The 52,374-nt window shown below is 62.1% G+C and carries 46 protein-coding genes and 2 pseudogenes (1 of these 48 running past the window's edge); 23 read left to right on the top strand and 25 right to left on the bottom strand.

Features of this window, described 5'->3' with window-relative positions; translation table 11 throughout:
* The 12 genes and pseudogenes from H7995_RS28455 to pilM form a co-directional block, all read right to left on the bottom strand.
* Positions 1-284, bottom strand: a 284-nt coding sequence (locus tag H7995_RS28455; RefSeq protein WP_244647676.1) for a lytic polysaccharide monooxygenase, incomplete at its 3' end; no start/stop codon positions are given.
* 502 nt (positions 285-786) lie between these two features.
* The gene (gene hemE, locus H7995_RS08850; protein WP_166592084.1) at positions 787-1,854 is read right to left on the bottom strand and encodes a uroporphyrinogen decarboxylase; all 1,068 of its coding nucleotides are present in this window, start codon (positions 1,852-1,854) and stop codon (positions 787-789) included.
* Positions 1,855-2,101: 247 nt separating this feature from the next.
* Complete coding sequence (locus H7995_RS08845) at positions 2,102-3,520, bottom strand: FAD-dependent oxidoreductase (RefSeq protein ID WP_166592083.1); 1,419 nt, start codon at positions 3,518-3,520, stop codon at positions 2,102-2,104.
* Positions 3,521-3,552: 32 nt separating this feature from the next.
* Positions 3,553-7,998: a glutamate synthase large subunit gene (gltB, locus tag H7995_RS08840; RefSeq protein ID WP_166592082.1), complete on the bottom strand. Its 4,446-nt coding sequence runs from the start codon at positions 7,996-7,998 to the stop codon at positions 3,553-3,555.
* A gap of 348 nt (positions 7,999-8,346) precedes the next feature.
* Positions 8,347-9,939 carry an SPOR domain-containing protein gene (locus tag H7995_RS08835; protein ID WP_185818245.1) on the bottom strand — a complete coding sequence of 531 codons (1,593 nt, stop codon included), beginning with the start codon at positions 9,937-9,939 and terminating at the stop codon, positions 8,347-8,349.
* A gap of 10 nt (positions 9,940-9,949) precedes the next feature.
* Entirely contained in the window at positions 9,950-11,050 is a 1,101-nt protein-coding gene (aroB, locus tag H7995_RS08830; protein ID WP_166592080.1) for a 3-dehydroquinate synthase, read from the bottom strand.
* A gap of 147 nt (positions 11,051-11,197) precedes the next feature.
* Positions 11,198-11,716 (bottom strand): shikimate kinase AroK, encoded by a 519-nt coding sequence (gene aroK / locus H7995_RS08825; protein WP_166592079.1) that lies wholly within the window; start codon positions 11,714-11,716, stop codon positions 11,198-11,200.
* Between the two features lie 4 nt (positions 11,717-11,720).
* Positions 11,721-12,965 (bottom strand): annotated as a pseudogene (locus H7995_RS08820) (type IV pilus secretin PilQ); the annotation flags it as partial.
* Between the two features lie 139 nt (positions 12,966-13,104).
* Positions 13,105-13,632 (bottom strand): pilus assembly protein PilP, encoded by a 528-nt coding sequence (locus H7995_RS08815; protein WP_232534576.1) that lies wholly within the window; start codon positions 13,630-13,632, stop codon positions 13,105-13,107.
* Positions 13,629-14,234, bottom strand: a complete 606-nt coding sequence (locus H7995_RS08810) for a type IV pilus inner membrane component PilO (protein WP_166592077.1) — start codon at positions 14,232-14,234, stop codon at positions 13,629-13,631. The genes H7995_RS08815 and H7995_RS08810 overlap by 4 nt, the downstream gene beginning before the upstream one ends.
* Positions 14,231-14,788, bottom strand: a complete 558-nt coding sequence (locus H7995_RS08805; RefSeq protein WP_166592076.1) for a PilN domain-containing protein — start codon at positions 14,786-14,788, stop codon at positions 14,231-14,233. The genes H7995_RS08810 and H7995_RS08805 overlap by 4 nt, the downstream gene beginning before the upstream one ends.
* The gene (pilM, locus tag H7995_RS08800) at positions 14,788-15,831 is read right to left on the bottom strand and encodes a type IV pilus assembly protein PilM (RefSeq protein WP_185818244.1); all 1,044 of its coding nucleotides are present in this window, start codon (positions 15,829-15,831) and stop codon (positions 14,788-14,790) included. Before pilM ends, H7995_RS08805 begins: the two co-directional genes overlap by 1 nt.
* Positions 15,832-16,048: 217 nt before the next feature.
* Here pilM and H7995_RS08795 point away from each other — a divergent pair, with 217 nt between their 5' ends.
* Positions 16,049-18,487, top strand: a complete 2,439-nt coding sequence (locus H7995_RS08795) for a penicillin-binding protein 1A (RefSeq protein WP_409258943.1) — start codon at positions 16,049-16,051, stop codon at positions 18,485-18,487.
* Positions 18,488-18,681: 194 nt separating this feature from the next.
* On the opposite strand, the gene H7995_RS08790 is transcribed toward H7995_RS08795, so the two are convergent.
* Entirely contained in the window at positions 18,682-19,950 is a 1,269-nt protein-coding gene (locus tag H7995_RS08790) for a malic enzyme-like NAD(P)-binding protein (protein ID WP_159993264.1), read from the bottom strand.
* A gap of 332 nt (positions 19,951-20,282) precedes the next feature.
* Entirely contained in the window at positions 20,283-20,501 is a 219-nt protein-coding gene (gene rpmE / locus H7995_RS08785; protein ID WP_095167258.1) for a 50S ribosomal protein L31, read from the bottom strand.
* 169 nt (positions 20,502-20,670) lie between these two features.
* On the opposite strand from rpmE, the gene H7995_RS08780 reads away from it, so the two are divergent.
* From H7995_RS08780 to H7995_RS08730, 11 genes are all read left to right on the top strand, one after another.
* Positions 20,671-22,890, top strand: coding sequence for a primosomal protein N' (locus H7995_RS08780; protein WP_182343164.1), 2,220 nt, complete (start codon positions 20,671-20,673; stop codon positions 22,888-22,890).
* Positions 22,865-23,074: a hypothetical protein gene (locus H7995_RS08775; protein ID WP_185818248.1), complete on the top strand. Its 210-nt coding sequence runs from the start codon at positions 22,865-22,867 to the stop codon at positions 23,072-23,074. The genes H7995_RS08780 and H7995_RS08775 overlap by 26 nt, the downstream gene beginning before the upstream one ends.
* An 11-nt stretch (positions 23,075-23,085) precedes the next feature.
* The gene (gene argS / locus H7995_RS08770; RefSeq protein WP_182343162.1) at positions 23,086-24,822 is read left to right on the top strand and encodes an arginine--tRNA ligase; all 1,737 of its coding nucleotides are present in this window, start codon (positions 23,086-23,088) and stop codon (positions 24,820-24,822) included.
* Position 24,823: 1 nt separating this feature from the next.
* Positions 24,824-25,522 carry an SPOR domain-containing protein gene (locus H7995_RS08765; protein ID WP_166592071.1) on the top strand — a complete coding sequence of 233 codons (699 nt, stop codon included), beginning with the start codon at positions 24,824-24,826 and terminating at the stop codon, positions 25,520-25,522.
* 247 nt (positions 25,523-25,769) lie between these two features.
* The gene (gene hslV / locus H7995_RS08760) at positions 25,770-26,300 is read left to right on the top strand and encodes an ATP-dependent protease subunit HslV (protein ID WP_093425160.1); all 531 of its coding nucleotides are present in this window, start codon (positions 25,770-25,772) and stop codon (positions 26,298-26,300) included.
* 53 nt (positions 26,301-26,353) lie between these two features.
* Positions 26,354-27,691 carry an ATP-dependent protease ATPase subunit HslU gene (gene hslU, locus H7995_RS08755; protein WP_166592182.1) on the top strand — a complete coding sequence of 446 codons (1,338 nt, stop codon included), beginning with the start codon at positions 26,354-26,356 and terminating at the stop codon, positions 27,689-27,691.
* Positions 27,692-27,774: 83 nt separating this feature from the next.
* Complete coding sequence (locus H7995_RS08750; RefSeq protein WP_166592181.1) at positions 27,775-28,155, top strand: gamma-butyrobetaine hydroxylase family protein; 381 nt, start codon at positions 27,775-27,777, stop codon at positions 28,153-28,155.
* Positions 28,156-28,414: 259 nt separating this feature from the next.
* Positions 28,415-30,094, top strand: coding sequence for a class II poly(R)-hydroxyalkanoic acid synthase (gene phaC, locus H7995_RS08745; RefSeq protein ID WP_166592180.1), 1,680 nt, complete (start codon positions 28,415-28,417; stop codon positions 30,092-30,094).
* Positions 30,095-30,249: 155 nt separating this feature from the next.
* Entirely contained in the window at positions 30,250-31,107 is an 858-nt protein-coding gene (phaZ, locus tag H7995_RS08740; protein WP_166592179.1) for a poly(3-hydroxyalkanoate) depolymerase, read from the top strand.
* A 56-nt stretch (positions 31,108-31,163) separates the two neighbouring features.
* The gene (phaC, locus tag H7995_RS08735; RefSeq protein ID WP_166592178.1) at positions 31,164-32,846 is read left to right on the top strand and encodes a class II poly(R)-hydroxyalkanoic acid synthase; all 1,683 of its coding nucleotides are present in this window, start codon (positions 31,164-31,166) and stop codon (positions 32,844-32,846) included.
* A gap of 66 nt (positions 32,847-32,912) precedes the next feature.
* A complete protein-coding gene (locus H7995_RS08730; RefSeq protein ID WP_166592177.1) occupies positions 32,913-33,533 on the top strand; it encodes a TetR/AcrR family transcriptional regulator in 621 nt (206 codons plus the stop codon).
* 75 nt (positions 33,534-33,608) lie between these two features.
* Here H7995_RS08730 and H7995_RS08725 read toward each other — a convergent pair whose 3' ends face one another.
* The 3 genes from H7995_RS08725 to H7995_RS08715 all read right to left on the bottom strand — a co-directional run bounded on the left by H7995_RS08725 (position 33,609) and on the right by H7995_RS08715 (position 35,321).
* Entirely contained in the window at positions 33,609-34,460 is an 852-nt protein-coding gene (locus tag H7995_RS08725; RefSeq protein WP_182343156.1) for a phasin family protein, read from the bottom strand.
* Between the two features lie 10 nt (positions 34,461-34,470).
* Positions 34,471-34,893, bottom strand: a complete 423-nt coding sequence (locus H7995_RS08720; protein ID WP_166592175.1) for a phasin family protein — start codon at positions 34,891-34,893, stop codon at positions 34,471-34,473.
* Between the two features lie 152 nt (positions 34,894-35,045).
* Complete coding sequence (locus H7995_RS08715) at positions 35,046-35,321, bottom strand: polyhydroxyalkanoic acid system family protein (protein WP_095167283.1); 276 nt, start codon at positions 35,319-35,321, stop codon at positions 35,046-35,048.
* Between the two features lie 155 nt (positions 35,322-35,476).
* On the opposite strand from H7995_RS08715, the gene ubiE reads away from it, so the two are divergent.
* The 11 genes and pseudogenes from ubiE (at position 35,477) to H7995_RS28815 (ending at position 43,511) form a co-directional block, all read left to right on the top strand.
* A complete protein-coding gene (gene ubiE, locus H7995_RS08710) occupies positions 35,477-36,247 on the top strand; it encodes a bifunctional demethylmenaquinone methyltransferase/2-methoxy-6-polyprenyl-1,4-benzoquinol methylase UbiE (RefSeq protein WP_166592174.1) in 771 nt (256 codons plus the stop codon).
* Positions 36,247-36,870 carry a ubiquinone biosynthesis accessory factor UbiJ gene (locus tag H7995_RS08705; protein ID WP_166592173.1) on the top strand — a complete coding sequence of 208 codons (624 nt, stop codon included), beginning with the start codon at positions 36,247-36,249 and terminating at the stop codon, positions 36,868-36,870. The genes ubiE and H7995_RS08705 overlap by 1 nt, the downstream gene beginning before the upstream one ends.
* Positions 36,867-38,471 carry a ubiquinone biosynthesis regulatory protein kinase UbiB gene (gene ubiB, locus H7995_RS08700; protein ID WP_166592172.1) on the top strand — a complete coding sequence of 535 codons (1,605 nt, stop codon included), beginning with the start codon at positions 36,867-36,869 and terminating at the stop codon, positions 38,469-38,471. Before H7995_RS08705 ends, ubiB begins: the two co-directional genes overlap by 4 nt.
* Before the next feature lie 81 nt (positions 38,472-38,552).
* Positions 38,553-38,954 carry a phosphoribosyl-AMP cyclohydrolase gene (gene hisI, locus H7995_RS08695; protein WP_166592171.1) on the top strand — a complete coding sequence of 134 codons (402 nt, stop codon included), beginning with the start codon at positions 38,553-38,555 and terminating at the stop codon, positions 38,952-38,954.
* Positions 38,947-39,279: a phosphoribosyl-ATP diphosphatase gene (locus H7995_RS08690; RefSeq protein ID WP_166592170.1), complete on the top strand. Its 333-nt coding sequence runs from the start codon at positions 38,947-38,949 to the stop codon at positions 39,277-39,279. The genes hisI and H7995_RS08690 overlap by 8 nt, the downstream gene beginning before the upstream one ends.
* 25 nt (positions 39,280-39,304) lie before the next feature.
* Positions 39,305-39,583 (top strand): twin-arginine translocase TatA/TatE family subunit, encoded by a 279-nt coding sequence (locus H7995_RS08685; RefSeq protein WP_166592169.1) that lies wholly within the window; start codon positions 39,305-39,307, stop codon positions 39,581-39,583.
* 10 nt (positions 39,584-39,593) lie between these two features.
* The gene (tatB, locus tag H7995_RS08680; protein ID WP_166592168.1) at positions 39,594-40,013 is read left to right on the top strand and encodes a Sec-independent protein translocase protein TatB; all 420 of its coding nucleotides are present in this window, start codon (positions 39,594-39,596) and stop codon (positions 40,011-40,013) included.
* The gene (tatC, locus tag H7995_RS08675) at positions 40,010-40,804 is read left to right on the top strand and encodes a twin-arginine translocase subunit TatC (RefSeq protein ID WP_095167298.1); all 795 of its coding nucleotides are present in this window, start codon (positions 40,010-40,012) and stop codon (positions 40,802-40,804) included. Before tatB ends, tatC begins: the two co-directional genes overlap by 4 nt.
* Complete coding sequence (locus H7995_RS08670) at positions 40,801-41,508, top strand: 16S rRNA (uracil(1498)-N(3))-methyltransferase (protein WP_166592167.1); 708 nt, start codon at positions 40,801-40,803, stop codon at positions 41,506-41,508. Before tatC ends, H7995_RS08670 begins: the two co-directional genes overlap by 4 nt.
* A gap of 86 nt (positions 41,509-41,594) precedes the next feature.
* Positions 41,595-42,656, top strand: a pseudogene (locus tag H7995_RS28820) (methyl-accepting chemotaxis protein); the annotation flags it as partial.
* The gene (locus H7995_RS28815; RefSeq protein ID WP_371927901.1) at positions 42,648-43,511 is read left to right on the top strand and encodes a methyl-accepting chemotaxis protein; all 864 of its coding nucleotides are present in this window, start codon (positions 42,648-42,650) and stop codon (positions 43,509-43,511) included. The pseudogene H7995_RS28820 and the gene H7995_RS28815, both read left to right, overlap by 9 nt.
* A 37-nt stretch (positions 43,512-43,548) precedes the next feature.
* Here the strand turns inward: H7995_RS28815 and H7995_RS08660 are convergent, their stop codons facing one another.
* The 8 genes from H7995_RS08660 to pip all read right to left on the bottom strand — a co-directional run.
* Entirely contained in the window at positions 43,549-44,019 is a 471-nt protein-coding gene (locus H7995_RS08660) for an HIT family protein (protein WP_166592165.1), read from the bottom strand.
* A 65-nt stretch (positions 44,020-44,084) separates the two neighbouring features.
* The gene (locus H7995_RS08655; protein WP_095167305.1) at positions 44,085-44,819 is read right to left on the bottom strand and encodes an amino acid ABC transporter ATP-binding protein; all 735 of its coding nucleotides are present in this window, start codon (positions 44,817-44,819) and stop codon (positions 44,085-44,087) included.
* A complete protein-coding gene (locus H7995_RS08650) occupies positions 44,812-45,771 on the bottom strand; it encodes an amino acid ABC transporter permease (protein ID WP_166592164.1) in 960 nt (319 codons plus the stop codon). The genes H7995_RS08655 and H7995_RS08650 overlap by 8 nt, the downstream gene beginning before the upstream one ends.
* Before the next feature lie 130 nt (positions 45,772-45,901).
* Positions 45,902-46,699 carry a transporter substrate-binding domain-containing protein gene (locus H7995_RS08645; RefSeq protein ID WP_166592163.1) on the bottom strand — a complete coding sequence of 266 codons (798 nt, stop codon included), beginning with the start codon at positions 46,697-46,699 and terminating at the stop codon, positions 45,902-45,904.
* Between the two features lie 192 nt (positions 46,700-46,891).
* Positions 46,892-49,462: a glucans biosynthesis glucosyltransferase MdoH gene (gene mdoH / locus H7995_RS08640; RefSeq protein ID WP_166592162.1), complete on the bottom strand. Its 2,571-nt coding sequence runs from the start codon at positions 49,460-49,462 to the stop codon at positions 46,892-46,894.
* The gene (locus tag H7995_RS08635) at positions 49,455-51,242 is read right to left on the bottom strand and encodes a glucan biosynthesis protein G (RefSeq protein WP_206684517.1); all 1,788 of its coding nucleotides are present in this window, start codon (positions 51,240-51,242) and stop codon (positions 49,455-49,457) included. The genes mdoH and H7995_RS08635 overlap by 8 nt, the downstream gene beginning before the upstream one ends.
* Positions 51,243-51,564: 322 nt before the next feature.
* On the bottom strand, positions 51,565-52,002 hold the full coding sequence (dtd, locus tag H7995_RS08630) for a D-aminoacyl-tRNA deacylase (RefSeq protein WP_166592160.1): 438 nt from the start codon (positions 52,000-52,002) through the stop codon (positions 51,565-51,567).
* A protein-coding gene (gene pip, locus H7995_RS08625; RefSeq protein ID WP_166592159.1) for a prolyl aminopeptidase crosses the window boundary here: on the bottom strand, positions 51,999-52,374 show its final stretch. The gene runs 596 nt beyond the window's last position; only the last 376 of its 972 coding nucleotides appear in the window; the start codon falls outside the window, past its right edge; its stop codon occupies positions 51,999-52,001. The genes dtd and pip overlap by 4 nt, the downstream gene beginning before the upstream one ends.

The following is a 52,374-nucleotide window of genomic DNA, read 5'->3' as shown; positions in this document are numbered from 1 at the left end:
AGGGTATGACCACCACTGGCGATCTTGCCGTCTACCGGGCCTTGCAGCGGTGCGCCGCCGACGCCGGCCGGGAAACCCTTGAAGGTCTCGCCGACACTTTGAGGTTCGTACTGGGCGCCGCCACAGTCTTTGTTCAAGCCTTTTTGGCAGAGAAAAGCTCGCGAAGGTGGGTCATTCAAAAAGCCATGGGCTGCCACACCGGGTGAGGCCAGCATGGCTGCCATCAATGTCATCGAGGATGTGCAACCCGCCAGTATCCCGCGGCTAGAAACAGTTAGTTTCATATTATTAGTTCCAGACTGGTTATTTATACTTACTCGCGAAGCGCCCAATATTGCGCAACGCAATCGGTTATTTCCCGAGCGCGACAACTTCAGCACCTTTTTAACCCCGCAAGAAAACGCTGGCCAAACCGCACCAAATAACAAAACTTATTTAAGCGCTGCACATCAAGTTCACAACGCTGCGGCGACCAGATTACGAGAGCGCCGCACTCTACCGATTAACTCACTGGTTCTATGTAGGATAAATCCTATACAGCATGAGAAATGTCATCGGTGCTATTTATCAGACAAGTCACGCAACTTTTTCTTACAATCGCCCAACCTTGTTCTACAGACAACGTCTGCGAAACAAACGTTGCAAACCCTGGTTTGCCCGCAAAGAGCAAGTCTGCCCCCCACTGCCTGGCTCGCCAACAGGGCCGCTATTTACAGCGTCACCCAAGGTGCCCACACGCATACAAAAACGCCCGGCATTTGCCGGGCGTTTTTTATCGGGTCACGATCACTCGTGATACTGCGCCGACAACTCGTGCACCGCACGCAGGAAGGCACCGGCGTGTTCCGGATCGACTTCCGGGGTGATGCCGTGGCCGAGGTTGAACACGTGGCCGCTGCCTTTGCCGTAGCTGGCGAGGATCCGCCCGACTTCGCTGCGAATGGCTTCAGGCTTGGCGTACAGCACGGTCGGGTCCATGTTGCCTTGCAGGGCTACCTTGCTGCCGACGCGGTCACGGGCGCTGCCGATGTCGCAGGTCCAGTCCAGGCCCAATGCATCAGCGCCACTGTCGGCGATGCTTTCCAGCCACAGGCCGCCGCTCTTGGTGAACAGGATCACCGGCACTTTACGGCCTTCGTGCTCACGGATCAGGCCGCTGACGATCTTGCGCATGTAGGCCAGGGAGAATTCCTGGTACGCCGCCGCCGAGAGGGCGCCGCCCCAGCTGTCGAAGATCTGCACCGCTTGCGCGCCGGCCATGATCTGGCCGTTGAGGTAGCTGGTGACTGTCTGTGCGAGCTTGTCCAGCAGCAGGTGCAGGGCTTGCGGGTTGTCATAGAGCATGGTTTTGGTCTTGCGGTAGTCTTTCGACGAGCCGCCTTCAACCATGTAGGTCGCCAGGGTCCATGGGCTGCCGGCAAAGCCGATCAGCGGCACGCGGCCGTTGAGCTCGCGGCGGATGGTGCTGACCGCGTCCATCACGTAGCCGAGGTCTTTGTGCGGATCAGGAATCGGCAGGGCTTCGATGTCGGCCAGGGTGCTGACGACTTTCTTGAAGCGCGGACCTTCGCCGGTTTCGAAGTACAGGCCCTGGCCCATGGCATCGGGAATGGTCAGGATGTCGGAGAACAGGATCGCCGCATCCAGCTGCGGGTAGCGATCGAGCGGCTGCATGGTGACTTCGCAAGCGAACTCCGGGTTCATGCACAGGCTCATGAAGTCGCCGGCCTTAGCGCGGCTGGCACGGTATTCAGGCAGGTAGCGACCGGCCTGACGCATCATCCACACGGGCGTGACGTCTACGGGTTGCTTGAGCAGGGCACGAAGGAAACGGTCGTTCTTCAGGGCAGTCATGTCGGCATCCGGAAAAAAAGTGCGGGCATTTTCTCAGAGCCGAGCACAAAAGGCACGGATGCAGGTCAGCCTTTTGTCTATCGGGTCAATTTGTCGCGGTTGGAACACGGTTTTCGCAACAATACAAAACACTGTGGGAGCTGGCTTGCCGGCGATGCAGACACCTCGGTTGGTCAGGTAGACCGAGGTGATGCTATCGCTGGCAAGCCAGCTCCCACAGGTATTGCAGTGCTGTTTCTAACGCAGCTTAGACGCCCAGGTAATCCAGGATCCCTTCGGCGGCATTGCGGCCTTCGAAGATCGCGGTTACCACCAGGTCGGAACCGCGCACCATGTCGCCACCGGCGAAGATCTTCGGGTTGCTGGTCTGGTGTTTGAACTTGCCTTGTTCCGGGGCCACGACGCGGCCCTGGCTGTCGGTCTGGATGTCGAACTGCTCGAACCAGGCGGCCGGGCTTGGACGGAAACCAAAAGCGATGACCACGGCGTCGGCCGGGATGATCTCTTCGGAACCCGGAATCGGCTCGGGGCTGCGACGGCCACGGGCGTCCGGCTCGCCGAGACGGGTCTCGACCACCTTCACGCCTTCGACCCGGTCTTCGCCGACAATGGCGATCGGCTGGCGGTTGTAGAGGAATTTCACCCCTTCTTCCTTGGCGTTCTTCACCTCTTTGCGCGAGCCCGGCATGTTCGCTTCGTCACGACGATAGGCACAGGTCACCGACTTGGCGCCCTGGCGAATCGAGGTGCGGTTGCAGTCCATGGCCGTGTCGCCGCCGCCCAGCACCACAACCTTCTTGCCTTTCATGTCGACGAAATCTTCCGGCGACTTTTCAAAGCCCAGGTTGCGATTGACGTTGGCAATCAGGAAGTCCAGTGCGTCGTAGACGCCCGGCAGGTCCTCGCCGGCAAAACCGCCCTTCATGTAGGTGTAGGTGCCCATGCCCATGAACACGGCATCGTATTCGGCGAGCAGTTGCTCGATGGTCACATCCTTGCCCACCTCGGTGTTGAGGCGGAACTCGATGCCCATGCCGGTGAAGACTTCGCGGCGATTGCTCAGCACGGTCTTTTCCAGCTTGAACTCGGGGATACCAAAGGTCAGCAGACCGCCGATTTCCGGGTTCTTGTCGAACACCACCGGGGTCACCCCGCCGCGCACCAGCACGTCGGCACACCCCAGGCCCGCCGGGCCCGCACCGATCACCGCGACACGTTTGCCGGTCGGCTTGACCTTGGACATGTCCGGGCGCCAGCCCATGGCGAACGCGGTGTCGGTGATGTACTTCTCCACCGAACCGATGGTCACTGCACCGAAGCCGTCGTTGAGGGTGCAGGCACCCTCGCACAGACGGTCTTGCGGGCACACCCGGCCGCAGACTTCCGGCAGGGTGTTGGTCTGGTGCGACAGCTCGGCGGCGGCGAGGATGTTGCCCTCGGCCACCAGCTTGAGCCAGTTGGGAATGAAGTTGTGCACCGGGCACTTCCATTCGCAATACGGGTTACCGCAACCCAGGCAGCGGTGGGCCTGGTCGGCCGACTGCTGGGGTTTGAACGGTTCGTAGATTTCCACGAACTCTTTCTTGCGTTGACGCAACAGTTTCTTCTTCGGATCCTTGCGCCCGACCTCGATGAACTGGAAGTCATTATTCAGACGTTCAGCCATGTTAAAACCTCATCAAACTCTTCAGGCGCATATCACTGCGGGTTGGCACGGGTGCTGGAAAGCAACGATTTCAGGTTGGCAGCCTTGGGCTTGACCAGCCAGAAACGACGCACGTAATCATCGAGGTTCTCAGCGAGTTCACGACCCCACTCGCTGTCGGTTTCCTCGACGTACTCGTTCAGCACACGCTGCAAATGGCTACGGTAGGCTTCCATCGCCTCGCCGCTGATCCGCTGGATTTCCACCAGTTCATGGTTGACCCGGTCAACGAAGGTGTTGTCCTGGTCGAGCACGTAGGCGAAACCGCCGGTCATGCCTGAACCGAAGTTGTAACCGGTCTTGCCCAGGACGCAGACGAAACCACCGGTCATGTATTCGCAGCAGTGATCGCCAGTGCCTTCGACCACGGTGTGGGCACCGGAGTTACGCACAGCAAATCGCTCGCCCGCGGTACCGGCGGCGAACAGCTTGCCGCCCGTGGCGCCGTACAGGCAGGTGTTGCCGATAATGGCGCTGTCCTGCGTCTTGTAGAGGCTGCCCTTGGGCGGAACGATCACCAGCTTGCCGCCGGTCATGCCTTTGCCGACGTAGTCGTTGGCATCGCCTTCCAGGTACATGTTCAGGCCACCGGCGTTCCACACCCCAAAGCTCTGCCCGGCAGTGCCTTTGAAGCGGAAGGTGATCGGTGCATTGGCCATGCCCTGATTACCATGCTTGCGCGCGATTTCACCGGAGATCCGTGCACCGATCGAGCGATCGCAGTTGCAGATGTCCAGGGCGAATTCGGCGCCGCTCAGGTCATTGATGGCCGAGGTGGCCAGGTCGACCATTTTCTCGGCCAGCAGGCCCTTGTCGAACGGCGGGTTGCGCTCGACCTGGCAGAACTGCGGCTTGTCTGCCGGGATGTGATCGCTGCCCAGCAACGGCGTCAGGTCCAGGTGTTGCTGCTTGGCGGTCTGGCCCTCGAGGATTTCCAGCAGGTCGGTACGCCCGATCAGCTCTTCGAGAGAGCGCACGCCCAGCTTGGCCAGCCACTCGCGGGTTTCTTCGGCGACGTAGGTGAAGAAATTCACCACCATGTCGACGGTACCGATGTAGTGATCCTTGCGCAGCTTCTCGTTCTGGGTCGCCACGCCAGTGGCGCAGTTGTTCAGGTGGCAGATGCGCAGGTATTTGCAGCCCAGGGCGATCATCGGTGCGGTGCCGAAGCCGAAGCTTTCAGCGCCGAGGATGGCCGCCTTGATCACGTCGAGGCCGGTTTTCAGGCCACCGTCGGTCTGCACCCGTACCTTGCCGCGCAGGTCGTTGCCGCGCAGGGTCTGGTGGGTTTCCGCCAGGCCCAGTTCCCACGGCGCACCGGCGTACTTGATCGAGGTCAGCGGCGAAGCACCGGTGCCGCCATCGTAGCCGGAGATGGTGATCAGGTCGGCATAGGCCTTGGCCACACCAGCGGCAATGGTGCCGACGCCCGCTTCTGCCACCAGTTTCACCGAGACCAGGGCCTTGGGGTTGACTTGCTTGAGGTCGAAAATCAGCTGCGACAAGTCTTCGATGGAATAGATGTCGTGGTGCGGCGGAGGCGAGATCAGGGTCACGCCCGGCACCGCATAACGCAGCTTGGCGATCAGGCCGTTGACCTTGCCGCCCGGCAGTTGCCCACCTTCGCCAGGCTTGGCGCCCTGGGCCACTTTGATCTGCAGCACTTCGGCGTTGACCAGGTATTCCGGGGTCACGCCAAATCGGCCAGTGGCGACCTGCTTGATTTTCGAGCTCTTGATGGTGCCGTAGCGCGCCGGGTCTTCACCACCTTCACCGGAGTTGGAACGCGCACCCAGGCGGTTCATGGCTTCGGCCAGGGCTTCGTGGGCTTCCGGCGACAGGGCACCGAGGGAGATACCGGCGGAGTCGAAGCGCTTGAGCACCGATTCCAGCGGTTCGATCTCGCTGATGTCCAGCGGCGTATCCAGGGTCTTGACCTTGAACAGGTCGCGGATCATCGACACCGGACGGTTGTCCACCAGCGCCGTGTATTCCTTGAACTTGCTGTAGTCACCCTGCTGCACAGCGGCTTGCAGGGTGTTGACCACGTCCGGGTTGTAGGCGTGATATTCGCCACCGTGGACGAACTTCAGCAGGCCGCCCTGCTGGATCGGCTTGCGCGGGCTCCAGGCTTCGGCTGCCAGGGCCTTCTGTTCGGCTTCGATGTCGACGAAACGCGCGCCTTTGATGCGGCTCGGTACGCCACGGAAGCTCAGGTCGCAGACTTCCTGGGACAGGCCGATGGCTTCGAACAACTGGGCGCCACGGTAGGACGCGATGGTGGAGATGCCCATCTTCGACAGGATCTTCAACAGGCCCTTGGTGATGCCTTTGCGGTAGTTCTTGAACACCTCATAGAGGTCGCCCAGCACTTCGCCGGTGCGGATCAGGTCACCCAGCACTTCGTAGGCCAGGAACGGATAGACCGCCGAAGCGCCGAAACCGATCAGTACCGCGAAGTGGTGCGGATCGCGCGCGGTGGCGGTCTCGACCAGGATGTTGGAGTCGCAGCGCAGGCCTTTTTCGGTCAGCCGGTGGTGCACCGCGCCGGTAGCCAGAGAAGCGTGGATCGGCAACTTGCCCGGGGCAATGTGACGGTCACTCAGCACGATCTGGGTGCGACCGGCACGCACGGCTTCTTCAGCCTGGTCGGCGACATTGCGCACCGCGGCTTCAAGGCCCATGGCCTCGTCGTAGTTGAGGTCGATGACCTGGCGCTCGAAGCCCGGGCGATCGAGGTTCATCAGCGAGCGCCACTTGGCCGGGGAAATGACCGGCGAGCTGAGGATCACGCGCGAGGCGTGTTCCGGCGACTCCTGGAAGATGTTGCGCTCGGCACCGAGGCAGATCTCCAGCGACATGACGATGGCTTCACGCAGCGGGTCGATCGGCGGGTTGGTCACCTGGGCGAACTGCTGGCGGAAATAGTCGTACGGCGTGCGCACGCGCTGGGACAGCACGGCCATCGGCGTATCGTCGCCCATGGAGCCAACGGCTTCGTAGCCCTGCTCACCCAGTGGGCGCAGCACCTGGTCACGCTCTTCGAACGTCACCTGGTACATCTTCATGTATTGCTTGAGCTGGTCGACGTCGTAGAAGGCCGAACCGTGGTCGTTGTCTTCCATGGTCGCCTGGATGCGCAGGGCATTCTTGCGCAGCCATTGCTTGTACGGATGACGAGACTTCAAGCGGTTGTCGATCGCATCGGTGTCGAGGATCTGGCCGGTCTCGGTGTCCACGGCAAAGATCTGGCCCGGGCCAACGCGGCCCTTGGCGATCACGTCTTCTGGCTGGTAGTTCCAGACGCCGATTTCCGAGGCCAGGGTGATGAAGCCGTTCTTGGTGGTCACCCAGCGCGCCGGACGCAGACCGTTACGGTCAAGCAGGCACACCGCGTAGCGACCGTCGGTCATGACCACGCCGGCCGGGCCGTCCCACGGCTCCATGTGCATCGAGTTGTACTCGTAGAATGCACGCAGGTCCGGGTCCATGGTCTCGACGTTCTGCCACGCTGGCGGAATGATCATCCGCACGCCACGGAACAGGTCGATGCCGCCGGTGACCATCAGCTCCAGCATGTTGTCCATGCTCGAGGAGTCGGAACCCACGCGATTGACCAGCGGGCCGAGCTCTTCCAGGTCCATCAGGTCGTTGCTGAACTTGGTGCGACGGGCCACGGCCCAGTTGCGGTTGCCGGTGATGGTGTTGATCTCGCCGTTGTGCGCCAGGAAGCGGAACGGTTGGGCCAGCGGCCATTTCGGCAGGGTGTTGGTGGAGAAGCGCTGGTGGAACACGCAGATCGCGGTTTGCAGGCGCTGGTCGCTCAGGTCCGGATAGAAGGCGGTGAGGTCCGCCGGCATCATCAGGCCTTTGTAAATGATGGTCTTGTGGGAAAAGCTGCAGATGTAGTGGTCGGTGTCGGCGGCGTTGGCCACGGACGAACGACGACGGGAGCTGAACAGCTTGATGGCCATGTCCTGGTCGCTCAGGCCATCACCGGCGATGAACACCTGCTCGATCTGCGGCAGGCGCTCCAGGGCCAGGCGGCCAAGGACGCTGGTATCGATCGGCACTTTGCGCCAGCCGACCAACTGCAGGCCTTCGGCGAGTATCTCGCGGTTCATGTTCTCGCGCGCGGCCTCGGCTTTAACCGGGTCCTGGTTGAAGAACACCATGCCCACCGCATATTGCTTGGGCAGTTCCACACCGAAGGTTTCCTGGGCGATTGCCCGCAGGAACACGTCCGGCTTTTGAATGAGCAGACCGCAACCGTCACCGGTCTTGCCGTCGGCGTTGATCCCACCGCGGTGGGTCATGCAGGTCAGGGCCTCGATGGCCGTTTGCAAAAGGGTATGACTGGGTTCGCCCTGCATATGGGCTATCAGGCCGAAACCGCAGTTATCCTTGAATTCATCTGGTTGGTACAGACCTGCTTTCATAGACACTTTCTCACCAGGCTGCCTCTTAACGAGGCAAATTTCTTTTCAATTCAACCAGTTACCTTCCACGCCGAACGTACGCCAGCTTTGCGGGGGCAAAAGGGAGGTCATTGTACACACCGACACAGAGGCTCACAAATTTGACGACGAAATGTCGCAAATCTATGTCGCATTTATGAAAGGTTTAAAGCGATCTACTGTGCTAGTCAAAACTTTTTTTAATTCTGACCGCAACCACTCAAAGACTACTGTGACGCAGACACCACAAGGCACGCGGCCCGAGGGCAGCATGCCTTGCAGAAATTTTGAGGTGCCGGGAGAGGCGGCCTGGGTAAGGCCGCCGAATCTTCAGCGAGCTGTTGCCAGTTCTTGTTGGACGCTGGCGACAGAGCGAGGCCAAGGTTTACCAGCCTGAACCTTCGCTGGCAAGGCCTTGATGGCGGATACGGCGGCATCGCGGTTGGCGAAGTTACCGTAGGTGATGACGTAAAGCGGCTTGCCGTTGAGGACTTTCTTGAAATAACGGTACTCGCCGCCCTGCTCCTTGACGAAGCTCTGGGCCGCGGCTTCCGAGCTGGTGCCGAGGATTTGCACCACGTAGTTACCCGGCTTCTGACCGGCGTACCAGCTGCCACCGGCTGCCGGTGCCGCCTTGGCGACAGTGGCTGGTTTCTCCACCGGTTTGGTCACCGGCGCTGGCTTGGCCACAGGCGCTGGTGCTGGCTTGGCCACCGGGGTCGGGGCCGGGGCAGGCTTGGCGGTCGCAACCTGGGTTGGCGCAGGCACTGGCTTGGCCGCTGGCGTAGGCGCAGGACCGGCTGCAACGCCGCTTGGCGGGGCAATGGTGGTCACGGTCGGCGGAACGCTGCTGGAGCCCTCTAGCGGCACGCCATCATCGCCTTCCGTGATGCCACCGGCAGCTTCAGCCAAGGGGCCGCGCATCACCGGCTGCGACTGGCCGACCAACGGCAGGGGCATTGGCTGGGTATTGCCAGCGAATTCGACCGACGGCGCACCGCCATTGGCACCCTGACCCAGGGGCAGTTGCGCCTGTTCGTTGGCAGGTGCCCCGGTGGTTGGTGTCTTGTTGCGACCTGGCAGCAACCAGGCGGCAGCCACCGCGACCAAGACTACGGCGGATATCGCCAATACGTGTTTCTTCGGCATGTTGAACCCCATACTTGGACGCTTGACCGCGGAGCGGCTAGCAATCATGGCTTCGATCATCGCATCGCGGGCAACCTGGTTGATGTTTCCAGGCCAGCCGTCGGAGCTTTCGTGAATCTCAGAGATCTGATTAGCGGTAAAAAGTTCGATTCCCCGGCCCGCCCCTTCAAGACGCTGGGCCAGGTATTCGCGGGTTTCTTCTTCCGCGTAGGGCTGCAGTTCGATCACGTGGAAGCGCTCTTCCTCGGTGCTCAACTGCTCAAGCCCGGCGATCAGCGAAGGCTCGCCAAACAGGAACACATGCGGACGGCCTTCCGGGGCGCCAGCAGCCAGGGCCAGCAAGGCCTCAAGCGCCGATTCGTCGAGCTGCTCGGCGTCATCCACCAGCAGATAGACTTCCTGGCCAGTCAGCGCCAGTTGCACCACTTGCTTGAGGATCGCACCGACTTCCGCCTGGGCGACGTCCAGGGACTGGGCGACCTGACGCAGCACACCCGCCGCGTCGCCGGCACCACGGGCGGAAACCACCACGCTCTGCACCGACTGCTTGTTGGTGCTGGCCACGAGCGCCTGACGCAACAGGGTCTTGCCACTGCCCAGCGGGCCAGTGACCACCAGCAACAACTGGCTGTAGCGGGCCAGGTGATGCAGTTGCCCCAGCACCGGCTTGCGCTGGGCAGGGAAAAACTTGAAGCCAGGCACCCGCGGAGCAAAAGGGTCGTGGTTCAACTGGTAGTGGCCTAGGAACGCCTCGTCGGCATGCAAACTGGTCATTGTGATCTTATTAACCTTTCAGCTGAGCCAGGGCGCGGTAATCCGCTCCCAGCGTTGCCTGTAAAATCTCTTTCGGATAATCGTCGGTCACGACTGCCTCGCCCATGCGGCGCAACAGCACCAGGCGCAGGCGCCCGTCGATTACTTTCTTGTCGATTGCCATGTGCTCGAGAAAATCGGCTTCGCTCATCTCTGGCGGCGGAACCACCGGCAACCCGGCGCGCAGGAACAGGGCAATGCCACGGTCACGCTCCTCGGGAGTGATCCAGCCCAGGCGCGAGGACATTTCCAGGGCCATTACGGTGCCAGCAGCGACTGCCTCACCATGGAGCCACACACCATAGCCCATGTGGGTTTCGATGGCGTGACCGAAGGTGTGCCCCAGGTTGAGAGTGGCGCGCACGCCGGTCTCTCGCTCGTCGGCACCGACCACCGCAGCCTTGGCTGCGCAGGAGCGCGCGATCGCATAGGTCAGGGCCTCCTGGTCCAGGGCCCGCAGCCGGTCAACGTTTTCTTCAAGCCAGGAGAGGAACGGCTCGTCGCAGATCAAGCCGTACTTGATGACTTCGGCCAGGCCCGCGGACAGCTCGCGCGCCGGCAGAGTATTGAGGGTGGCGGTATCGATCAGCACCACATTGGGCTGATAGAAGGCGCCGACCATGTTCTTGCCCAGCGGATGGTTGATACCGGTCTTGCCGCCCACCGAGGAGTCGACTTGCGACAACAGGGTGGTCGGTATCTGGATGAAGTCCACGCCACGCTGGTAACAGGCGGCAGCGAACCCGGCCATGTCGCCAATCACTCCGCCGCCCAAGGCGATCACGGTGGTGCGGCGGTCATGGCGCGCAGTCAGCAGGCCGTCAAAAATGCTTTGCAGGGTTTCCCAGTTCTTGAAGGCTTCGCCGTCGGGCAGCACCACGGAAATTACCGAGAACTGGGCCAGGCTGCGAGTCAGGCGCTCCAGGTACAGCGGGGCAACGGTCTCGTTGGAGATGATTGCCACCTGCCGTCCGGCGATGTGCGGCGCCAGCAACTCGGGCTGATCCAGCAACCCTTCGCCAATATGGATCGGGTAGCTACGCTCGCCTAGATCAACCTTAAGTGTCTGCATGTGTCCCCACAGTAAGTTGGAATCAGGCGTCCTGCCTTATGTTATCGACTGGCCACGTCTGCCTGTGTGACGTGGCGCGCTAGCCATGCGCCACACCTGACGGCCGCCATGGCGCGACGCCGAGGATAGCGCATTTCGCCCTGCGTATTAACGGGGAGGTAGCTGCTGCAAGCGTTCCAGAATATCCAGCACCACCATCCGCGGTGGCCGCTCATCGGTTTGCACCACCAGGTCGGCGATTTCCCGATACAGCGGGTCGCGCAGGGCCAGCAAGTCACGCAGGGTTTTTTCCGGATCAGCGGTACGCAGCAAGGGACGATTGCGGTCGCGCGCGGTGCGCCCGACCTGCTGCTCGACCGAGGCGTGCAAATAGACGACGCGACCGCCGGCGTGCAGTGCCCGACGATTGGCTTCGCGCATGACCGCGCCACCGCCGGTCGCCAGCACCACGCCATCGAGCTCGCAGAGTTCGGCGATCATCGCCTGCTCGCGGTCACGAAAGCCGGGCTCGCCTTCCTTATCGAAGATCCACGGGATATTGGCGCCGGTGCGCAATTCAATTTCCTTATCGGAATCCTTGAACGGCAGACGCAGCTCTTTGGCCAACAAGCGGCCGATGGTGCTTTTACCCGCACCCATTGGCCCAACAAGAATCAAATTTCGCACAGAATCAATGACTCACAGCAATCGCCTGGTTATTCATGATACGCGGAGTGAGAAATACCAGCAGCTCGGATTTTTTCTCCGACACCACGTCACGCCGGAAAAGGCGGCCAAGATACGGCACATCACCAAGAAATGGCACTTTATCTACAACCTTGCTTTGAGTATTTGAGAAAACCCCACCTATCACGATGGTTTCGCCATCGACCACCAACACCTTGGCATTGACCTCGTTTTTCTTGATCGGCGGCACATCCTGCACCTTGTTCAAGTAATCGGGCTCGTCCTTGGTGACCTTGACCTCCATGATGATGCGGTTGTCCGGGGTGATCTGCGGCGTCACCTCCAGCGACAACGAAGCCTCCTTGAACGACACCGAAGTGGCGCCGCTGGAACTGGCCTCCTGATAGGGGATTTCGGTGCCCTTGAGGATCTTCGCGGTCTCCTTGTCGGCAGTCACCACCTTGGGTTGCGAGACGACTTCGCCGTTGCCGGTCTTTTCCATGGCTGACAGCTCAAGGTCGAGCAACAGGTTGTCGGTAATGAAGGCAATGCCAAGTCCCGAGGTAGCCCCCACCGCCCCCATATCGACGAATGGCGCGCTGCCGGAGCCGAGCAGAGCCGCTTCATTGCCGCCAACCCCGGAGGCACTCCAGTTGCCCCTCCTCATCGCACCACCCCAGCGCACGCCCAGGCTCTTGTCGTAATCGACATTGGCCTCGACGATCCGCGCCTCGATCATCACCTGGCGTACCGGCACATCCAGCTGCGTGACGATCCGACGCAGTTCGTCCAGTCGATCCTGGGTCTGGAAGGCGATGAGGTGGTTGGTCCGCTCATCCACCGTCAGCGTGCCTCGCTCGTCGGGCCGGTCCTGGGCATTGGTGACTGACTGGAACAGCCGGGCTATGTCAGCGGCCTTGGCGTAGTTGACCTGCAACAGCTCACGCCGCAGCGGGGCGAGCTCGGCCAGTTGCCGCTGCGACTCCAGCGTCTGACGCTCACGGGCGGCAATTTCCTGTGCCGGGGCGATCAGCAGGACGTTGCCGACCCGACGCTGGTCCAGGCCCTTGGTCTTGAGTACCAGGTCCAGCGCCTGGTCCCAGGGCACGTTATCCAGGCGCAGCGTGATGCTGCCCTGCACCGAGTCGCTGGCCACCAGGTTGAGGCCAGTGAAGTCGGCGATCAGTTGCAGTACCGAACGCACTTCGATGTCCTGGAAATTCAACGACAGCCTTTCACCGCCATAGGCAAGACCCTCGGTGTGCTGATCGCCCGGCGGCGCGACAAGATCCAGCGCCCTGGAATTGGCCTGCAACCCCGGTGACAGCAGCGCCATCCAAAGCACCACACCGAGGGTCGAAAAAATCCTGTACATGGTTAGAGCTCCACTAGGAGTGCGCGTTCAAGGAAAGGCTGCGCGGTCGTTCCAGCCAGGCACCCTGGCCATCGGGCACCAACTCGACCACCTCGACCCGGGTCTCGCTGACGGACACCACCCGACCCTCGTTGCGCCCCAGGTAGTCACCCACCTTGAGCCGATGCACCGCACCCGCACCGCGCAGCAAGGCATACGCTCCCGAGGCACTGACCATGGTGCCGACCATTTCAAACTGCTCGATGCTGAAGCGTTCGAGGTACTGGCGGGGTCGTTGCCGATCCGGCTCACCCCTTGGTTCGCCCCGCACCAGCCCCTCTTCGCCCGCCGCAACCTGCGCCGAGAACGGACTGCGCAGCGACGCCGCGCCGTAACTGAACACTGGGTACGACGCCGACGTCGGCATGGTTTCCAGAGGACTGGGGGAGTAAAGGCGCACGTCGTCCATGAAGCTGTCCAGGTCACTGAAATCGCGCTCGCCGCCACAGCCAGCCAGGCCACCCAACAACAACGCCGAGCACCAGCAACGTGCCGCGCTCAAGGTTGCTGCCCCTTGTCGGCGGAGCGATAGGTTCTTGCCAGAAGATTCATGCGCAGCGTCGGCCCCTCGCTCGAATCCAGCGGGCGAATGCTGAAGTCGTGCAGGGTGACGATGCGCGGCAAGGCCGAGACAGCGCTGACGAACGTCGCCAGGTCATGGTAGGACCCCGTCGCGCGGATCTGGATAGGCAGCTCGATGTAGAACGGCTGATCGACCTCAGGCAACAGCTTGATCTCTTCGAACTCCAGACCACTGCCCAAGCCAGTGCGACTGATGTCCTCCAGCAACCCCGGCACTTCACTGTCGCCGGGCAGTTGTCGCAACAGCGTGGCGAAGTCGCTTTCCATAGCCCTCATCTGTTCGAGGTGAGCCTGCAAATGGGCTGCCTGATGCGCCTTGCTCACAAAGACCTGCTTCAGCTCGGCCTCCCCGGCACGGGCAAATACCAGGCGCGCCTGCAGTTCACGCAGGTGAAAGCTGTACCCCAGGACCAGCACCACCACCATCACCAGCACGCCCAGCAGGGTTTTACCCAGCACCGGCCAGGCCGCCACGTTGTGCATGTCCAGGCTATCGAGACTCGACCAAGACAACCGCCTCATGCCTGCGCGCCCGCTTGCGCCTGGGCCACGGTCAAGCGGAAAACACTGGCCGAGCCTTCGTCGCCAGCGCTTTGCGCCTTGACCTCCTCCAGCACAGGAACAGCCAGGTCGCCCGCGGCCGCAAGGCGACGCAGGAGCCGCGAAACCTGGTGATTGGACTCGGCCACACCGCTGATCGACAGCGTTTTGCCGCGCCTCCCCAACTCGGTGAAATACACACCATCGGGCAGCACGCGGGCCAATTGATCGAAGAGCCTGACGCTGGCCGATCGATTGCCTTGCAGGCCCTGAATGATCTGCAGCCGCGCCAGCAACTGCTCGCGCCGGGCTTGCAGATCGTTGATCTGGCCGACCTGCTCATCCAGGTTGGCGATCAGGGTAGCGAGGTAGGCGTTGCGCGAGGTTTGCTGCTCGGTGGCGCGGTCAAGAACACGCTCGCCCAGCGCGATGAAGCAGGTCCCAACCACGGCGATCCCGACCAGTAGACACAAGAAATGTTGGTGCCGCGCCGCACGCTGCCTATCACGCCATGGCAGAAGATTGATCCCAGCCATCAGTCAAAGCTCCTTAACGCCAGACCGCAGGCGATCAGCAACCCGGGCGCGTTGTGGGCCAGCGCCGTAGCATCGACCGCACTGCCCAGCGTCATGCCGGCAAAAGGGTTGGCCACGCGGGTCGGGATGCCCAGGTGCTGTTCGAGCAGGCGATCCAGCCCGGCCACCGCACAGGCCTCTGCGGCCAGCAGGATATGCTCGACTGCGCTGTGCTGGCCCAGGGCGAAAAACGCCTGCAATGCGTGCGATAGCTGGTGCGCCAATGCCTGCGCATCGGGAAGCAGGTCCTGCCCGTCCGGCTGCGTCGCCCATCCTGCCGGCTCGAATTCGACCCCGTAGCTCGGCTCACTGACCTGGCTCAGTGGGTGCGCACCCGGCAGCAGCTCGCGGGCGTACAGGATCTGGCCATCGCCTATCACGCTGACTGTCGACAGTCCGTTGCCAATCTCGACCAGCGCCACCAACGACAGTCCCCGGACACCGCCCAGTTGCGCTGCCAGCCGATCCACGCAACGCGCCAGCGCATGCGCCTGGACATCCACCACCCGCGCCGTCAGCCCGGCCAGTTCCAACACGGCCTCAAGCAGCTCGACATGGTCCTTGCGACAGGCCGCCAACAACACCTCGACCTGCCCCGGATTGTGCCGCGAGATTCCCTGGATCTGAAAATCCAGGGCCACGTCACCGAGGGGATAGGGGATGTACTGGTCCGCGTCCAGCTTTAGTTCGATTTCCAGGTCATCGCTGGACATGCCCGCTGGCATTTCCAGGGTCTTGGTGATGACCGTCGATCCGCAAACTGCCACCGCAACATTGCGTACCCGGGTCCCGGCTTTCAGCCACGCGCGGGCCAATGCCTGCCCCACGACCTCCACCTGGACAATGGCGGACTCGACCACCGCGTTCGCCGGCAACGCCTCTATTGCGTAGGCCTCGAGCCGATAACACGTGCCTGAGCGGCTCAATTCGACCAGCCTGACCGAGGTGGCGCCGATATCGATACCCAAGAGTGTGCTAGGTTTTTTCCTGAAGAGTCGTGACACAGTCAATTCCTTATGACTTTCCGTGAGTTACGCGTGCTTTGCCGGCCTTGCAGGCAATCGCCGCGTCTTGACAGCGCGGCCAAATGCGCTTTGAGCGGAAAAATGCTTATAATGCCCAGCGTTTTTTTCCGCTTTCTCCAAGCGCAGGCCGCTCCTTGTTTTCCCTGACTGCCCTGACGCCAAATTCATTCTTTGCCCTGGATATCCAAAAGCCTTGATTCGTCTGCTGAAATTTTTCGGGTGGTCCATCGTCGCTGTTTTCTGCGGACTGCTGCTGGGTCTGAGCGGGGCGTTTCTCTACCTTAGCCCGGGACTGCCGTCGGTGGAGGCACTGCGAAGTATCCAGTTGCAGATTCCTCTGCGGGTCTACAGCAGCGACGACAAATTGATCGCCGAATTCGGCGAAATGCGCCGCAATCCCATACGTTTCGCCGACATTCCGCCCAACTTCATCAATGCGTTACTAAGTGCTGAAGACGACAACTTCGCCAACCACTACGGCGTCGACCCGAGCAGCCTGATGCGTGCCGCCACCCAGTTGGTAAAAAGCGGACACATCCAGTCCGGCGGCAGCACCATCACCATGCAGGTGGCAAAGAACTTCTTCCTGACCAGCGAACGCAGCTTCTCGCGCAAGACCACCGAGATCCTCCTGGCCCTGCAGATCGAGCGCCAGTTGACCAAGGACGAAATCCTCGAGCTCTACGTCAACAAGATCTACCTGGGTAACCGCGCCTACGGCATCGAGGCGGCGGCACAGGTGTATTACGGCAAGTCGATCCGCGACGTCAGCCTGGCGCAGATGGCGATGATTGCCGGCCTGCCCAAGGCCCCTTCGCGCTTCAACCCGCTGGCCAACCCGGCGCGCAGCAAGGAACGTCGCGACTGGATCCTGGGGCGCATGTACAAGCTCGGCAAAATCGACGAGGCGGCGTATCAAGCGGCGGTCAATGAGCCGTTGAATGCCAGCTACCACGTGCCGACTCCGGAAGTGAACGCCCCCTACATCGCCGAAATGGCCCGCGCCGAAATGGTCGGGCGCTATGGCAGCGACGCCTACACCGAAGGCTTCCGCGTCACTACGACCGTGCCGAGCAACCTTCAGGAAATGGCCAACACGGCTGTACATGAAGGCCTGATCACCTACGACCAGCGTCACGGCTACCGCGGCCCCGAATCCCGCCTGCCCGGCAAGACGCCCGACGCCTGGGCCAGCGAACTGACCAAGCAGCGCACCATCAGCGGCCTTGAGCCGGCCATCGTGACCGAGGTCGACAAGAATGGCCTGCAGGTCCTGACCCGCACCGGCGCAGAGCACGTGGCCTGGGACAGCATGAAATGGGCCCGGCCATTCCTCAACACCAACAGCATGGGGCCTAATCCGCGCCAGCCGTCCGATGTGGCCCAGGTCGGCGACCTGATCCGCGTCCAGCGCCAGCCCGACAACAGCCTGCACTTCAAACAGATTCCGGTCGCCCAGGGCGCACTGGTGTCGCTGGACCCGCAAAACGGCGCGATCCGCGCCCTGGTCGGCGGCTTCGCCTTCGAGCAGAGCAACTACAACCGCGCCATGCAGGCCAAGCGCCAGCCGGGCTCGAGCTTCAAGCCGTTCGTCTACAGTGCCGCGCTGGATAGCGGCTACACCGCAGCGACTTTGGTCAACGATGCGCCGATCGTGTTCGTCGATGAGTACCTGGACAAGGTCTGGCGTCCGAAGAACGACACCAATACCTTCCTCGGCCCGATCCGCATGCGCGAAGCCCTGTACAAGTCGCGTAACCTGGTCTCGATCCGCCTGCTGCAAGCGATGGGCGTCAGCAAGACCATCGACTACATCAGCCGCTTCGGCTTCAACAAGCAGGATCTGCCGCCGAACCTGTCGCTGGCGCTGGGCACCGCGACCCTGACGCCAATGGAGATCGCCACCGGCTGGAGCACGTTCGCCAACGGCGGCTACAAGATCACCCCGTACATCATCGAGAAGATCGAAAGCCGTAATGGCGACACGCTGTTCGTCGCCAACCCGCCGAGCGTGCCCAAGGGCGACGTCGCCAGCAATGGCATCGCCGCGCCCACCGGTGAGAGCTTTACCGTCAACGCCGTGCCAGGCGAAGCGCCGACCGCGCCAGCACCCGAGCAGGCACCGGCGATCGCGGAACGCATCGTCGACCCGCGCACCACCTACATCCTCAACAGCATGCTGGAAGACGTGATCAAGCGCGGCACCGGGCGTCGTGCGCTGGCGCTGGGCCGCAGCGACCTCGCCGGCAAGACCGGGACCACCAACGAGTCCAAGGACGCCTGGTTCTCCGGCTACAACGCCGACTACGTGACCACCGTCTGGACCGGCTTCGACCAACCGGAAAGCCTCGGCCGTCGCGAGTTCGGCGGTACTGTCGCGCTGCCGATCTGGATGAGCTTCATGGGCGCCGCTCTCAAGGACAAGCCGCCGCACACCCAACCAGAGCCTGAGGGCATCCTCAGCCTGCGGGTAGACCCGGTCAGCGGTCGCGCCGCCTCCCCAGGCACACCAGGCGCCTACTTCGAGCTGTTCAAGGCCGAAGACACGCCGCCGACCGGCAGCGAGCTGGGCAACGGCAGCGCGCCGGGCAGCCCGCTGCCGGCAGACGAAGTGGCGCCGATCGATCTGTTCTGATGCCACCCCCCTGAAAAAGCCCCGCCCTGGACACAAGCGCGGGGCTTTTTTTGCGCCGACTCCTACCGCGCGCCAGCACTGGCGCAGGACTCGAGGGACTCTGCGCTGCGGCGCTCCCGAGAAGCCCGCCCCCACAACGAAAAAAGCCCCGACTCGCAGGAGCCGGGGCTTTTTTGTTGAAGCGCTAAACGGGCTTAGCCGTTGAACACATCATCCACGCTCTTGAGCGGGTAGTTCTTCGGATACGGCAGGGTCGCTACGCCGGTCTCGATGGCGGCCTTGGCCACGGCATCGGAGATCACGGTGATCAGGCGGGCATCCATTGGTTTCGGGATGATGTACTCACGACCGAATTCCAGCTTGATACCGCCGTAGGCGTCGCACACTTCCTGAGGCACAGGCAGCTTGGCCAGTTCACGCAGGGCGTTGGCCGCAGCCACTTTCATTTCTTCGTTGATGCGCTTGGCGCGAACGTCCAGGGCACCACGGAAGATGAACGGGAAGCCCAGTACGTTGTTGACCTGGTTCGGGTAGTCCGAACGACCAGTGGCCATGATCACGTCGTCACGGGTGGCGTGCGCCAGTTCCGGGGCGATCTCTGGATCAGGGTTGGAGCAGGCGAACACGATCGGGTTGGCCGCCATGGACTTCAGGCCTTCAGCGCTCAGCAGGTTCGGACCGGACAGGCCAACGAACACGTCTGCGCCTTGCAGGGCGTCTGCCAGGGTGCGCTTGTCGGTCGCGTGAGCGAAGACAGCCTTGTACTGGTTCAGGTCGTCACGGCCGGAGTGGATCACGCCGGTACGGTCAACCATGTAGATGTTTTCGATGTTGGCGCCCATGCTCACCAGCAATTTCATGCAGGAGATGGCCGCAGCGCCTGCACCCAGGCAAACGATCTTGGCATCGGCAAGGGTCTTGCCAGCGATTTCCAGGGCATTGATCATGCCGGCCGCGGTCACGATCGCGGTGCCGTGCTGGTCATCGTGGAACACCGGAATGTCGCACTGCTCGATCAGAGCACGTTCGATCTCAAAGCACTCAGGGGCCTTGATGTCTTCCAGGTTGATGCCACCGAAGGTGATGGAGATGCGCTTGACGGTGTCGATGAAGGCTTGCGGGCTCTCGGAGTCGACTTCGATGTCGAACACGTCGATACCAGCGAAACGCTTGAACAGTACACCCTTGCCTTCCATGACAGGCTTGGAAGCCAATGGGCCGAGGTTACCCAGGCCGAGAATCGCGGTGCCATCGGAAATCACTGCAACCAGGTTGCCTTTACCGGTGTACTTGTAGGCCAGCTCAGGATCGCGGGCGATTTCGCGAACTGGTTCGGCTACGCCGGGGCTGTAGGCCAGCGACAGGTCGCGAGCGGTAGCGGTGGCCTTGGTGAGCTCGACACTCAGCTTCCCTGGACGAGGATGGGCATGATATTCGAGAGCGGCAGTTTTCAGATCAGACATGTGGGCATTCCGCTTTTTACTGTTGGACAGACTGGTCAGCGAGGATACGCGCCTGGCAAAGTCCCCACAAGACTGACCAGTCACCCCTGTCAAGCGCCCCGCCCTACGACTTTGGCCCAAGAGCCACGGAACACAAGGGCTCAACTGTCTACAATCGATATAAAAAATGTCTACAATTATTTATACAAATCTTCCCGCGAGTGCCTGGGCAGCACCCCGACAGACGCCCTTCAGGCCCCGCGACAAATTCCGGGCATAAAAAAAGGCGCCCACCAGGGACGCCTTTTTCATCAATCTGCAAAAGCCGCGATGGCTTTCCAGGCTGATTGGCCTTAGGCCTTTTTCGCGCCGAAAGCACCGAAGCGATCTGCGAAGCGCTGTACACGGCCGCCAGTATCCAGAGTCTTCTGCTTACCGGTGTAGAACGGGTGGCACTCGTTGCATACGTCGATCGCCAGAGGCTTGGCCAGGTTCGAACGAGTTTCGAACTTGTTGCCACAGCTGCAGGTAACTGCGGTGATTTCGTATGTTGGATGGATATCGGCTTTCATGGTGATTCCTCAGGCTAGCGTGCCGCCACTCAACACCATTGTTGAATACCGCACGTAATTAGGCCGCGGATTCTACCAGACCTTCCAAATCACGCAAGCTGTCCCTGATGCCGACCGTCTGCTAGGCTCCGGCCCTTCTTCACCGCCCGCCCTATAGAGAATCCCCCGCGTGCCCGACGCCATCCTGCGCCTCGCCCTGCCTTCGCCCTTGCGCCGCCTGTTCGACTACCGCGCCCCGGCGGGCGTGCTGCGGGCGCAGTTGCACCCGGGGATGCGCCTGCGGGTACCGTTCGGCCGTCGCGAGATGATCGGCATCCTGGTCGAAGTCACCGACCACAGCGAAGTCCCGGCAGAAAAGCTCAAGCCAGCCCTGGCGCTGCTCGATGCCACGCCACCGCTGCCGGCATCACTGTTCAAGCTGTGCCTGTGGACCTCCCAGTACTACCAGCACAGCCTCGGCGACACCTTGAGCTGGGCCTTGCCGGTCCTGCTGCGCCAGGGCGAACTGGCCGAGGCGCGCCAGGAGCGTTTCTGGTCGATCAGCCCCGGGGCCAGGCTCGACGACCCGCGCATCGCCCGCGCCCCGCGCCAGCGCGAGGCCCTGGCGACCCTGGCCCAGCATCCCCACGGCGTGGCCCATCAGTTGCTGAGCAAGCTGATGCTGAGCAAGGACAGCCTCGACCTGCTGCTGGCCAAGGAACTGGTGCAGGTGGAAATCCGCAAGCACGCCCCCGGCGAGCGTCACGAACACTGGCTGGCCCAGCCGGAACTGCCCTTGAATCCGGAGCAGCGCGCCGCCTACGAAGCCATCAGCGCCGGCCTGGACAGTTTCCATGCCTTCCTCCTGGCCGGCGTGACTGGCAGCGGCAAGACCGAAGTGTATTTGCAATTGATCCGCAAAACCCTGGAGGCCGGTAAACAGGCGCTGGTGCTGATCCCGGAGATCAACCTCGGGCCGCAGACCCTGGCGCGCTTCGAGCAACGATTTAACGCACGGATCGCCCTGGTGCACTCGGCCGTCAACGACCGCGAGCGCCTGGAGGCCTGGCTGGCGGCCCGCGACGGCGATGCCGACATCATCATCGGCACTCGCTCGGCGCTGTTCACGCCTATGAAGAACCCTGGCCTGATCATCATCGACGAGGAGCACGACAGCTCCTATAAACAGCAGGAAGGCTTGCGCTACCACGCCCGCGACCTGGCACTGGTGCGGGCCCGCCAGGAAAACATCCCGATCGTCCTCGGCTCCGCGACGCCGTCCCTGGAAAGCCTGCACAACGCCTACACCGGTCGTTACGGCCTGCTGCGCTTGAACGAACGCGCTGGCGGCGCAAAGCAGCCGCGTTTCCTGCGCCTGGATGTGAAAAGCCGACCACTGGACAGCGGCATTTCAGGACCGATGCAGCAAGCCATTGGCCAGACCCTCGCCGCCGGCCAGCAAGTGCTGGTCTTTCTCAATCGCCGCGGTTTTGCCCCGACCCTGCTGTGCCACGATTGTGGCTGGATGTCCGAATGCCAGCGCTGCGATGCGCGGATGACCGTGCACCAACGCTCCGGCGAGCTGCGTTGTCACCATTGCGGTTATGTCGAACGCGTCCCGCGGCATTGCCCCAAGTGCGGCAAAGTCGATTTACGCCCGGTGGGTGCTGGCACCGAACGCGCAGAGGAACGCCTGGGCATCCTGTTCCCGGACTACCCGGTGCTGCGGGTCGACCGCGACAGTACGTCGCGCAAGGACGCAATGAACCAGCTGTTCGCCACCATCCAGAAAGGCCAGCCGTGCATTCTGGTGGGCACCCAGATGCTCGCCAAGGGACACCACTTTCCCCGCGTCACCCTGGTGTCGATTCTCGATGCCGACGGTGGCCTGTTTTCCGGCGACTTCCGCGCCAGCGAGCGCATGGCCCAGTTGATAGTCCAGGTCGCGGGACGCGCCGGGCGGGCCGAAGAGCCAGGCAAAGTGATCATCCAGACCCACCTGGCGGACCACCCGCTGCTGGTGCAACTGACCGAACAGGGCTACTTCGCCTTTGCCGAACAGGCCCTGAGCGAACGCCGCGCTGCTGGGCTGCCACCTTTTGCCCACCTGGCATTGCTGCGCGCCGAAGCGCACAAGCCCGGGCAGGCCGAAGGTTTCCTCGACGAGGCCTGCAGCGAGGCGGAGCGCTTGCTAACCGAGCAGAACCTCAGTGGCATCGAACTGCTGGGCCCGGTGCCCGCGCCGATGGAGCGCCGCGCCGGGCGCTATCGCGCGCAACTGCTGCTGCAAGCCACGGCCCGGGCGCCCCTGCATCGCCTGTTGAGCAGCTGGCTGCTGGTGCTGGAGCAAATGCCCAGTGCACGCGCGGTGCGCTGGTCACTGGATGTCGATCCTGTCGATTTGTATTGACCGCCAGGACGCCATCGCGAGCAGGCTCGCTCTTACACGGCTCTCTGTTGCCCTGTTCGCGAAGGCAGCCGAATTGTCACCACATGTCCGTAACCGGCCTGCTAAGGTTGGCAAGCCCGACTTCGCAACGGATAATGCCCAGTTTTTCCACCTGCGCATTGACGCGCCGCCGCTTTGCGGTTGAAAGAGAAGACCATGAAAGACACCATTCGCCAGTTGATCCAGCAAGCCCTCACCCAACTCGTTACCGACGGTGTGTTGCCTGAAGGCCTGACGCCGGCGATTCAGGTGGAGAACTCCCGTGACAAGACCCACGGTGACTTCGCCAGCAACATCGCCATGATGCTGGCCAAGCCTGCCGGCATGAAGCCCCGCGACCTGGCGGAAAAAATCATCGCCGCCCTGCCGGCCGACGAAAACGTCACCAAGGCAGAAATCGCCGGCCCGGGTTTCCTCAATTTCTTCCAGAACACCCAGGCCCTGGCATCGCGCCTGGACGCAGCCCTGGCCGACGCCAAGGTCGGCGTGCGCAAGGCCGGTCCCGTGCAGCGCACCGTGGTTGACCTGTCGGCCCCGAACCTGGCCAAAGAGATGCACGTCGGCCACTTGCGCTCGACCATCATTGGCGACGGCGTGGCCCGCGTACTGGAGTTCCTCGGCGACACCGTGATCCGCCAGAACCACGTAGGTGACTGGGGCACCCAGTTCGGCATGCTGATGGCCTACCTGCAGGAAAACCCGATCACCAGCGACGAACTGTCGGACCTGGAGAACTTCTACCGCGCCGCCAAGCAGCGTTTCGACGAGTCCGAAGAGTTCGCCGACCGCGCCCGTGGCCTGGTGGTCAAGCTGCAAGCCGGCGACCCGGAATGCCTGGCCCTGTGGACCAAGTTCAAGGACATCTCGCTGTCGCACTGCCAGAAAATCTACGAACAACTGAACGTCAAGCTGACCATGGCCGACGTCATGGGCGAAAGTGCCTACAACGACGACCTGATCAATGTGGTCAACGACCTCAAGGCCAAGGGCATGCTGGTCGAGAGCAACGGCGCCCAGTGCGTGTTCCTCGACGAATTCAAGAATGCCGACGGCGACCCGCTGCCGGTGATCATCGTCAAGGCCGATGGCGGCTACCTGTACGCCACCACTGACCTGGCTGCCGTGCGCTACCGCAGCGGCGTGCTCAAGGCCGACCGCGCCCTGTACTTCGTCGACCAGCGCCAGGCACTGCACTTCCAGCAGGTATTCGCCGTGGCGCGCATGGCCGGCTTCGTGACCCACCCGATGGAAATGGAACACATGGGCTTCGGCACCATGAACGGCGCTGACGGCCGTCCGTTCAAGACCCGTGATGGCGGCACCGTGAAGCTGATCGACCTGCTCAACGAAGCCAAGGAGCGCGCCTACACCCTGGTCAAGGAAAAGAACCCCGAGCTGGCCGAAGCCGACCTGCGCAACATCGCCAAGGTGGTGGGCATCGGCGCGGTGAAATACGCTGACCTGTCCAAGCACCGCACCAGCGACTACAGCTTCAACTTCGACCTGATGCTCAATTTCGAAGGCAACACCGCCCCCTACCTGCTGTACGCCTACACCCGCGTGGCTGGCGTGTTCCGCAAACTGGGCAAGGACTTCAGCGAAGTCGAAGGGCAGATCGTTCTCGAGGCCGCGCACGAACAGGAACTGGCGGCCAAGCTGGCACAGTTCGGCGAAGTGCTGAACAACGTGGCCGAGAAAGGCACCCCGCATATCCTGTGCACTTACCTGTACGACGTTGCCGGACTGTTCTCCAGCTTCTACGAGAACTGCCCGATCCTCAGCGCCGAAACCCCGGCACAGATGCAGAGCCGCTTGCGCCTCGCCGCGCTGACCGGTCGCACCCTCAAGCAAGGCCTGGAACTCTTGGGCCTGGAAACTCTGGAGCGTATGTAAGTTGGCTGCCAAGAAAAAACCTGCACCCAAGCGTGGCGCCAGCCGTTACCAAGCTCCTGCAAAACAGCCGATTCCGGGTTGGCTATGGATGGCCATCGGCCTGACCGTGGGCGCCTTCATCGTGTTCCTGATGAAGCTGGAGCCGGGCAAGGGCGATGACGTCAAGCGGGTCAAGCAGGAAGAACAGAAAGCCACGCGCATGGCCGAGGCCAACAAGACCCCGCCGAGCCCACAGCAACCGGTGAAGCCGAAGTACGACTTCTACACCTTGCTGCCGGAATCGGAAGTGATTGTGCCGCCGGATGCCGTGCCTGAAAAAACCCTGCCAACACCGCAGACCGCGCCTGTGGCACCGGTCACGCCGGCAGAAGCGGCGAAGATCGACACCGCGCGCGCCCAGGCCGCCCTGAGCGGCCTGACCCCGCCGCCGGCGCCTCCGGTGGCCAAGGCGGCCCCGGTGACCAAGTTCTTCCTGCAGGCCGGCTCGTTCCGCAAGGAGGCCGACGCCGACAAGGTCCGTGCGCAGATCATCCTGCTCGGCCAGGCGGTTTCGGTCGAGTCCGGCACGGTCAAGGACGAAACCTGGTATCGCGTGCTGGTCGGCCCGTTCAGCAACCGCGAACAACTGACCACCGCCCAGAAACAACTGGCGGGCAGCGGCTTCAGCAACCTGTTGTTACAACAACGCCAGAGCCGCTGACAGAACGATCAACTCCCCTCCTGCGGGAGCGCGTCGGGCGGCGCTGCGCCTGCTCGCGAAGGCCTGGATTCAGTCAACATTGATGGCGACTGATACAACGCTTTCGCAAGCAGGCTCGCCCCCACACGGATGATCTGCCACCCACCACCGCCCGTCCCCCGCCACACCCCGCAGTTGAAAAACGCCACAGCACCCCCATATGAGTTTGCATAAGGCATTTTCGCCCCGCTGCGTGGAGACTCTTCCCTTGACCACCATCGTTTCAGTTCGCCGCCACGGCAAAGTCGTCATGGGCGGCGACGGCCAGGTTTCCCTGGGCAACACCGTGATGAAAGGCAACGCGAAAAAAGTTCGTCGCCTGTACCACGGCCAGGTCATCGCCGGTTTCGCTGGCGCCACCGCCGACGCCTTTACCCTGTTCGAGCGTTTTGAAGGCCAACTGGAAAAACACCAGGGCCACCTGGTCCGTGCCGCCGTCGAGCTCGCCAAAGAATGGCGTACCGACCGCTCCCTGAGCCGCCTCGAAGCAATGCTGGCGGTGGCCAACAAAGACGCCTCGCTGATCATCACCGGCAACGGCGATGTGGTTGAACCCGAGAACGGCCTGATCGCCATGGGTTCCGGCGGAGGTTATGCCCAGGCGGCCGCCAGCGCCCTGCTGAAAAAAACCGACCTGTCGGCCCGGGAAATCGTCGAAACAGCCCTCGGCATCGCCGGCGACATCTGTGTCTTCACCAACCACACCCAGACCATTGAGGAGCAGGACTGCGCCGAGTAAGCGTGCGTGGCTGCGCGCCACCGCTCACTCTTGCCTGAGGTCCGCCAATTATTATGTCCATGACTCCCCGTGAAATCGTCCACGAACTCAATCGCCACATCATCGGCCAGGACGACGCCAAGCGCGCCGTCGCCATCGCCCTGCGTAACCGCTGGCGCCGGATGCAACTGCCCGAAGAGCTGCGCGTCGAAGTCACCCCCAAGAACATCCTGATGATCGGCCCGACCGGTGTCGGCAAAACCGAAATCGCCCGTCGCCTGGCCAAGCTCGCCAACGCGCCGTTCATCAAGGTCGAAGCGACCAAGTTCACCGAAGTCGGCTACGTTGGCCGCGACGTCGAGTCGATCATTCGTGATCTGGCCGATGCCGCCATCAAGCTGCTGCGCGAACAGGAAATGATCAAGGTCCGCCATCGCGCCGAAGACGCCGCCGAAGAGCGCATCCTCGATGCCCTGCTGCCACCGGCGCGCACCGGCTTCAACAGCGAAGAAGCCCCGGCCCAGGACTCCAACACCCGCCAGCTGTTCCGCAAGCGCCTGCGCGAAGGCCAGCTGGATGACAAAGAGATCGAAATCGAAGTTGCCGAAGCCTCGGGCGTCGATATCTCCGCGCCACCGGGCATGGAAGAAATGACCAACCAGCTACAGAGCCTGTTCGCCAACATGGGCAAGGGCAAGCGCAAGAACCGCAAGCTCAAGGTCAAGGAAGCGCTCAAGCTGGTCCGCGACGAAGAAGCCGGCCGCCTGGTCAATGACGAGGAACTCAAGGCCAAGGCCCTGGAAGCGGTCGAGCAGCACGGCATCGTGTTCATCGACGAAATCGACAAAGTCGCCAAACGCGGCAATGCCGGTGGCGTCGACGTGTCCCGCGAAGGTGTGCAGCGCGACCTGCTGCCGCTGATCGAGGGCTGCACCGTCAACACCAAACTGGGCATGGTCAAGACCGACCACATCCTGTTCATCGCCTCCGGTGCGTTCCACCTGAGCAAGCCGAGCGACCTGGTGCCTGAACTGCAAGGCCGCCTGCCGATCCGCGTTGAACTCAAGGCCCTGTCGCCGGAAGATTTCGAGCGCATCCTCAGCGAGCCGCACGCCTCCCTGACCGAGCAGTATTGCGCCCTGCTGAAAACCGAAGGCCTGGCCATCGAATTCCAGCCGGACGGCATCAAGCGCCTGGCCGAGATCGCCTGGCAGGTCAACGAGAAGACCGAGAACATCGGTGCCCGTCGCCTGCACACCCTGCTCGAGCGCCTGCTCGAAGAGGTGTCGTTCAGTGCCGGCGACCTGGCCAGCGCCCACAGCGACCAGCCGATCCGCATCGACGCCGACTACGTCAACAGCCACCTGGGCGAATTGGCGCAGAACGAAGACCTGTCCCGTTATATCCTGTAGGTCACTTCTACTGCGATAGAGGACCTGTGGGAGCGAGCCGGCTCGCGCCCACAGGTCCCTCGCAATGACGGACGACCAGCCCCATGACGACCCCGCTTCCCACCGACATCAAACTGCACAAAGCCTCGAAAACCCTGTCGCTCAAATATGCGTCCGGCGAGGAATATCAACTGAGCGCCGAGTTCCTTCGCGTGCACTCCCCCTCCGCCGAGGTCCAGGGCCACGGCAAACCTATCCTGCAATTTGGCAAGATCGGCGTAGGCCTGAGCAAGGTCGAACCGGCCGGCCAGTACGCACTGAAACTGACCTTCGACGACGGCCACGACAGCGGCCTCTTCACCTGGGATTACCTCTACCAGTTGGCACAGCGCCAGGACGCCCTCTGGGAGGATTATCTTGGTGAACTCAAAGCGGCCGGAAAGTCCCGCGATCCGAGTGAGTCCGTCGTCAAGCTGATGCTCTAGACCGGGGCTTACGCTCATTAGAAGGCATTTTCTAATTTCATCTGCTTGAATGCTCCCGCCCAGGACCCGTCATTGGCCCGCTTGCGAAAAAAATTAAACTCGGGTAACCAATGGAGCTGGCAAGTTCTGTGCAGCGCTCCCTGATGTAAAAAGTCAGCGATGTGCAATTAACGGTCACCCGAGCAGTAGTACCTGGCATTGGCTGTGTGACTACACAGCAGGCCTCAGGTACTCGTCTCAGGACAATGGAGCGTCGTAGATGAGTAACAAGAATAACGATGACCTGAAACGCCAAGCCTCGGAAAACACCTTGGGGCTCAATCCTGTCATCGGCTTGCGCCGCAAAGATCTGCTTACTTCTGCCCGCATGGTGCTGGCCCAGGCCATCAAACAACCCATCCACAGCGTCAAGCACGTGGCCCATTTCGGCCTCGAGCTGAAGAATGTGATGTTTGGCAAATCCGAGTTGCAACCCGAAGGCGATGACCGTCGCTTCAACGATCCGGCCTGGAGCCAGAACCCGCTCTACAAACGCTACCTGCAAACCTACCTGGCCTGGCGCAAGGAGCTCCACGACTGGATCGGCGACAGCAACCTGTCGGAGCAGGACATCAACCGCGGGCACTTCGTGATCAACCTGATGACCGAAGCCATGGCCCCGACCAACAGCGCGGCCAACCCCGCCGCCGTCAAACGCTTCTTCGAGACCGGTGGCAAGAGCCTGCTCGACGGCCTCTCCCACCTGGCCAAGGACCTGGTACACAACGGCGGCATGCCGAGCCAGGTCAACATGGGCGCCTTCGAAGTCGGCAAGAGCCTGGGCACCACCGAAGGTGCGGTGATTTTCCGCAACGACGTGCTGGAGCTGATCCAGTACCGGCCCATCACCGAACAGGTCCACGAGCGCCCCCTGCTGGTGGTCCCGCCACAGATCAACAAATTCTACGTATTCGACCTGAGCCCGGAAAAAAGCCTGGCGCGATTCTGCCTGCGCAACAACCTGCAGACCTTCATCGTCAGCTGGCGCAACCCGACCAAGGCGCAACGCGAATGGGGCCTGTCGACCTACATCGAGGCGCTCAAGGAAGCGGTCGACGTGGTCACCGCGATCACCGGCAGCAAAGACATCAACATGCTGGGCGCCTGCTCCGGCGGCATCACCTGCACCGCCCTGCTCGGCCACTACGCGGCGATCGGCGAGAAGAAGGTCAACGCCCTGACCCTGCTGGTCAGCGTCCTGGACACCACCCTGGACTCCCAGGTGGCGCTGTTCGTCGACGAGCAGACCCTGGAATCCGCCAAGCGCCATTCCTACCAGGCCGGTGTGCTTGAAGGTCGCGACATGGCGAAGGTCTTCGCCTGGATGCGCCCCAACGACCTGATCTGGAACTACTGGGTCAACAATTACCTGCTGGGCAACGAACCGCCGGTCTTCGACATTCTGTTCTGGAACAACGACACCACCCGCCTGCCGGCCGCGTTCCACGGCGACCTGATCGAAATGTTCAAAAGCAACCCACTGATCCGCCCCAACGCACTGGAAGTGTGCGGCACGCCCATCGACCTCAGTCAGGTCACGGCCGATGTCTATTCCCTGGCCGGCACCAACGACCACATCACCCCGTGGAAGTCCTGCTACAAGTCGGCCCAGCTGTTTGGTGGCAAGGTCGAGTTCGTGCTGTCCAGCAGCGGCCACATCCAGAGCATCCTGAACCCGCCGGGCAACCCGAAATCGCGCTACATGACCAGCACCGAGACGGCGTCGAACGCCGATCAGTGGCAAGAAAACGCCACCAAGCACACCGACTCCTGGTGGCTGCACTGGCAGGCCTGGCAGGCCGAGCGCGCGGGCAAGCTGAAAAAAGCCCCGACCGCACTCGGCAACAAGACCTTTGCCGCGGGTGAAGCCGCACCAGGGACCTACGTACACGAACGATAACTGACCCACCTCGCCCCACTGTAGGGGCGGGTTGGCCCGCGATGACGGCAGCCGCCTCAGTCAATGTGCTGACGGCTACACCGCTATCGCGGGCCCGCCCGCTCCCACAGGGAGCCGAGGATGAATTTGAGAACGTGACACACAGGGCTTGAAGCATGCCGCAACCGTTCATTTTTCGTACCGTCGACCTGGATGGCCAGACCCTCCGCACCGCGGTACGCCCCGGCAAGCCTCACTTGACGCCCTTGCTGATTTTCAACGGCATCGGCGCCAACCTGGAGCTGGTGTTTCCGTTCATCCAGGCGCTGGACCCGGACCTGGAAGTGATTGCCTTCGACGTGCCGGGTGTCGGCGGCTCATCGACGCCGCGCCGGCCCTATCGCTTTCCCGGCCTGGCCAAGCTGACCGCGCGGATGCTCGACTACCTCGACTACGGCCAGGTCAATGTGATCGGCGTGTCCTGGGGCGGCGCCCTGGCGCAGCAGTTCGCCCATGACTACCCCGAGCGCTGCAAGAAGCTGGTGCTGGCGGCCACAGCGGCCGGCGCGGTGATGGTGCCGGGCAAGCCGAAAGTGCTGTGGATGATGGCCAGCCCAAGGCGCTACATCCAACCGTCCCACGTCATTCGCATTGCGCCGATGATCTACGGCGGCTCGTTTCGCCGTGACCCCAACCTGGCCGCCGACCACGCCAGCAAAGTCCGTTCGGCCGGCAAACTGGGCTACTACTGGCAGCTCTTCGCAGGCCTGGGCTGGACCAGCATCCACTGGCTGCACACGATTCGTCAGCCCACCCTGGTACTGGCCGGTGACGACGACCCGTTGATCCCGCTGGTCAATATGCGCCTGCTCGCCTGGCGTATTCCCAACGCCCAGCTACACATAATCGACGACGGCCATTTATTCCTGATCACCCGGGCCGAGGCTGTCGCCCCGATCATCATGAAGTTTCTTCAGGAAGAACGGCAACGGGCGGTGATGCACCCGCACCCGACGCCCCATGGCAGCACCTGAGGTGCGCTGGCGGGAATGAGGTACTAGTTCACGGCTTGACGAAGGAGTGTTGACTCATGCGAGACAAACCAGCGCCGGGCACCTTGCCCACAGCCGCTGCATTCATCAATGCCCAGAGTGCGATCACCGGTCTGCGCGGCCGGGACCTGCTCTCGACCTTGCGCAACGTCGCCGCCCACGGCTTGCGCCATCCGGTGCACAGCGCCCGGCACGCACTGGCGCTGGGTGGGCAACTGGGCCGTGTGTTGCTGGGTGAGACCCTGCACCAGCCCAACGCCGCCGACACTCGTTTTGCCGACCCCAGCTGGACCCTCAATCCGTTCTACCGACGCAGCCTGCAGGCTTACCTGAGCTGGCAGAAACAGGTCAAACGCTGGATCGACGAAAGCGACATGCCCGATGACGATCGCGCCCGCGCGCATTTTGCCTTCACCTTGCTCAACGATGCCGTATCGCCCTCCAACACCCTGCTCAACCCGCTGGCGATCAAGGAACTGTTCAACTCCGGCGGCCACAGCCTGGTCCGCGGCCTGAGCCATCTGCTCGATGACCTGATGCACAACAACGGGCTGCCCAGCCAGATCACCAAGCACGCCTTCGAGGTCGGCAAGACCGTTGCCACCACTCCCGGCGCGGTGGTGTTTCGCAACGAACTGCTGGAGCTGATGCAATACAAGCCCATGAGCGAAAAGCAGTACGCCAAGCCGTTGCTGGTGGTGCCGCCGCAGATCAACAAGTACTACATCTTTGACTTGAGCCCCAGCAACAGCTTCGTCCAGTTCGCCCTGAAAAACGGCCTGCAGGTGTTCATGATCAGTTGGCGCAACCCGGACGTGCGCCACCGTGAATGGGGCCTGTCCAGCTACGTCGAAGCCGTGGAAGAAGCCATGAACGTGTGCCGGGCGATCACCGGCAGCCGCGAGGTCAACCTGATGGGGGCCTGTGCCGGCGGCCTGACCATCGCCGCGCTGCAGGGCCACCTGCAAGCCAAACGGCAACTGCGGCGTATCTCCAGCGCCACTTACCTGGTCAGCCTGCTCGACAGCCAGCTGGACAGCCCCGCCACCCTGTTTGCCGACGAGCAGACCCTGGAAGCGGCCAAGCGACGCTCCTACCAGCAGGGTGTGCTCGAGGGCCGCGACATGGCCAAGGTGTTTGCCTGGATGCGCCCCAACGACCTGATCTGGAACTACTGGGTCAACAACTACCTGCTGGGCAAGGAGCCGCCGGCGTTCGACATCCTCTACTGGAACAACGACAACACGCGCCTGCCGGCCGCCTTTCACGGCGACCTGCTGGACTTCTTCAAGCACAACCCGCTGACCCACCCGGGTGGCCTGGAAGTGTGCGGCACGCCGATCGACCTGCAGAAGGTCAACGTCGACAGCTTCAGCGTGGCCGGGATCAACGACCACATCACCCCCTGGGACGCGGTGTACCGCTCGACGCTGCTGCTGGGCGGCAACCGCCGCTTCGTGCTGTCCAACAGCGGTCACGTGCAGAGCATCCTCAACCCGCCGGGCAACCCCAAGGCCCACTTCGTCGAAAGTGAAAAACTGACCAGCGACCCACGGGCCTGGTACTACGACGCCAGCCAGGTCGACGGCAGCTGGTGGACCCAATGGCTGACCTGGATCCAGGAACGCTCCGGCGCACAACGGGAAACCCTGATGGCCCTGGGCAATCAGCACTACCCCCCCATGGAGGCGGCACCCGGTACCTACGTGCGGGTGCGCTGATTTTTCTCGGCGCCACGGCCGGGATACAGGCCGTGGCACTCAAGGCTCGACAACTAAGAAGACTGGATGAAAACCCGCGACCGGATTCTCGAATGTGCCCTGTTGTTGTTCAACCAGAAGGGCGAACCCAATGTCTCGACCATGGAAGTTGCCAACGAAATGGGGATCAGCCCCGGCAACCTCTACTACCACTTCCACGGCAAGGAGCCGTTGATCCTGGGATTGTTCGAACGCTTCCAGTGTGAACTGACCCCGCTGCTCGACCCGCCGTCGGACGCCCGGCTGGCACCGGAAGACTACTGGCTGTTCCTGCACCTGATCATCGAGCGCCTGGCGCACTACCGCTTCCTGTTCCAGGACTTGTCGAACCTGGCCGGACGCCTGCCGAAACTGGCCAAGGGCATCCGCAACCTGCTCAACGCCCTCAAGCGCACCCTGGCCTCGCTGTTGGCCCGGCTCAAGGCCGAAGGCCAACTGGTCAGCGACACCCAGGCCCTGGGGCAACTGGTCGAACAGATCACCATGACCCTGCTGTTCTCCCTGGACTACCAGCGGATCCTCGACCGCGAGGGCGAAGTGCGCGTGGTGGTCTACCAGATCATGATGCTGGTCGCCCCTCACCTGATGCCGCCGGCCAAACTCGCCACCGAACGCCTGGCGCTGCAATACCTCGAAGGCCAGGCGTAAGGGTTGACTGGCGATGTGCGCAAACAAAAACGCCCGACCTTCGCAGGCCGGGCGTTTTTGATTGTCCCGGGAAGATCAGGACTGACTGGTTGGCGCCGAAGGTGCTGGCGTGGCAGTCGGGGTAGCAGCAGGTGCTGGCGCGGCGGCGGAGTTCGCCGGGCTGACCGCAGCAGCCGGAGTGGCTGGCTTGGCAGCGGCCGCTGGTGCTTTCGGCGCGGCAGCTTTGGGGGCTGCTGGCTTCTTGACTACCGGCTTTTTCGCGGCGGCGGGCTTGGCGGCAGGTTTCGCTGCTGCAGTTTTTGCCGCAGGTTTGGCGGCGGGCTTGGCTGCGGCTTTGGCGGCAACCGGTTTGGCCGCGGGCTTGGCTGCGGCTGGCTTGGCGGCTGCGGTTTTGGCAGCAGGCTTGGCGGCTGGCTTGGCAGCAGGTTTAGCTGCAGCCTTGGCCAGTGGCTTGGCTGCAGGCTTGGCGGCTGCCGGTTTGGCTGCGGCGGTTTTGGCCGCTACAGGGGCAACCTTGGCGCCGGTGAGTTTTTCGATTTGCTTGGTCAGGGTATCGACCTTGCTGTGCAGGGCTTTGACTTCGTTGCGGCTCGGCACACCGAGACGGGAAATTGCACTGTTCAAGCGCTTGTCGAAAGCACCTTCCAGTTCGTCCCATTTGCCCAGCGCGCGATCCTTGACCCCACTGATGCGCGACTTGGCCGAAGAAGCGGTGTCCTTGGCGGCGTCGACTTTTTTACCGACAGCGCTCTTGGTGAGCTTCTCGGCTTTCTCGCCATCCTTGACCAGTGCATCGAAGAGTTTGCTACCGTCAGTGTCGATCTTCGAGTACACGCCTAAACCAGCAAGCCAGATTTTGCGGGAGTAGTCTTCGACCTTCCCAATCCACGAGCTGCCTTCTTTTTCAGTATTCTTTTTACCAGCCATCCCGTTCTCCTTAATGTTTACGCGCGACACGTTCGAGCAATGCCGTTAGCTCATCGAGCTTAGCAGAGAGTGTCTCAACGTCATGTTTAGACGCAATGCCGACACGATTCAAGGCACTGGCGACACGCGTATCAAAAGCCTTCTCGACTTTATCAAGCTGCACTTCAACACGGTCCTTGAGACTGACTACATCGCCTTTGACGTTATCAATCTGAGTGTTAGCGGCTTCAAGTTGTTCCGTCACAACTTTTTTGCCTTTCTTTTCAACAGATTGACCAGCCTTGATCAACTCTTGAACGTATTCGCTGCCTTCCTGACCGACCTTGGCGTAGGCCCCCAGGCCTGCCAGCCAGATCTTGCGGGCATAAGATTTCACTTCATTCACCGGAGTCGGTTGAACGTCAGTTTTTTTCTTCAAAGTAACTTTGGCCATGGTGCACCTCACGCGCAGAAGGTTTGAGGAACTGCCCGCAAAAGTGTCGGGCTCAGGCACAAGGTAGGGAGAATAATTAGAAACGGCACCCTAAGAACCGACACAAACCGATGGCGGCGTGTCAGGCCGCATCGATGCTGGATACTTCACAATCAGACCAGAGCTTTATCCAAGGCTTTTTCGATTTCCGCCTTGATGGTCCCGCTCATCGCTGACATCAGCAGACCGAGCTCGACATCGACCCGGATCGAATCCTCGCCCACATGCACTGCGCCCTTGACCCCCGAGCGCTTGAGATTGAGGGTGTCGCCCGCCCACTTGGGCTCCAGGCCATATTGTGCCGCCAGCTTCTCGGCCAGTTTGTCGGCTTTCTCGCGCGCCGCTTCCTTGCCCAGGCCATGGGCACGTTCAACACTAATACGGGCCATTGATTGACTCCTGATTGATCGGGACTTGCTCAAGACATCTTGACCCCGACTGCGTCAAAAGGTCCCGGCGGTTGCCTATCTTACATTCAGCCTTGCCAAGACAAAGCAGGCCCTGGGGATTAGAATGTCGCGCATTCTCTTTTGGTGACGGCGATATGACTGATCAGCGCAAAGGCAGCGATGCCGAACCCACCACACACTTCGGCTTCAAAAACGTTCCGGAAAGCCAGAAAGCGGAAAAAGTCGCTGAGGTGTTCCACTCGGTAGCGGCCAAGTACGACTTGATGAACGACGTGCTGTCCGGCGGCATGCACCGCCTGTGGAAGCGTTTCACCATCGAACTGTCGGGTGTACGCGTTGGCAATCGGGTCCTGGATATTGCCGGCGGCACCGGTGACCTGGCGGCCAAGTTCTCCCATCTGGTCGGCCCGACCGGCCAGGTCGTGCTGGCCGACATCAACGAATCCATGCTCAAGGTCGGTCGTGACCGCCTGTTGGACAAAGGTGTGGCCGGCAACATCGAGTTCGTCCAGGCCGACGCGGAAAAGCTGCCATTCCCGGACAACCATTTCGATTGCGTGACCATCGCCTTCGGCCTGCGCAACGTCACCCACAAGGAAGACGCCCTGCGCTCGATGCTGCGTGTGCTCAAGCCTGGCGGCCGCCTGTTGGTGCTGGAGTTCTCCAAACCGACCAACGCCCTGATGTCCAAGGTCTACGACGCCTACTCGTTCGCCTTCATGCCGATGGTCGGAAAACTGATCCTCAATGACCCGGAAAGCTATCGCTACCTGGCCGAGTCGATCCGCATGCACCCGAACCAGGAAACCCTGAAGTCGATGATGGTCGAGGCCGGTTTCGACCGCGTGACCTACCACAACATGACCTCAGGCATCGTCGCCCTGCACCGCGGCATCAAGCCCTGATGTTGCTCGCCGGCCTGCTCGCCAGCGTCGAACTCGGTCTGAACCGGGTCCTGCGGCTCGACAGCACGGCGCTCCCGCGCCTGGGCCATTTGAACGGCAAGGTCATTGCCGTCGAGTGCCGCAGCCCGGCGTTGCAGCTGTTCATCCTGCCCAGCGATGAGGGCCTGATGCTGGCGTCCCATTGGGCAAGCGAAGCCGACTGCACCTTGCGCGCACCGGCGGCCAGCCTGCTCAAGCTGGCCATCAGCAAGGACAAGACCGCGGTGTTGCACAGCCCGCAAGTCGAACTGGACGGCGACAGCGGCGTGCTGCTGGAGCTGGCTGGCGTGCTGCAGGACCTGGAACTGGACTGGGAGTACGAACTCTCACGCTGGCTGGGCCCGGTGGCCACGCAACTGCTCGGCGGCCATCTGCGCAGCCGCGCACGCTGGTATCAACAAGGTTTCACCAGCCTGAACCAGAACCTGGCCGAGTACCTCGCCGAAGAGTCGCGCACCCTGGTCGGGCAACGCGAAGCCGAAGCGCGGTTCAGTGAGCTGGACCAGATCAAACTCGATCTGGAACGTCTTGAGGCGCGCTTGGAGCGTCTTTCCCGATCCCTCGACTCAAGCGATAACGCATGAAGCTGCTCGCCGTCCGCCGTCTGTTGCGCATCCAGCGCGTCGTGATCCGCTACCGCCTCGATGACCTGCTGTTCGCCCTGCCATTGCCCTGGTTCCTCCTGGCCCTGCGTTACGCCCTGCCGTGGCGCTGGTTCCCGCGCAAGACCCTGGAACTGAGCCGGGGTGCGCGCCTGCGCCTGGCCTTGCAAGACCTGGGGCCGATCTTCATCAAGTTCGGGCAGATCCTGTCCACCCGGCGCGACCTGCTGCCCGAAGACATCGCCGATGAGCTGATGCTGCTGCAGGACCGGGTACCGCCCTTCGACTCGCAACTCGCCGTCAAGCTGATCGAAGAGCAACTGGGGAAAAAGATCAGCGAGGTGTTCAGCCGCTTCGACATCGAGCCGCTGGCCTCGGCGTCGGTGGCCCAGGTGCACGCCGCACAACTGAAAAGCGGCGAAGAGGTGGTGGTCAAGGTCATTCGCCCAGGCCTCAAGCCGATCATCGCGCAGGACCTGGCCTGGCTGTTCATCCTCGCCCGAACGGCGGAAAAACTCTCCGCCGATGCGCGCCTGCTGCACCCGGTGGACGTGGTCCAGGACTACGAGAAAACCATCTACGACGAGCTCGACCTGCTGCGTGAAGCGGCCAACGCCAGCCAGCTCAAGCGTAACTTCGACGGTTCGCCCCTGCTGTACGTGCCCCAGGTCTACTGGGACTGGTGCCGGCCAAAAGTGCTGGTGATGGAGCGCATCTACGGGATCCAGGTCACCGACCTGGCGACCCTGGCCGACCAGCGCACCGACATGAAAATGCTCGCCGAGCGCGGCGTGGAGATCTTCTTCACCCAGGTGTTCCGTGACAGTTTCTTCCATGCCGACATGCACCCGGGCAACATCTTCGTCAGCACGGTCAACCCGTGGAGCCCGCAGTACATTGCCATCGACTGCGGCATCGTCGGCAGCCTGACGCCCGAAGACCAGGACTACCTGGCGCGCAACCTGTTTGCCTTCTTCAAGCGCGATTACCGGCGTGTCGCCCAATTGCACATCGATTCGGGCTGGGTGCCGGCGGAAACCAAGCTCAACGAATTCGAAGCGGCAATCCGCACGGTATGCGAACCGATCTTTGAAAAACCGTTAAAAGATATTTCCTTCGGCCAGGTGCTGATGCGCCTGTTCCAGACTGCCCGGCGCTTCAATATGGAAGTCCAGCCGCAGTTGGTCCTGCTGCAAAAGACCCTGCTCAACATCGAAGGCCTGGGCCGCCAGCTGTACCCCGACCTGGACCTGTGGAACACCGCCCAGCCGTTCCTCGAACGCTGGATGCGTGAGCGCGTCAGCCCGAAAACCCTGCTGGGCAACCTGCACAACCAGGTCGAGCAACTGCCGCATCTGGCCAACATGACCCGCGACCTGCTCGAACGCATGACCCAGCCCCACGCCGCCAACCCACCCGTGGCCTGGCACCGGCGTTCGGACGACTGGTTCCTGCGCCTGCTCGGCGCCGCGCACCTGGCCGGCGGTGCGATCCTGCTGGCCGGTGGTCCACTGAACGAACTGGGTCACTGGCCGGGTGCAATTATGCTCGCGGTGGGTTTGTATCTGGTCGTTCGCCGATAGCCAGCCGGGTTGTCGGCTGGCACACTGTTTCAAATCGCCCAGGCCCAGCGAAGATGTTGGGCCCGGCTGTCGGAGTCGAAGATGAAAAACTGGCTGGACGAGATCAAATGGGACAGTGACGGCCTGGTGCCGGCGATCGCCCAGGACCACAAGACCGGGCGCGTGCTGATGATGGCCTGGATGAACCGCGAAGCCCTGGAGCTGAGCGCTGCCGAGAACCGCGCCATCTACTGGTCACGCTCGCGTGGCAAGCTATGGCGCAAGGGCGAAGAGTCCGGCCACGTGCAGACCCTGCATGAGCTGCGCCTGGACTGCGACGCCGACGTGATCATCCTGATGGTCGAGCAGATCGGCGACATCGCCTGTCATACCGGGCGCCAGAGCTGCTTCTACCGCGTCTATGAGAACGGTGACTGGAAAATCGTCGACCCGGTACTCAAGGACCCGCACGCCATTTACTCAGCAGGACACAGCCATGAGTGACACCCTGACCCGCCTGGCCCAGGTGCTGGAAGAGCGTAAAGGCGCCGCCGCCGACAGCTCCTATGTCGCCAGCCTTTACCACAAGGGCCTGAACAAGATTCTGGAGAAAGTCGGCGAAGAGTCGGTCGAGACCATCATTGCCGCCAAAGACGCCGCCGTCAGCGGAGATTGCAGCGATGTCATCTACGAAACCGCCGACCTGTGGTTCCATAGCATGGTCATGCTGGCCCAGTTAGGGCAGCATCCGCAGGCGGTACTCGACGAACTGGACCGCCGCTTCGGCCTGTCCGGGCACGACGAGAAAGCCTCGCGTCCATCCAACTGAATAACGATTAGAGAGGAGCAGCAAGATGGGCATTTTTGACTGGAAACACTGGGTCGTCATTCTGGTGGTGGTAGTGCTGGTGTTCGGCACCAAAAAACTGAAAAACCTCGGCACCGACGTCGGCGAATCGATCAAGGGCTTTCGCAAGGCCATGAACGACGACGAAAAGCCGGCCGAGCCGGTAGTGCCACCGACCGCACAGCCAGCGTCGCCCGTGCAGCCACAGGCTTCGACCCTGAACCAGCCGCACACCATTGACGTGCAGGCCCAGAAAGTCGAAGAGCCGACCCGCAAAGACTCGTGAGCACAGACTAATGTTTGGTATCAGCTTCTCTGAACTGCTGCTTGTCGGCCTCGTTGCCCTGCTGGTGCTGGGCCCCGAGCGTCTGCCGGGCGCTGCGCGCACCGCCGGCCTGTGGGTCGGGCGCCTGAAGCGCAGCTTCAACGCGATCAAACAGGAAGTTGAGCGTGAAATCGGTGCCGACGAAATCCGTCGGCAACTGCACAACGAGCACATTCTGTCGCTGGAGCAAGAGGCGCGCAAAATCCTCAATCCGCTCCAGCAGCAGCCGACGCCAGCTGAAACGCCGATCACACCGGCCACGCCTGCCCCTGCGGTGAGCACCGCGACAGTCGAGCCAACGCCTGCGACCGTCAGCGCACCTGTCACCGAGCCGGCGGCCACCGCTGCGCCTGCTCCCCACGACCCAACACCGGCGCCGCGAGCCCCATGAGCGATATTCCAGAGAACGACCAACACATGCCGCTGGTCTCGCACCTCACTGAGCTGCGCACCCGCCTGCTGCGCTGTGTCGCGGCGATCTTTCTGATCTTCGCCGGGCTGTTTGCCTTCACCCAGCAGATCTACACCTTCGTCTCGACACCGCTGCGGGCCTACCTGCCGGCCGGTGCGACGATGATCGCCACCGACGTCTCGTCGCCCTTCCTGACGCCGTTGAAGCTGACCATGATGGTCTCGCTGTTCCTGGCGATCCCGGTGATCCTGCACCAGATCTGGGGCTTCATCGCGCCGGGCCTGTACAAGCATGAGAAGCGCATCGCCGTGCCGTTGCTGGTGTCGAGCATCGTGCTGTTCTACGCCGGCATGGCGTTCGCCTACTTCCTGGTGTTCCCGCTGATCTTCAAGTTCTTCGCCGCCGCCACCCCGGCCGGCGTTGAAATGATGACCGACATCACCAGTTACCTGGATTTCGTCATGACGCTGTTCTTCGCCTTTGGCGTGGCGTTCGAGATCCCGGTGGCCGTGGTCCTGTTGGTGTGGATCGGCGTGGTCGACGTCAAGTACCTGCGCAAGATCCGCCCGTACGTGATCATCGGCTGCTTCGTGGTGGGCATGATCCTCACCCCGCCCGACATCTTCTCCCAGACCCTGCTGGCCGTGCCGATGTGGATGCTGTTCGAGATCGGCATCCTGTTCGGCAGCCTGATCAGCAAACGTGGCGAACACCCGGACGACCAGCCGGCGGACGATCACAACGACCAACCGCCAGCGACCCAACCGTGAACCTGCTGCTCCTCGAAGAGGCCGATTTCATTGCGCCCGACCGGGTCGTGCTGCGCGATCGACGCCTGACCCACATGCAGGAAGTGCATCGGGTCGCAGTCGGCGACAGCCTGCGGGTCGGACGCATCGGCGGGCTGATGGGCGCGGCCCACGTGCTGCGCCTGGAGCCAGGCGAAGCCGAGCTGCGGGTCAGCCTCGACCAGCCACCGCCGGCCAAGCTGCCCCTGACCCTGATCCTCGCGCTCCCCCGACCGAAGATGCTGCGCCGGGTGTTCCAGACCGTGGCCACCATGGGCGTGCCCAAGGTGATCCTGGTCAACAGCTACCGGGTCGAGAAGAGCTTCTGGCAGACCCCCTTCCTTGAACCCGAGGCGATTCGCGAACAACTGATCCTCGGCCTGGAGCAGGCCCGCGACAGCGTGCTGCCGGAAATCGTCATCGAAAAACGCTTCAAGCCCTTCGTCGAGGACCGCCTGCCGGCCATCGTCGAGGGCACCCTCGGGCTGGTCGGCCACCCCGGCAACCACCCGCCCTGCCCCCGTGGGCTGGCCGAGCCGGTAACCCTGGCCATCGGTCCGGAAGGTGGCTGGATCCCCTACGAAATCGACCTGCTGGGCAAGGCCGGGCTGCAACCGGTACAGCTCGGCGAGCGTATCCTGCGGGTAGAAACCGCGGTCACCGCACTGCTCGCGCGCCTATTCTGATCCCCAGGATCGTAGGCGCACCTACAGATTCTCTTTAGTCGGCCGATAGACTCTCCATAACTCGAATTAAATGGGGAGTCTGCAGCATGTACCGATGGTTAGCCGAGAACCTTGGCAATGTGAGCGTCAATCGCAAGCTGGGCATCGGCTTCGGCCTGGTCTTGCTCATGACCCTGCTGATCACCGTCAACGGCTGGTCGGGCATGAGCAGCATCATCAGCCGGGGCGACAAGCTCGGCTTCATCTCCAGCCTCAACGCACTGACCAAAGACCTGCGCATTGCCCGCCTGGACTATGAAATGCACCACGGCGAGCAAGGGCCGGCGGCCGTGAACGAGGTGTTGAACAACCTCGACCAGGGCCTCAAGAGCGCCCTGACGATGATCGAGCAGCCCGCCGACACCGCCATACTCAATGAGCAACTGGAAGCCGTCAGCGAGTACCGGCACGCCTTTGCCGACATGACCCAGGCCAGCGCCAATCGTGAGGCCGCCAGGGCCAAGCTCGGGGCGACTGCCGACGCTGCCGTGGCCCGCGTCAACGACGTGGAAAAAGCCCTGCTGCAAGGCGATAACGTGGCGCAGTTCAACAGCGTCATCGACCTCAGCAAACTGCTCCAGCAGGCGCGCTTCCAGGTCCGCGGCTACACCTACAGCGGCAAGGCCGAGGCCGAGCAACCCGCCCTGGCCGCCATCGACGCCGCCCTCAACTACCTCAAGGCCCTGCCCGCGCAACTGCCCGAGCAGCACGTCGGCAACCTGCAACAAGCCAGCGACTCGCTGATCGGCTACCGCGCGGCCGTCAGCCAGTATCGCGACTCCCAGGTAGCCAGCGCCAACGCACTCAAGGACATGGCCCACCAAGGCGACGTCCTGCTGGAACTGAGCAAAAAACTCACGCTGTCGCAGACAGTCGTCCGTGATACCGACGCCGCCCACGCCAAGAACACCCTGTTGCTGACCACGCTGCTGGCCCTGGTGTTCGGCCTGCTCGCTGCCTGGGCCATCACCCGGCAGATCATCATCCCGCTGAACCAGGCCCTCAAGGCCGCCGAGCGGGTGGCCGTCGGCGACCTGACCCACAACCTGATCTCCCAGCGCCGCGACGAACTCGGCCAACTGCAGCGCGCGATCCAGAGCATGATCGTCAGCCTGCGCGAGCTGATCGGCGGGATCAGCGATGGCGTCACGCAAATCGCCAGCGCCGCCGAAGAGCTGTCGGCGGTGACCGAGCAGACCAGCGCGGGGGTCAACAGCCAGAAGGTCGAGACCGACCAGGTCGCCACCGCCATGAACGAAATGGCCGCCACCGTGCAGGAAGTCGCGCGCAACGCCGAAGAGGCCTCCGAAGCCGCCGTCGCCGCCGACCAGCAGGCCCGCGAAGGCGACAAGGTGGTCGGCGAAGCCATCGCCCAGATCGAGCGCCTGGCCACCGAGGTCGGCCACTCCACCGAAGCCATGGGTCATTTGAAGCGCGAGAGCGACAAGATCGGCAGCGTCCTGGACGTGATCAAGTCCGTGGCCCAGCAAACCAACCTGCTGGCCCTCAACGCCGCCATCGAGGCCGCGCGGGCCGGTGAAGCCGGCCGGGGTTTTGCCGTGGTCGCCGATGAAGTGCGCAGCCTGGCGCAACGCACGCAGAAGTCCACCGAGGAGATCGAAGAGCTGATCGTTGGCCTGCAGAGCGGCACCCAACAGGTCGCCACCATCCTGGACAACAGCCGCAGCCTGACCGACAGCAGCGTCGAACTCACCCGCCGTGCAGGTGGCTCGCTGGACAACATCACCCGCACCGTTTCAGCGATTCAGGCCATGAACCAGCAGATCGCCGCGGCCGCCGAACAGCAGAGCGCGGTGGCCGAAGAGATCAACCGCAGCGTGCTCAATGTGCGTGATGTGTCCGAGCAGACCTCGGCCGCCAGCGAGGAGACCGCCGCCTCCAGCGTTGAGCTGGCGCGGTTGGGGACTCACCTGCAGATGCTGGTGGGTAAATTCAGGGTCTGATCGGTGGCACACGCGAGGCTGGCAACAGCCTCCCGGTTCAGGCGTCGCATGCGCCTGTCTGACGGATGTGCTGCGCCAGGGCCGCAAGGTCATGGTTGACCTCGCCCTTGAAGTCATGGGACGAGATATAGCCTTCGTAACGTTCGAAGAATGTGTCGACGTTGGAGCTGATGGGTTTGAAGGCGCTGGAATCGCCTGTGCCATGCATGGGGAACAGCTTGGCGTGCAAGTGGTCGATGCCATAGCCTTCGAGCATCAGGCCCGTGCGCCCCACATCCGGCAGCGCCCGGTCGATCAGCAGCGCGACTTTTTTCGCGGCGATCATCAACCCCGACAACACTTCGTCAGGCTGTGCGAACGCATAGCTGCCAACGTGCTGCCTGGGTACAACCACCGAAAAACCCGGGGTATTGGGACGACTGGAGAGGAAGGCCACGTGGGCATCGTCCTCCCAGATCAGGTGCATGGGCGCCTGGCCGGCGAGCATTTTGCAAAAGATACAGTCCATGTTGTAGACCCCTTCCGTGGAATCCTTGATAAACGTTTCGACCGGCCAGTGATTTAGTACCGCCCTTAAAGTACCTGGCGCAAAAATGCCTGGGCCCGTGGATCCTTCGGTGCATCGAAGAACTCGGCTGGCGAGGCATCTTCCAGCAGCTTGCCGTGATCGAAGAACAGCACCCGGTCCGCCACTTCCCGGGCAAAGCCCATTTCGTGGGTGACGCAGACCATGGTCATACCTTCCACCGCCAGGGTCTTCATCACGTCCAGCACTTCGCCGACCATTTCCGGGTCCAGGGCCGAGGTCGGTTCATCGAACAGCATGACCTTGGGCTCCATCGCCAGCGCCCGGGCAATCGCCACCCGTTGTTGCTGACCGCCAGACAGGCGCGACGGGAACTCGTGGGCCTTCTGGGCAATACCGACCTTCTCCAGCAGCGCCATGGCCTTGGCCTCGCGCTCCTTCTTGGCACGCTTGCGCACCACCTTCTGCGCCAGGCACAGGTTCTCCAGCACGGTCATGTGCGGGAACAGGTTGAAGTGCTGGAACACCATGCCGACTTCACGCCGGTAGGCATTCACGTCGGTTTTCGGATCGGCCAGCTGCAGGCCGTCGATGCTCACCGAGCCGGAATCGAACTCTTCCAGGCCGTTGAGGCAGCGCAGGAAGGTCGACTTGCCGGAGCCAGACGGGCCGATGACCACCAGCACCTCGCCCTTGGCCACCTGGGTGGTGACGTTGTCCACCGCGCGCACCACCTGGCCACGGGTGTCGAAGACTTTTATCAGATCGCGGACTTCAATCACTTTGCGCGAGCCTCCGCTCAAGCCGGCTGGCCATTTTCGACAGCGGCAGGTTGATCAACAGGTACAGCCCGGCCACGCAGAACAGGATTTCGAACGGCGAGAACGAGGTGGTGATGACTTCACGGCCACTCTTGAGCAGCTCGGTGATGGCGATGACCGACACCAGCGAGGTGTCCTTGACCAGGCTGATGAACTGCCCGGCCAATGGCGGCAGCACACGCTTGAAGGCTTGCGGCAGGACCACATGGCGCATCGACTGGCTGGCATTCAGACCCAGGGAGCGCGCGGCTTCGTTTTGCCCACGGGCAATCGACTGCACCCCGGAACGAATGATTTCGGCCACGTAGGCGCCGGTGAACAGCGACAGCGCGGCGATCCCGGCGAACTCGCGAGAGAGGTTCAGGACCGTGCCGATGAAGAAGTAGAAAATGAAGATCTGCACCAGCAGCGGCGTTCCGCGCACCAGCTCGATGTAGACGATCGACAGGTCGCGCAGGGTCGGGTTGTTCGACAGCCGGCACAGGCCGGTTGCCAGGCCGATCAACAGCCCGAGCACACCCGAGACCAGCGACAGCCACAAGGTTGTCCACAGGCCCCACAACAGCGGTCCTGCGGCCCAATGCCGGGTGACACCAACCACATCGCCTTCGGCCACTTCGTCGCCACGGGCCACTTGCAGGCTGTTGTCGTCGACCGTCAGCACTTGCTCGGTGCCGGCGTCGTTGCGCAGGGTCACTTTAGCCTTGTCGCCCTGGCGCACCAGTTCGCTGACGGTGGAGAGATCAGCGGCGCGCTGGGCGTCTTCGGCCTGGTAGGCGAAGTACTGCGGTACGCGGTTCCAGCGCCATTCGTAGGACATCAGCGAGGTGGCGTAGTACAACGCGCCGGCCATGCCGACCAGCACCAGCACGGTCAGGACGTGCCAGGGCCATTGGGCTTTTTTATGTTTCATTGCACATTCCGGGATTTGTGTTGCCTTGGAGGCCCTCATCGCCAGCAGGCTGGCTCCCACAGGGGAATGCATTTCATTGTGGGAGCCAGCCTGTTGGCGATTGGGAACGACGCGGTCTATCTAACCGTCCTTACTCCATGTCCTTCTGCCAAGCGGTGTCTTTGAACCACTTGTCATGAATGCGATCGTAGGTGCCGTCTTCGCGGATCTGGTGCAGGAAGTTGTTGATGAAGTTCAGGCTGTCGTAGTCGCCTTTCTTCAGGCCGAAAGCCAGTGGCTCGAAGGTGAATGGCTTGTCGAGGAACACCAGCTTGCCGTTGCCGACCTTGTTCACCGCCACCACGTTGTATGGCGCGTCGTAGACAAAGGCGTCAGCCTTGCCATTGACCACGTCGAGCACACCTTCCTGTTCGTTGTCGTAGCCGTGGTACTTGGCTTTGGACATCAGCTTCTTGGCGACCATTTCGCCCGTGGTTCCCAGCTTGGAGGTGATGCGGTATTCGGCGCTGTTCAGGTCTTTATAGGACTTGATGGTGCCTTCCAGCTCCTTGCGGATCAGCAGCGTCTGGCCGACCACGATGAAGGGTTCGCTGAAGTTCAGGCGCAGGTTGCGTTCCTGGGTCAGGGTCATGCCGCTGCCGATCATGTCGAACTTGTCGGTCAGCAAGGCAGGGATGATGCCGTCGTAACCGGTGGACACCAGTTCCAGCTTGACGCCCATGGCCTTGGTCATGGCTTTGAGCAGATCGACTTCGAAGCCGATGATTTCGCCGCGCTTGTTGGTCATTTCAAAGGGCATGTAGGTCGGGTCCATGCCGACTTTCAACGTGCCACGCTTGACCGCGTCGTCGATGGCGCCGGCCTGCGCCGCGTTGACTGCTACCAGTGCCGAGACGCCGAGCATCAGCATCGAGAGATACTTCTTCATCATCAAAGTCCCCAATCTTTTTGTAGTAAGGCGTGCAATCGAACGCTTTCTTGTGGAAAACAGCCGATACGGACACAAAGGGTGTCCGGGCACACCAAAGAAGGGAGCGATGCTAACGCACTCGGCCGTTTGCACAAGTGCTTACGAAGTTTCAGGCAAAAAAAAGCCCCGCGGATTGGCGGGGCTTTTTCATCAGGCCGGTTGGGCCTGCAAGCTCAAGGGCTTGAGCGGCAACAGCGGCGCATGGGGGTCGGCTTTCACCGAAGCCCGCCAGGCGTCCAGCCATTGCGCATGGCCTTCGCTCCAGACCTGCTCATGCAGGCGAGCCAGGGCGACCGGGTCGCTGAGCAACTGCAGCCGCTCATGGTTGTTCAAGCCGGCCGGGCCGACTTTCAACGCATGGCGCACCCGCTCGGCGCGCAACCACTCGATCGGCTCGGCCTGACCGTGACGCGACGTCGCCAGCGCACACGCCAGAGCGTTCTGCTGCGGGTCGACCACGGCACGGATGAAGCCGTCGTTCAGCGCGTGCCAACGGTTCTCGTGGGTGTACTGGTCAGTCGCCAGCAAGGCCTGTGGCGGATTGTATTCCTCAGGAATCAGGAACAGGCTCTCGTCACGGGACTTCAGGCCCAGGCCCACACGGCTGGAGATCACCGATACCGGGATCGACAGCATCAACGAACCGACGATCGGCACCAGCCACCACAGGAAGCTCGGGTTCAGCCAGATCACCAGCAAGGCCCAGAAGAAGCCCAGCAGGGTCTGCGGACCGTGGCGCTTGACTGCCTCGCTCCAGGGCGTGGAGTCATCGTCACGCTGTGGCGAGTTCCAGGTCGCGGCCCAGCCGAGGAACGCGGCGAGCACAAAGCGGGTGTGGAAAATCATCCGCACCGGCGCCAGCAGCATGGAAAACAGCATCTCCAGGAGCATCGACAGGGTCACCTTGAACTTGCCGCCGAACTCTTTCGCGCCCTTGGCCCAGATCAGGATGATGCTCAACAGCTTGGGCAGGAACAGCAGCACGATGGTGGTCGAGAACAGCGCGATGGCCTTGTCCGGGTGCCATTGTGGCCACAGCGGATACAGCTGGCGCGGCTCCAGGAAGTACTGCGGCTCCATCAGCGTGTTGACCGCCAGCAAGGCCGTCGACAGCACCAGGAAGAAGAACCACAACGGCGCCGACAGGTAGGACATCACGCCTGTCAGGAACACCGCACGGTGCACCGGGTGCATGCCCTTGACCAGGAACAGCCGGAAGTTCATCAGGTTGCCGTGGCACCAGCGACGGTCACGCTTGAGTTCGTCCAGCAGGTTGGGCGGCAGTTCTTCATAGCTGCCCGGCAGGTCGTAGGCAATCCAGACGCCCCAGCCGGCACGGCGCATCAGCGCAGCTTCAACGAAGTCGTGGGAAAGGATGGCACCGGCAAACGCGCCTTTACCGGGCAACGGCGCCAGGGCGCAGTGCTCGATGAACGGCTTCATGCGGATGATCGCGTTGTGCCCCCAGTAGTGGGACTCGCCCAACTGCCAGAAGTGCAGGCCGGCGGTGAACAGCGGGCCGTAAACCCGGGTGGCGAACTGCTGCATGCGCGCATACAGGGTGTCCATGCCCGACGCCCGTGGCGCGGTCTGGATAATCCCGGCGTCCGGCGTGGCTTCCATCAAGCGCACCAGACTGGTCAGGCACTCACCGCTCATTACGCTGTCGGCGTCGAGGACCACCATGTACTTGTAGTCACCCCCCCAGCGACGGCAGAAGTCGTCGAGGTTGCCGCTCTTGCGTTTGACCCGACGGCGACGGCGGCGATAGAAGATCTTGCCAAAGCCCTTGGCTTCGCGGCAGACGTCCAGCCAGGCCTGCTGCTCGGCAACACAGATATCGGTGTCGTTACTGTCGCTGAGCACGAAGAAGTCGAAACGGTCGAGGTCGCCGGTGGCGGCCACGGACTCGAAAGTGGCGCGCAAACCGGCAAACACCCGCGGCACGTCTTCGTTGCAGATCGGCATCACCAGGGCGGTGCGTGCGTCTTTCGGAATCGGCTCGTTACCGGCACTTTTACCGGAGATGCGGTATTTATCGTGGCCGGTCAGCAACTCGAGGAAGCCCATCAGCGCGGTCCAGAAACCGGCCGAGACCCAGCAGAACAGGATCCCGAACAGAATCAGGATGCTGGTCTGCAAGGCATACGGCAGCACCTGGGTAGCGGTTTGCATCAGGGGTTGATGCAGCACCTCTTCCAGGTCGACGAACGCCCAGCCCTGGTACGGCATGATGCCTTTCATGTACCAGCCAGCAACGATGGTCTGGCCCAGCATCAGCACCAGCAGGATATAGCGACGAATCGAACCGACGGTGCGCCAGCGCGCAGCCGGCAGCACACGTTCGTCCTTGGGCGGTGCCGGCGGATTGGTACGACCGGTCAGCCGACGCCAGCCGCGCACCAGGATATTGGTGCGCCACGGCTCGGGCACGACCTTGGTCCGACGGATCGGTGGGGTGGCTTTCAGGCACACCCGGCCGCTGGCGTCGAGCACCAGCATCTCGGCCTCTTCCAGCTCTTCGGCGGAGTTGAGGGTCAGGCGGCGGCCGACCGAGGCCTGCGCGGCCTCCGTCGGTGCGTCGAAGGTCGACGAGGACAAGCGTTCATGCAGTTCGCTGAAGGATTTGCAGCCCGCCAGTTCGGCGCGCTGCTCATCGGTCATCGGCAAATGCGCCAGGTACTCGCTGAGCGACTCTGGCTGTACGTGGGAATTACTCATCGGCAGGCAACTGATAGCTCCAGGTCTCGGTCAAGACTTCTTCAGTCGGCGCCGATTCCGGTGTGGCTGGGGCCGCGTCGGCAGCAACGGGCTGCTTGGCGTCTTTGTTGTCCTTGGTCTTGCTCTCGGCAGCGGGCTTCTTGGCGTCAGCCTGTTTGGCGTCCGCTTGCTTGGCTTCTGCCTGCTTGGCTTCCTTGTCTGCTTTCTCTTGCTGCTTGGCGGCCACTTTGTCGGCCTTGGCCACCGAGGAATTGGAGCTTGGCAGCGAAGTCTTGGTCAGGTCCGCCGGCACGATGGGCTGCACCAGGGCGGCACGCATCTCGGTCGACTTGCTCGGGTCCTTGATCTTCATCCGCAGCGTCAGGCGCCAGCCCTTGGTTTCAGGGTTGTAGCGCACGCTGTTCTCGACCAGCTCGGCATTGTCACCCACGCTGACCTGGCTACGAACGTCGGCCTCCGGCGGCAGGGCTGCCAGGGATGGACCTTCGAAGTCGATCAGGTAGGCCACACTGCCGTCTGGTTGACGAATCAGGTTGGACTGCTTGACGTCGCCGGTGGAACGCAGGGTCTGGCTGACCCAGGCGCTGTCCGGGGCGTGCAGGGCTGCTTCGTCGATGGTCCAGTGCAGGCGGTAGGCTACATCCAGCGGCTGGCCAGGTTCCGGCAGTTTTTCCGGGCTCCAGAAAGCCACGATGTTGTCGTTGGTTTCATCGGCGGTAGGAATTTCCACCAGGTCGACCGAACCCTTGCCCCAATCGCCTTTTGGCTCGATCCAGGCGCTTGGGCGCTTGTCGTAGCGGTCGTCGAGGTCTTCATAGTGGCTGAAGTCGCGGCCACGTTGCAGCAGACCAAAACCACGCGGGTTCTCAACCGAGAAGTTGCTCACGGCCAGGTGTTTCGGGTTGTTCAGCGGACGCCAGATCCACTCGCCATTGCCGGCATGGATCGCCAGGCCGCTGGAGTCGTGCAGCTCGCGACGGTAGTTGAGGACCTTCGATGGCTGGTTGGCGCCGAACAGGAACATGCTGGTCAGCGGGGCGATGCCCAGCTTGCTGACCTTGTCACGCAGGAACATCTGCGCCTTGACGTCGACAATGGTGTCGCTGCCAGGACGCAGGGTCAGGCGGTAGGCACCGGTGGCACGTGGCGAATCCAGCAGGGCGAAAATCACCAGGTGCTTGTCGCCTGGCTTCGGCTGCTCGATCCAGAACTCGGTGAAACGCGGGAACTCTTCACCCGACGGCAGCGCGGTATCGATCGCCAGGCCGCGGGCCGACAGGCCATAGGTGTGGCCCTTGCCGACGACGCGGAAATAGCTCGCGCCCAGCATGGTCATGATTTCGTCTTGCTTGTCGGCCTTGTTGATCGGGTAAAGCACGCGGAAACCGGCGTAACCCAGTTGTTCGGTGGCCTTGGGATCAAACTTGACGTCGCCGAAATCGAAACGACTTGGGTCGTACTTGATCTCTTCGACGGTGTTGGCCGTGATTTCGTTGATTTTCACCGGCGTGTCGAAATGCATGCCCTGGTGATAGAACGACAGCTTGAACGGGGTCTTTTTATCGGCCCATTCGGCTTTTTCGGTCAGGAAACGAATTTTCTGGTAGTCCGCGAATTTCATTTCGCGGAATTCGTTCGGCAGATTGCTGCGCGGAGCTTCGTATTTCTGCCCCGCCAGCTCTTTTGCCTTGGCCGACACATCGTTCAGATTGAATGCCCAAAGCTGGCCGGCGCTGAGCAGGCAAAACAGGGCAGAGCCTGTCGCCAGTGCGTTTCGCAACCGTTTGGCAGACAATTTTGGTGCAGTACAGGGACTAACAATCACGAGCAACCCTCGCCGAAAACAGATCAAAAAACCAACGGCCAGCTATCTATATGCCAGGTTGGCGAGCATTGTTCCGACTCCGATGGGGCAAAATGATTCCCCAAACGGTCGCGAACAAGTCTCTACCTAAGTCAAAAATGGGCCAACGAACGCTGATCCCCGTAGCGCGGGATTATCTAGTAGCCCGCGTTACAACGCATCAGGGGTAACAAAGTATTTATTGCGAAAAACCCCTGTTTCGCCCCGAAACAGCCCTGAAAAGATGTTTCAAACACTTTCAGGTCTGCAACAGGAAGGTCACCGGGCCATCATTGACCAGATGCACCTGCATATCCGCGCCAAATCTGCCTGATGCCACATTGCCATGCAACTGTTGCGCCTTGCCTAATAGATAGTCAAAAAGCTCTTCGCCCAGTGCCGGAGGGGCAGCGGTCGAAAAGCTCGGGCGCAGGCCATTTTTGGTGTCGGCGGCCAGGGTGAACTGCGAGACCAGCAGCAACCCCCCACCGACATCGGCCAAGGACAGATTCATCTTGCCCTCAGCGTCGCTGAATACCCGATAGTTAAGCAGCTTATGCAAAAGTTTGTCGGCGCTGGCCCGGGTATCGTCGGGTTCCACGGCCACTAGCACCAGCAAGCCCTGGTCGATCGAGCCGACAACCTCCCCCGCCACCTCGACGCGCGCGCCACGCACGCGCTGCAACAGGCCCTTCATGCTTCTTCAGGCGGCAGATCGAGCAAACGCCGCGCCATCTGACTGGCCGCCCGTACCAGGGCATCGGTAATACCCGGCTCGGAGGCAGCGTGCCCGGCGTCGCGGATCACCTGCAGCTCACTGTTGGGCCAGTTCTGATGCAATTCCCAGGCATTGTCCAGCGGGCAGATCACGTCGTAGCGACCATGCACGATGACGCCAGGCAGGTGGGCGATCTTGCCCATGTCGCGAATCAGCTGGTTAGGCTCGAGGAAAGCATTGTTGGTGAAATAGTGGCATTCGATGCGGGCAATCGACAGCGCACGCTGTGGCTCGCAGAAGCGATCGACCACCAGCGGATTCGGACGCAGGGTCGCGGTGCGCCCTTCCCAC

Origin of the sequence: Pseudomonas kielensis (assembly GCF_014236655.1) — a bacterium.
GTDB lineage: Bacteria > Pseudomonadota > Gammaproteobacteria > Pseudomonadales > Pseudomonadaceae > Aquipseudomonas > Aquipseudomonas kielensis.
This window is presented reverse-complemented; position numbering and strand designations above follow the sequence as displayed.

What these genes read in the sequence shown, in the direction of transcription:
- H7995_RS08835 (WP_185818245.1), bottom strand. Translation starts at nt 9,939, where the DNA reads ATGACCAGTTTGCATGCCGACGAGGCGTTCCTAGGCCACTACCAGTTG.
- phaC (WP_166592180.1), top strand. Translation starts at nt 28,415, where the DNA reads ATGAGTAACAAGAATAACGATGACCTGAAACGCCAAGCCTCGGAAAAC.
- H7995_RS28815 (WP_371927901.1), top strand. Translation starts at nt 42,648, where the DNA reads ATGATCGTCAGCCTGCGCGAGCTGATCGGCGGGATCAGCGATGGCGTC.
- hisI (WP_166592171.1), top strand. Translation starts at nt 38,553, where the DNA reads ATGAAAAACTGGCTGGACGAGATCAAATGGGACAGTGACGGCCTGGTG.
- H7995_RS08725 (WP_182343156.1), bottom strand. Translation starts at nt 34,460, where the DNA reads ATGGCTGGTAAAAAGAATACTGAAAAAGAAGGCAGCTCGTGGATTGGG.
- phaC (WP_166592178.1), top strand. Translation starts at nt 31,164, where the DNA reads ATGCGAGACAAACCAGCGCCGGGCACCTTGCCCACAGCCGCTGCATTC.
- H7995_RS08845 (WP_166592083.1), bottom strand. Translation starts at nt 3,520, where the DNA reads ATGGCTGAACGTCTGAATAATGACTTCCAGTTCATCGAGGTCGGGCGC.
- hemE (WP_166592084.1), bottom strand. Translation starts at nt 1,854, where the DNA reads ATGACTGCCCTGAAGAACGACCGTTTCCTTCGTGCCCTGCTCAAGCAA.
- H7995_RS08690 (WP_166592170.1), top strand. Translation starts at nt 38,947, where the DNA reads ATGAGTGACACCCTGACCCGCCTGGCCCAGGTGCTGGAAGAGCGTAAA.
- H7995_RS08645 (WP_166592163.1), bottom strand. Translation starts at nt 46,699, where the DNA reads ATGAAGAAGTATCTCTCGATGCTGATGCTCGGCGTCTCGGCACTGGTA.
- tatB (WP_166592168.1), top strand. Translation starts at nt 39,594, where the DNA reads ATGTTTGGTATCAGCTTCTCTGAACTGCTGCTTGTCGGCCTCGTTGCC.
- H7995_RS08705 (WP_166592173.1), top strand. Translation starts at nt 36,247, where the DNA reads ATGTTGCTCGCCGGCCTGCTCGCCAGCGTCGAACTCGGTCTGAACCGG.
- H7995_RS08650 (WP_166592164.1), bottom strand. Translation starts at nt 45,771, where the DNA reads ATGAAACATAAAAAAGCCCAATGGCCCTGGCACGTCCTGACCGTGCTG.
- H7995_RS08750 (WP_166592181.1), top strand. Translation starts at nt 27,775, where the DNA reads ATGACGACCCCGCTTCCCACCGACATCAAACTGCACAAAGCCTCGAAA.
- phaZ (WP_166592179.1), top strand. Translation starts at nt 30,250, where the DNA reads ATGCCGCAACCGTTCATTTTTCGTACCGTCGACCTGGATGGCCAGACC.
- H7995_RS08660 (WP_166592165.1), bottom strand. Translation starts at nt 44,019, where the DNA reads ATGGACTGTATCTTTTGCAAAATGCTCGCCGGCCAGGCGCCCATGCAC.
- H7995_RS08720 (WP_166592175.1), bottom strand. Translation starts at nt 34,893, where the DNA reads ATGGCCAAAGTTACTTTGAAGAAAAAAACTGACGTTCAACCGACTCCG.
- ubiE (WP_166592174.1), top strand. Translation starts at nt 35,477, where the DNA reads ATGACTGATCAGCGCAAAGGCAGCGATGCCGAACCCACCACACACTTC.
- H7995_RS08685 (WP_166592169.1), top strand. Translation starts at nt 39,305, where the DNA reads ATGGGCATTTTTGACTGGAAACACTGGGTCGTCATTCTGGTGGTGGTA.
- gltB (WP_166592082.1), bottom strand. Translation starts at nt 7,998, where the DNA reads ATGAAAGCAGGTCTGTACCAACCAGATGAATTCAAGGATAACTGCGGT.
- hslU (WP_166592182.1), top strand. Translation starts at nt 26,354, where the DNA reads ATGTCCATGACTCCCCGTGAAATCGTCCACGAACTCAATCGCCACATC.
- H7995_RS08790 (WP_159993264.1), bottom strand. Translation starts at nt 19,950, where the DNA reads ATGTCTGATCTGAAAACTGCCGCTCTCGAATATCATGCCCATCCTCGT.
- dtd (WP_166592160.1), bottom strand. Translation starts at nt 52,002, where the DNA reads ATGAAGGGCCTGTTGCAGCGCGTGCGTGGCGCGCGCGTCGAGGTGGCG.
- H7995_RS08715 (WP_095167283.1), bottom strand. Translation starts at nt 35,321, where the DNA reads ATGGCCCGTATTAGTGTTGAACGTGCCCATGGCCTGGGCAAGGAAGCG.
- H7995_RS08805 (WP_166592076.1), bottom strand. Translation starts at nt 14,788, where the DNA reads ATGGCTGGGATCAATCTTCTGCCATGGCGTGATAGGCAGCGTGCGGCG.
- argS (WP_182343162.1), top strand. Translation starts at nt 23,086, where the DNA reads ATGAAAGACACCATTCGCCAGTTGATCCAGCAAGCCCTCACCCAACTC.
- mdoH (WP_166592162.1), bottom strand. Translation starts at nt 49,462, where the DNA reads ATGAGTAATTCCCACGTACAGCCAGAGTCGCTCAGCGAGTACCTGGCG.
- rpmE (WP_095167258.1), bottom strand. Translation starts at nt 20,501, where the DNA reads ATGAAAGCCGATATCCATCCAACATACGAAATCACCGCAGTTACCTGC.
- H7995_RS08730 (WP_166592177.1), top strand. Translation starts at nt 32,913, where the DNA reads ATGAAAACCCGCGACCGGATTCTCGAATGTGCCCTGTTGTTGTTCAAC.
- tatC (WP_095167298.1), top strand. Translation starts at nt 40,010, where the DNA reads ATGAGCGATATTCCAGAGAACGACCAACACATGCCGCTGGTCTCGCAC.
- aroB (WP_166592080.1), bottom strand. Translation starts at nt 11,050, where the DNA reads ATGCAGACACTTAAGGTTGATCTAGGCGAGCGTAGCTACCCGATCCAT.
- H7995_RS08810 (WP_166592077.1), bottom strand. Translation starts at nt 14,234, where the DNA reads ATGAGGCGGTTGTCTTGGTCGAGTCTCGATAGCCTGGACATGCACAAC.
- H7995_RS08775 (WP_185818248.1), top strand. Translation starts at nt 22,865, where the DNA reads ATGTCGATCCTGTCGATTTGTATTGACCGCCAGGACGCCATCGCGAGC.
- ubiB (WP_166592172.1), top strand. Translation starts at nt 36,867, where the DNA reads ATGAAGCTGCTCGCCGTCCGCCGTCTGTTGCGCATCCAGCGCGTCGTG.